At 71.5% G+C, this 40,398-nt stretch carries 43 protein-coding genes; 20 read left to right on the top strand and 23 right to left on the bottom strand.

Annotation, left to right across the window (positions count from 1 at the left end; genetic code table 11):
* The first annotated feature begins 218 nt into the window (after positions 1-218).
* Positions 219-1,826: an FAD-binding oxidoreductase gene (locus tag VKV26_25130; protein HLZ73202.1), complete on the top strand. Its 1,608-nt coding sequence runs from the start codon at positions 219-221 to the stop codon at positions 1,824-1,826.
* Between the two features lie 162 nt (positions 1,827-1,988).
* On the opposite strand, the gene VKV26_25125 is transcribed toward VKV26_25130, so the two are convergent.
* A complete protein-coding gene (locus VKV26_25125) occupies positions 1,989-3,302 on the bottom strand; it encodes a cytochrome P450 (GenBank protein HLZ73201.1) in 1,314 nt (437 codons plus the stop codon).
* 208 nt (positions 3,303-3,510) lie between these two features.
* Here VKV26_25125 and VKV26_25120 point away from each other — a divergent pair, with 208 nt between their 5' ends.
* Positions 3,511-4,368 (top strand): alpha/beta hydrolase, encoded by an 858-nt coding sequence (locus tag VKV26_25120; protein ID HLZ73200.1) that lies wholly within the window; start codon positions 3,511-3,513, stop codon positions 4,366-4,368.
* 90 nt (positions 4,369-4,458) lie between these two features.
* On the opposite strand, the gene cdd is transcribed toward VKV26_25120, so the two are convergent.
* The 5 genes from cdd to VKV26_25095 form a co-directional block, all read right to left on the bottom strand.
* Positions 4,459-4,860: a cytidine deaminase gene (cdd, locus tag VKV26_25115; GenBank protein HLZ73199.1), complete on the bottom strand. Its 402-nt coding sequence runs from the start codon at positions 4,858-4,860 to the stop codon at positions 4,459-4,461.
* Between the two features lie 4 nt (positions 4,861-4,864).
* Positions 4,865-5,158, bottom strand: coding sequence for a hypothetical protein (locus VKV26_25110; GenBank protein ID HLZ73198.1), 294 nt, complete (start codon positions 5,156-5,158; stop codon positions 4,865-4,867).
* A gap of 1,008 nt (positions 5,159-6,166) precedes the next feature.
* Positions 6,167-6,436 (bottom strand): 2TM domain-containing protein, encoded by a 270-nt coding sequence (locus VKV26_25105; protein ID HLZ73197.1) that lies wholly within the window; start codon positions 6,434-6,436, stop codon positions 6,167-6,169.
* Positions 6,437-6,675: 239 nt separating this feature from the next.
* A complete protein-coding gene (gene aat, locus VKV26_25100) occupies positions 6,676-7,260 on the bottom strand; it encodes a leucyl/phenylalanyl-tRNA--protein transferase (GenBank protein HLZ73196.1) in 585 nt (194 codons plus the stop codon).
* 32 nt (positions 7,261-7,292) lie between these two features.
* Positions 7,293-8,156 (bottom strand): DMT family transporter, encoded by an 864-nt coding sequence (locus VKV26_25095; protein HLZ73195.1) that lies wholly within the window; start codon positions 8,154-8,156, stop codon positions 7,293-7,295.
* Between the two features lie 406 nt (positions 8,157-8,562).
* Between VKV26_25095 and VKV26_25090 the strand changes: the two genes are divergently transcribed.
* The 7 genes from VKV26_25090 (at position 8,563) to VKV26_25060 (ending at position 15,223) form a co-directional block, all read left to right on the top strand.
* The gene (locus VKV26_25090; GenBank protein ID HLZ73194.1) at positions 8,563-9,660 is read left to right on the top strand and encodes a hypothetical protein; all 1,098 of its coding nucleotides are present in this window, start codon (positions 8,563-8,565) and stop codon (positions 9,658-9,660) included.
* A gap of 105 nt (positions 9,661-9,765) precedes the next feature.
* Complete coding sequence (locus tag VKV26_25085) at positions 9,766-10,164, top strand: DUF559 domain-containing protein (GenBank protein ID HLZ73193.1); 399 nt, start codon at positions 9,766-9,768, stop codon at positions 10,162-10,164.
* A 43-nt stretch (positions 10,165-10,207) separates the two neighbouring features.
* The gene (locus tag VKV26_25080; protein HLZ73192.1) at positions 10,208-10,558 is read left to right on the top strand and encodes a DUF6285 domain-containing protein; all 351 of its coding nucleotides are present in this window, start codon (positions 10,208-10,210) and stop codon (positions 10,556-10,558) included.
* 164 nt (positions 10,559-10,722) lie between these two features.
* Positions 10,723-11,928, top strand: a complete 1,206-nt coding sequence (locus VKV26_25075) for an acyl-CoA dehydrogenase family protein (protein ID HLZ73191.1) — start codon at positions 10,723-10,725, stop codon at positions 11,926-11,928.
* Between the two features lie 298 nt (positions 11,929-12,226).
* Positions 12,227-13,405, top strand: a complete 1,179-nt coding sequence (locus tag VKV26_25070) for an acyl-CoA dehydrogenase family protein (GenBank protein HLZ73190.1) — start codon at positions 12,227-12,229, stop codon at positions 13,403-13,405.
* 80 nt (positions 13,406-13,485) lie between these two features.
* Positions 13,486-14,100 (top strand): Uma2 family endonuclease, encoded by a 615-nt coding sequence (locus tag VKV26_25065; GenBank protein ID HLZ73189.1) that lies wholly within the window; start codon positions 13,486-13,488, stop codon positions 14,098-14,100.
* A gap of 64 nt (positions 14,101-14,164) precedes the next feature.
* The gene (locus tag VKV26_25060) at positions 14,165-15,223 is read left to right on the top strand and encodes a phosphotransferase family protein (protein HLZ73188.1); all 1,059 of its coding nucleotides are present in this window, start codon (positions 14,165-14,167) and stop codon (positions 15,221-15,223) included.
* A 12-nt stretch (positions 15,224-15,235) separates the two neighbouring features.
* On the opposite strand, the gene VKV26_25055 is transcribed toward VKV26_25060, so the two are convergent.
* Genes VKV26_25055 through VKV26_25045 form a run of 3 tightly spaced genes read right to left on the bottom strand, consistent with a single transcriptional unit; the run spans position 15,236 to position 16,923 of the window.
* Positions 15,236-15,676, bottom strand: coding sequence for a hypothetical protein (locus VKV26_25055; protein HLZ73187.1), 441 nt, complete (start codon positions 15,674-15,676; stop codon positions 15,236-15,238).
* Positions 15,677-15,697: 21 nt separating this feature from the next.
* Complete coding sequence (locus VKV26_25050) at positions 15,698-15,979, bottom strand: hypothetical protein (GenBank protein ID HLZ73186.1); 282 nt, start codon at positions 15,977-15,979, stop codon at positions 15,698-15,700.
* Positions 15,980-16,002: 23 nt separating this feature from the next.
* Complete coding sequence (locus VKV26_25045) at positions 16,003-16,923, bottom strand: methylenetetrahydrofolate reductase (protein HLZ73185.1); 921 nt, start codon at positions 16,921-16,923, stop codon at positions 16,003-16,005.
* Between the two features lie 62 nt (positions 16,924-16,985).
* Here VKV26_25045 and VKV26_25040 point away from each other — a divergent pair, with 62 nt between their 5' ends.
* On the top strand, positions 16,986-17,819 hold the full coding sequence (locus VKV26_25040; protein ID HLZ73184.1) for an MBL fold metallo-hydrolase: 834 nt from the start codon (positions 16,986-16,988) through the stop codon (positions 17,817-17,819).
* 95 nt (positions 17,820-17,914) lie between these two features.
* Here VKV26_25040 and VKV26_25035 read toward each other — a convergent pair whose 3' ends face one another.
* Together VKV26_25035 and VKV26_25030 are read right to left on the bottom strand one after the other, a co-directional pair.
* Entirely contained in the window at positions 17,915-20,140 is a 2,226-nt protein-coding gene (locus VKV26_25035; protein HLZ73183.1) for a glycogen debranching N-terminal domain-containing protein, read from the bottom strand.
* Between the two features lie 125 nt (positions 20,141-20,265).
* Positions 20,266-20,994 carry a DUF2071 domain-containing protein gene (locus VKV26_25030; GenBank protein HLZ73182.1) on the bottom strand — a complete coding sequence of 243 codons (729 nt, stop codon included), beginning with the start codon at positions 20,992-20,994 and terminating at the stop codon, positions 20,266-20,268.
* Positions 20,995-21,162: 168 nt separating this feature from the next.
* Between VKV26_25030 and VKV26_25025 the strand changes: the two genes are divergently transcribed.
* From VKV26_25025 to VKV26_25010, 4 genes are read left to right on the top strand one after another with little or no spacing between them, the layout of a single operon-like run.
* Positions 21,163-21,915, top strand: a complete 753-nt coding sequence (locus VKV26_25025; GenBank protein HLZ73181.1) for an HAD family hydrolase — start codon at positions 21,163-21,165, stop codon at positions 21,913-21,915.
* A gap of 31 nt (positions 21,916-21,946) precedes the next feature.
* Positions 21,947-22,255, top strand: coding sequence for a hypothetical protein (locus VKV26_25020; GenBank protein HLZ73180.1), 309 nt, complete (start codon positions 21,947-21,949; stop codon positions 22,253-22,255).
* 34 nt (positions 22,256-22,289) lie between these two features.
* Positions 22,290-22,730 carry a hypothetical protein gene (locus VKV26_25015; GenBank protein HLZ73179.1) on the top strand — a complete coding sequence of 147 codons (441 nt, stop codon included), beginning with the start codon at positions 22,290-22,292 and terminating at the stop codon, positions 22,728-22,730.
* Positions 22,727-23,170 (top strand): hypothetical protein, encoded by a 444-nt coding sequence (locus tag VKV26_25010; GenBank protein ID HLZ73178.1) that lies wholly within the window; start codon positions 22,727-22,729, stop codon positions 23,168-23,170. The genes VKV26_25015 and VKV26_25010 overlap by 4 nt, the downstream gene beginning before the upstream one ends.
* Before the next feature lie 99 nt (positions 23,171-23,269).
* Here the strand turns inward: VKV26_25010 and VKV26_25005 are convergent, their stop codons facing one another.
* On the bottom strand, positions 23,270-23,548 hold the full coding sequence (locus VKV26_25005; GenBank protein ID HLZ73177.1) for a hypothetical protein: 279 nt from the start codon (positions 23,546-23,548) through the stop codon (positions 23,270-23,272).
* A 154-nt stretch (positions 23,549-23,702) separates the two neighbouring features.
* Here VKV26_25005 and VKV26_25000 point away from each other — a divergent pair, with 154 nt between their 5' ends.
* Positions 23,703-24,779, top strand: a complete 1,077-nt coding sequence (locus tag VKV26_25000) for an LLM class flavin-dependent oxidoreductase (GenBank protein HLZ73176.1) — start codon at positions 23,703-23,705, stop codon at positions 24,777-24,779.
* A 20-nt stretch (positions 24,780-24,799) separates the two neighbouring features.
* Positions 24,800-25,717, top strand: a complete 918-nt coding sequence (locus VKV26_24995) for an SAM-dependent methyltransferase (GenBank protein HLZ73175.1) — start codon at positions 24,800-24,802, stop codon at positions 25,715-25,717.
* Positions 25,718-25,807: 90 nt separating this feature from the next.
* On the opposite strand, the gene VKV26_24990 is transcribed toward VKV26_24995, so the two are convergent.
* The 3 genes from VKV26_24990 to VKV26_24980 all read right to left on the bottom strand — a co-directional run bounded on the left by VKV26_24990 (position 25,808) and on the right by VKV26_24980 (position 28,588).
* Positions 25,808-26,887: a glycoside hydrolase family 172 protein gene (locus tag VKV26_24990; GenBank protein ID HLZ73174.1), complete on the bottom strand. Its 1,080-nt coding sequence runs from the start codon at positions 26,885-26,887 to the stop codon at positions 25,808-25,810.
* Positions 26,884-27,795, bottom strand: coding sequence for a formyltransferase family protein (locus VKV26_24985; protein HLZ73173.1), 912 nt, complete (start codon positions 27,793-27,795; stop codon positions 26,884-26,886). Before VKV26_24985 ends, VKV26_24990 begins: the two co-directional genes overlap by 4 nt.
* A gap of 76 nt (positions 27,796-27,871) precedes the next feature.
* Entirely contained in the window at positions 27,872-28,588 is a 717-nt protein-coding gene (locus VKV26_24980) for a hypothetical protein (protein ID HLZ73172.1), read from the bottom strand.
* Between the two features lie 144 nt (positions 28,589-28,732).
* Here VKV26_24980 and VKV26_24975 point away from each other — a divergent pair, with 144 nt between their 5' ends.
* Entirely contained in the window at positions 28,733-29,260 is a 528-nt protein-coding gene (locus VKV26_24975) for a DinB family protein (GenBank protein ID HLZ73171.1), read from the top strand.
* Between the two features lie 77 nt (positions 29,261-29,337).
* Here the strand turns inward: VKV26_24975 and VKV26_24970 are convergent, their stop codons facing one another.
* The 5 genes from VKV26_24970 to VKV26_24950 form a co-directional block, all read right to left on the bottom strand.
* Complete coding sequence (locus VKV26_24970) at positions 29,338-30,624, bottom strand: MFS transporter (GenBank protein HLZ73170.1); 1,287 nt, start codon at positions 30,622-30,624, stop codon at positions 29,338-29,340.
* A 145-nt stretch (positions 30,625-30,769) separates the two neighbouring features.
* Positions 30,770-31,186 (bottom strand): arsenate reductase ArsC, encoded by a 417-nt coding sequence (locus VKV26_24965; protein ID HLZ73169.1) that lies wholly within the window; start codon positions 31,184-31,186, stop codon positions 30,770-30,772.
* The gene (locus VKV26_24960; GenBank protein ID HLZ73168.1) at positions 31,183-31,941 is read right to left on the bottom strand and encodes an MIP family channel protein; all 759 of its coding nucleotides are present in this window, start codon (positions 31,939-31,941) and stop codon (positions 31,183-31,185) included. Before VKV26_24960 ends, VKV26_24965 begins: the two co-directional genes overlap by 4 nt.
* Positions 31,926-32,390, bottom strand: a complete 465-nt coding sequence (locus VKV26_24955) for a metalloregulator ArsR/SmtB family transcription factor (GenBank protein ID HLZ73167.1) — start codon at positions 32,388-32,390, stop codon at positions 31,926-31,928. The genes VKV26_24960 and VKV26_24955 overlap by 16 nt, the downstream gene beginning before the upstream one ends.
* Before the next feature lie 109 nt (positions 32,391-32,499).
* Complete coding sequence (locus tag VKV26_24950; protein ID HLZ73166.1) at positions 32,500-35,001, bottom strand: AAA family ATPase; 2,502 nt, start codon at positions 34,999-35,001, stop codon at positions 32,500-32,502.
* Positions 35,002-35,272: 271 nt separating this feature from the next.
* Between VKV26_24950 and VKV26_24945 the strand changes: the two genes are divergently transcribed.
* A complete protein-coding gene (locus tag VKV26_24945) occupies positions 35,273-35,587 on the top strand; it encodes a hypothetical protein (protein ID HLZ73165.1) in 315 nt (104 codons plus the stop codon).
* A 360-nt stretch (positions 35,588-35,947) separates the two neighbouring features.
* Positions 35,948-36,424 carry a hypothetical protein gene (locus VKV26_24940; GenBank protein ID HLZ73164.1) on the top strand — a complete coding sequence of 159 codons (477 nt, stop codon included), beginning with the start codon at positions 35,948-35,950 and terminating at the stop codon, positions 36,422-36,424.
* A 62-nt stretch (positions 36,425-36,486) separates the two neighbouring features.
* Here VKV26_24940 and VKV26_24935 read toward each other — a convergent pair whose 3' ends face one another.
* The 3 genes from VKV26_24935 to VKV26_24925 form a co-directional block, all read right to left on the bottom strand.
* A complete protein-coding gene (locus VKV26_24935) occupies positions 36,487-37,329 on the bottom strand; it encodes an SMP-30/gluconolactonase/LRE family protein (protein HLZ73163.1) in 843 nt (280 codons plus the stop codon).
* Positions 37,330-37,459: 130 nt separating this feature from the next.
* A complete protein-coding gene (locus VKV26_24930) occupies positions 37,460-38,200 on the bottom strand; it encodes a hypothetical protein (protein ID HLZ73162.1) in 741 nt (246 codons plus the stop codon).
* 269 nt (positions 38,201-38,469) lie between these two features.
* A complete protein-coding gene (locus VKV26_24925) occupies positions 38,470-39,006 on the bottom strand; it encodes a 3-phenylpropionate/cinnamic acid dioxygenase subunit beta (protein HLZ73161.1) in 537 nt (178 codons plus the stop codon).
* Between the two features lie 157 nt (positions 39,007-39,163).
* On the opposite strand from VKV26_24925, the gene VKV26_24920 reads away from it, so the two are divergent.
* Positions 39,164-40,108, top strand: coding sequence for a D-2-hydroxyacid dehydrogenase (locus VKV26_24920; GenBank protein HLZ73160.1), 945 nt, complete (start codon positions 39,164-39,166; stop codon positions 40,106-40,108).
* Positions 40,109-40,398: the final 290 nt, after the last annotated feature.

The following is a 40,398-nucleotide window of genomic DNA, read 5'->3' as shown; positions in this document are numbered from 1 at the left end:
CTGCGTCCGTCAGTTCTCCCCGCCCGACCATGCCCAGCTCCTGTGGTGTGCACACCCTCCTGCACAGGATACCGGGCAACGGGTCCATTCATCAGACAGACCCTAATCACTTGACCCATTACAACTTGTCACACCCCCGGCGGTCGGCGATGGGCGGGGCGACACCCCACACACCGCGGCGCTACCATAGCCGCACAGCCGGATCGAGGAGGCAGAGCATGACCGCCGCGCCGTACGTCGCGCGCCCCAGGCGCAGCATCTGGATGAACGGGCTGGAAACGGACGAGCCGACGCCCGCCCAGCGCGCCGAGCAGCAGCGCCGCCTCTCCGAGCGGCTCGGCGCTCCGGTCGAGCTGCCGCCCGTGCCGCCGCTCACCGCCCTGCAACTGCGTCGGCCGCGCATCACGCCGCCCGATTCGCTCGCCGCCTTCTGCTTCAGCGATACGTACGAACGGGCGCTGCACAGCAAAGGCGACCGGCTGGAAGAGATTCGCGGCGTCTTCAAGAACCCGCCGGACATCGTCGCCCACCCGCGCGACGAGCAGGAGCTGGAGGCTGTGCTCGACTGGTGCTCGCGCAGCGGCCACGTGGCGATCCCTTACGGCGGCGGCTCCTCGGTGGTGGAAGGCGTCACGCCGCCCGAAGGCTACGACGCCGTGGTCACGATCGATATGGACCAGTTCGACCGCGTGCTGGAGATCGACGCGACCTCGCGTGCGGCCCGCATCCAGGCAGGCGTCTTCGGCCCGGCGCTGGAAGACCAGCTGCGCCCGCATGGCTTCACCCTGCGCCACTTCCCGCAGAGCTTCACCATGTCCACGCTGGGCGGCTGGATCGCCACGCGTTCCGGCGGTCACTACGCCACGAACCACACGCACATCGACGAGTTCGTCGAGTCGGCGCGCATGCTCACGCCAGCCGGCTGGTGGGAGGCGCGGCGGCTGCCCGGCGGCGGCGCCGGCCCGGACCCGAACCGCCTCGTCTGCGGCAGCGAGGGCATCTTGGGCATCATCAGCGAGGCGTGGATGCGCATCCAGGCGCGGCCGCGCTTCCGCGCCACGGCCGGCGTGACCTTCTCTACCTGGGAAGGCTGCTACGAGGCGGCGCGGCGCATCGTGCAGACCAAGCTCTGGCCGGCCAACCTGCGCGTGCTCGACCCGGCGCTGGCACAGGACGCGGCAGGTATGGATGGGCGGCAGGCGCTGCTGATCATCGGCTTTGAGTCGGCCGAGCTGCCGCAGGACGAGGCGGTGCGGCAGGCGGTAACGATCGCGCGGGACGCCGGCGGCCAGGTCGAGGACGACGAGATCCTGATCTCCGGCTCCGGCCAGCCTACGGGGCGCGGCGGCGCGGTGGGCGCCTGGCGCGACGCCTTCATCCCCGGCACGGGCGCGGAGATCATGCCGCCGGGCATCGGCCTGGTCAGCGGCACGTTCGAGACTGCGATCACCTGGGATCGCTGGCCGGCCTTCGACGCGGCGGTGCGCGAGGCGGCGCAGCGGGCGCTGAACGAGATCTGCGGCGGCGGCACGCTGAACTGCCGCTTCACGCACGTCTACACGGACGGCCCGGCGCCCTATTACAGCTTCGCCGGGCGCTACCGACCCGGCCTCACCCACACGGATTGGCTGGCGCTGAAGACGGCGGCCTCGGACGCGATCATCACGGCGGGCGGCACGATCACGCACCACCACGCCGTGGGTCGCCAGCACCGCCCCTGGTACGACCAGGAGCGGCCGGAGCCGTTTGCGATCGCGCTGAAGGCGGCGAAGCAGGCGCTGGACCCACACGGCGTGCTCAACCCCGGCGTGCTGATCGACCCGTGAGCTTCGGCCCTCACCCCCGGCCCCTCTCCCAATCCTGGGCGAGGGGGGACTTACGGCCGGGAGTTTGAGGCTGAAGGCGTGGCTTCCCGGCCACCTGCAGGGGCGCACACCGTGCGCCCCACGCCCTCTGTTCCCTGGTCCCTGTTTCCTGTGCCCTGTTCCCTATGAGAGGCGCACGGGCAGCCGCTTGATGCCGCCCACGTGCAGGCTGCCGGGCACCAGCTCGGCCGGGCCGGCCAGCTCCATGCGCGGCAGCAGCGGCAGCAGGGCGCGCAGCATCACGCGCAGCTCCCAGCGCGCCAGGTTGGCGCCCAGGCAGAAGTGCTCGCCGTAGCCCCCGAAGGCGTAGTGCGGGTTCGGGTTGCGCGTGATGTCGAAGCGGTACGGGTCTGTGAAGACCGCTTCGTCGCGATTGGCCGACGGATACCAGACGGCGACGGTCTCGCCCTTGCGGATGCGCTGGCCGCGGATCTCCGTGTCCGCCAGGCAGGTGCGCACGAACTGGATCACGATCGAGGTCCAGCGCAGGATCTCCTCCACGGCACTCTCGACGAGATTGGGGTTCTCGATCAGCAACTGCAGCTGGTCCGGGTGCTGCAAGAGCGCCTGCACGCCGCCCGTGAGCGAGTTGCGTGTCGTCTCGTTGCCGGCGGCCAGCAACAGGTTGATGTAGGCCAAAAGCTCCTTGTGCGTCAGCGGCTGCCCGTCCACATCGGCGCGCACGAGCATGCTGATCAGGTCGTCGCCCGTGGCGCCTTCGTCGCGCCGCTTCTCGATCAGCCAGGTGGTGTAGTCCTCCCACTCGCGTTCCACCGTGCGGATCGTCGCCTCGCGGTCCTGACCGGGCAGTTGAAACTCTGGGTCGGCCGCGGCGCCGCGCGTCTCCGTCCAGTAGAAGACGCGCTCCCAGTCCTGGCGCGGCACCGCCGCCAGCTCGCAGATCGCGGCCACGGGCAGCTTGCAGGCCAGCGCGTGCACGAAATCGATCGCCTCGCCCGCGGGCAAGCGCTCCGCGAGCACGTTGCCAAAGTCCGCGACGTAGCTGTCGGCGAGCTTGTCGAAGTGTTGCTCCAGCAGGGTCATCGCCCTGGGCGTGAACTTCTTGCTGGTCAGCCCGCGGTACTGCCGGTGCTGCGGCGGGTCCATGAACACGAGGTCCGGCGGGTCGCTGGCGGCGCCGCCGTAGCGCTGTGCCCGGATCTCGCGGCTGCGGTTGCCGATGTCGATGCTGTCGATGTCGGCCAGGCGCAGCCGCTGCGTGTTGGAGAAGAGGTCCGGGTTGCGCGAGACCCAGGCGATATCCTCGTACTTCGTCAGCGCCCAGAACGGCTCGAAGCCGGGGCGCTGGTACCAGTAGACCGGCGCCTCGCGCCGCAGCAGATCCCACTCGCGCCAGGGATAGCCGCGCGTGACGTAGCGGCTCGTGTCCGTGATGTCGAGGGTATCGAGGGTGATCGGCTCGGCTGCCTGGACCATCGCACGCTCCCTGTAAGCTCCGGCTGCAAAGCCGGCGAACCGCTGCCGCTGCACGCCCAGGCGCAGGAATCGTGCACCGGCTTTGAAACCATCGGCGTATCGCCGCCATGCTGGCGCTTAGTATAAGAGGGCGCCGTGGCGCGGACCACGATCGAGTCGCCGCCGCCGCCTTCGCCGGATTCCATATTCGTTGAGCATGGGGGAACCGGTGCCAGCACTTGCGCGTCCCGACGGGGCCACGATCCATTACGAAGTGCTCGGGCAGGGCTACCCGCTGCTGCTGATCGCGCCGGGCGGCGTCAGCAGCGAGATCGGCTCCTGGGAGCGCTCGACCATCAATCCCTTCAAGGCCTTCGCCGCCGACTTCAAGCTGATCGGCATGGACCAGCGCCACGCCGGCCAGAGTCACGCGCCGGCGGTGCCCTTCTCCTACGACCTGACCGTGGCCGACCAGCTTGCCGTGCTGGACGCGGCCGGCGCCCGGCGGGCGCACGTGCTGGGCGGCTGCATCGGCTGCGCCCACGCCTGGCGCCTGATCCACGACGCGCCCGAGCGGATCACGGCCGCGGTCTGCCAGGACCCGGTGGGCCTGGACGAGACGAACACGCCCGGCACCTTCTACCGCATGTTCGACGAGACGATCCGTCTGGCGCGGGCGGAAGGCATAGCGGCCGTGGTGCAGGCCGCGCACGAGAACCCGGTCTTCGCGCAGAACAACGCCGCCGGCCCCTTCGCCGCCCGCCTGCACGCCGATCCCGCCTTCCGCGATGAGTTGAGCGCGATGACGATCGAGCGCTACGCCGCGCTGATCGTGCGCTTCCGCGACGGCGTCTGGCCGGCGACCCCGCCGTTCTTCACCGTCCCGCGCGAGTGGATGGCGCGCTGCCCGGCGCCGCAGCTCGTGCTGCCCGGCAGCGACGCCTTCCACCCCACCGGCATCGCCCACCTGATCTGTCAGACGGCGCCGCGTGCCGCCTGCCTGGACGTGGATTGCCGCGCCCCGGCGAAGCTGGCCGCGACGATCGAGACGATTCGCCGCTTCCTGCTGGAGCACGTGCCGGCGTAGCGTGCCGCTCGGCCCTCACGTCATGCACGTACCCTCTCCCAGGATTGGGAGAGGGGCGATCCTGCGTTGAGCGTTCTAGCGGGTGTGGGGCTAACCGACGCGCGGCGGGCCGGGCAGCGGGGCGTCGAAGCCGTGCGGCAGCAGCTCGCGCAGCGTCCAGCGGCGCAGGCCGCCGTCGTGGCCGCGGCTGTCCACCGCCAGCTCGGGCGCGAACTCGGCCAGCGCCTGCCGGCAGAGGCCGCAGGGCGCCACCGGCTCGGCGGCGCTGGCCGTCAGCGCCAGGCGGCGAAAACGGCGGGCGCCGGCGGCAACCGCGCTCACCAGCGCCACGCGCTCGGCGCAGATCGTGGCGCCGAACGAGCGGTTCTCCACGTTGCAGCCGCCGAAGACGCGGCCGTCCTCCGCTTCGAGCGCCGCGCCCACGCGAAAGCCGGAGTAGGGGGCGTAGGCGCGGGCCAGCATCTCCCGCGCCAGATTCGCGAGTGCATCCACGGCGTCAGCGCCGGCCGCCGGGCTGCGGGCCGCGTGCCGCGGGCGCCTGGCGGTGGAAACGGATGCGGCTGTGCGCAAGATCGGGCTGCGCCACGAAGCCGGCCGCCAGCCAGGCCCGCGCCCGCGGCGGCGGCTTGCCGTGCACGCCCTGCCAGAAGGGAACGCTTTGCGAGCCCCGCGGCAACGATGCGCCGATGATGCGCTCGATCTCGGCGAAGGTGAGCGTCACATCGCTGTGCTCGCCGGCGAGGCGGCGCAGGTGAGCGCCCAGCGGCAGGTACTTGTCCTTAATCGGCATGCGCGGATCGTACGGGAGAAGCCGTATTCAGGGAACAGGGCGAAACGCACTCCGGCAGCGGGACACGGTCCGCGGCCAGCACAACCGAACGGAGTAGCCTCGCCCCGCTTTGATCGCCGATCGTCGCCTGCCTCTCAGCCCTCTCTCAGGGAGCGTGGCTAGCGTGGGTAGCGCCCCCGCCGCAGCGCGGAACGGATTGCGTGTCAGTTCGCAGGTCTCGCCGCCGCCGGCCGCGGCGCTCGCCACGGCATCTGCGCCTGCTCCGGCTGCTGTTGCTGGTGGCCGCATTGCCTGGTTGGTGCGCCGGCCCGCGCGTGGCCCGCCCGGCGCACGCCGCCGATGCGGCCACACCGGTTCCGGCCGCCGGTCTCACCGTCTCCACGCCGGCCGCGAGCACGCCCGCAGCATCCGGCGGTGCCCTGCCGGCGACCAAACCAGCGTCCCCGCCCGCCGCGGTCTCGCCGGCGGCCGGCAATGCACCCCCCGCCGCCGCACCCACGGCACAGCCGGCTTCCAGCACGGCACTCGGCGCCACGCCCGCCGGCCCAGGCACAACCGGACATCCTGCCGCTGCGGATACGCCTGCCCCGGCGTCCGCGAGCACGCCGGCCGCCGTTGCCTCGCCCTCGGGTGCCGGCCCTGGCGCCCCGGGCGCCGCTGGCGGCGCTCCGGCCGCGGCCCCCACGCCGACACCATTTCAGCCACTGCCGATTGTGCCGGTCACGCCGGTGATGGGATCAAATCAGACGCCTGGCCCGCCGCCGACCGCGGCCCCAGCCGCGGGAGCAGGGGGCGCCGGGCCGCCGGGCGGGGCAGGCGCGGCGAGCGCGCCGTTGCCGCCGTCGGCGCACAGCCATGCGCCGGGAGCGGGCCTCATCTTGCTCATTGCGTTGGGAGCCGCGCTGAGCTGCGTGCTGGTCGTATGGGCTGCGGGTCTGGTCTATCGCGGCGAGGAACCGATCGGCAGGAGGGCGGAAGAGAGGCGCTCCTCACGCCGCTGAAGGCGGCTCAGGCGTGCGGTGCGCGGTCGCCAAGGGGGCGGTCGTAGCCGACGCGATCGAGGCCGTAGACGTGCGCCGCATGGACGAGCACGCCCGCGCCCCAGCCCAGCAGCGGCCAGTAGAACCACCAGCTGCCGGGTGTGGCCACGTTGATCAGAAAGAGCGCGAGGTTGATCAGCAGATAGGCGGTGAGGTGCGCCTGAAAATCGTGCAGCTCGCGCGCCCGCCGTCGAGTGCGCCGCAGGGCTGCTTTCGTTCGCACCAGCTCCGCTTCCACGTATTCGTCTCCTCGCGCCGGCCCAAAACACTGCGCCGTCTTGGCGCTACAGGTTTCTACGTGTAGTGTGCCCTGCGCCGGCGGGATGCGCATGCGGCGCTGGACCGGGCCTGCCCACCGTCGTTAGGCGCGCCGCGGAGATCCGGATCACCCCGGCAAAAAGTCGCGGACCTGGCGCAGAGCATGGCCGCGGCTGGCTGCACGGTAAGCAGATGCCGCCGCGCCGCTGCTCGCAGACCTTACGGATCGAACCGGCAGCGCCGCCGCAGCGCGGCCTCAAGCTGCAGGAGATAAACGTCGCGCGAGACGGTGACCGCGCCCAGGCTGGCCAGGTGCGCGGTCATGAACTGCGCGTCGAGCAACGCGTAGCCGCGTTCGCGCAGCCGGCGGCAGAGCACCAGGAAGGCGATCTTGCTCGCGTCCGTTTGCCGGCTGAACATCGACTCGCCGAAGAAGGCGCCGCCCAGCGCCACGCCGTAGAGCCCGCCCGCAAGCATACCGTCGCGGTACGCCTCGACGCTGTGCGCGAGGCCGGCCTCGTGCAGCGCCGTGTAGACGATGGCGATCTCCGCCGAGATCCAGGTCTCTGGACGGGCGGCGCAGGCGCGCAGCGTGGCCGCGAAGTCGTGATTGATGCGCACCTCGTAGACGCCGCGCCGGTACGTGCGCGCCAGCGAGTGCGAGATGTGCTCCTCGCCGGGCACGAAGATCGCCCGCTCGGCCGGCTCGTACCAGCCGATCGGGCCGTCGCGGCCCTCGACCATGGGAAACCAGCCGCGGCAGTAGGCGGCCACCACCAGTTGTGGTGTCAGGTGCTGGCGCATGGCCAGAGTGTAGCGCCGCGGCGGCCGCGCCCTCAGCCCAGCGCCAGCGCCAGCACGCCGACGACGATCGCGCTCGCGCCCGAGAGCCGGCGCCCGGCGTCACCTTCGCGCAGCAGCCGTGCGCCGAAGGCCGCGCCCAGCACGATGCTGATCTCGCGCGCCGGCGCCACGTAGCTGACGGGGCTGAGGCGCAGCGCGATCAGCACCAGGCCGTAGGCGAGCGGGCTGAGCACGGCCACGCCCAGCAGCGCCGCGCGGTTGCAGCGCAGCTCACCCGCCGCCCGCTTGCGCCGCGCGGGATTGCCCAGCACCGGCGCGGCCAGCGCCAGCGCGATCACCGCGATCGTGCCGTAGTTGTAGACCAGCGGGTTGACGTGCTGCACACCGCGTTTGTCCCACAGCGTGTAGGCGGCGATGCAGACGCCCGTCGCCAGCGCCAGCATGATCGCCCGGCCGGCGCCCGCCGGCAGCCCGCCGCGCCCCGGCGCCGTCATCACCAGCACCCCCAGCACGATCAGCGCCACGCCGCCCAGCGCCAGCGCCGATGGCCGCTCGCCGTAGAGCAGCACCCCGCCCGCCACGGCCACAGCCGGACCGGTGCCGCGCGCCAGCGGGTAGACGAGCGAGAGGTCGCCGATGCGGTAGGCGCGGGTGAGCAGCGTGAAGTAGGCCACCTGCAGGCAGCCGCTGAAGGCCATCCAGGCGAGGCCGTGGCCGTCGGGGGCGCCGCCGGCGAAGAGCACGAGCACGGCGATCAGCGGCAGATAGATGCCGATCGCCAGCGTGGCGAACAGCCAGGTGAAGGCGACCGTGTCGCGGGCGCGCTTGGCGAGCAGGTTCCAGGTGGCGTGGGCCACCGCCGCGCAGAGCACCAGCGCCAGCGTGAGCGGAGACACCACCGAATCCTTGCCGCGCAGGCTCCAGCGGCGTGGTTTCGACACGGGCGGGAGGCTCGCCGCGGCCGCGCACCGGCCGATCACGTGGCCGGTTTGGAGACCATCTGTCAGTGTGCACCGTCACGCCGGCACACGGCCAGCACCCGTGCGCCACGCGGCCCTCACCCTTTCGGCGGTAACTTTGCCACCAGCCTGTCGTTTTGTTTTTACAGATGGGTTCGAATCTGGCGCACAGGCTCGCCGTCGCCCGAGCCGTACAATCGTCGCCGGTCTTGAACCCATGGTGCAGACGGATGGGAGATCTGCAGTCGCCATCAGCGCGGCTGGCTCCAACTCCACGCACATGCTGTAATGATTCCGACACGGAATGATCCCGCGCGTGCGGGAGGGAAAGGGAACGAATTCGGTGGCCATCGCACCCGGACGCACGATTGCCGAGCTGGACACGATCGTGGAGGCGCTGCCCCACGCGCGGCGCAGCCTGTTCGAGCGCATCTTCGACATCCACGTCAGCCATGGCCGGCTGCTGCCGCCGGCAGAGATGGAGCCCTGGATCATCAAGCAGTTCGGCAGCCTCGATGCCACGCTCGAACAGAAGATCGTGCGCGTCACCAACCAGATCACGCTTGAGGGCGTGCTGTTCAACTGGCTGCGCTCCAGCCGGCCGATGTGGAAGGCGCCCTCGCTCGACCTTGAGGCCGAGCTGGAGAAGAACGCGCCGGCGGATCCGCTGCGCGACCCCTACCACGGCACGCCGGAAGACGTCTTCGGCCGCATCGAAGGCAAGTACTGTGTGACGGCCAGCAACATCGCCAAGTTCGACGGCTTCCACGGCCTCGTCGTCTTCCGCGAGCCGCATCCACTGGCCTGGACGCGCGAGGCGCTGCACGACTACATCGACACCGGCATGCGCTGGGCCGAGGCGGCGAACGCGATCGACGCCGACGCGCAGTACTACCTCTACATCTGGAACTGCCTCTGGCGGGCGGGCGCCTCGCTGCTGCACGGCCATGCGCAGGTGATGTTGGGCAAGGGCATGCACTACGCCGCCGTCGAGCAGCTGCGCCGCGCTGCGCTGCTCTACCAGGCGCAGTACCGCGCCAACTACTTCAACGACCTGTACGAGGCGCACGCCGACATCGACTGCGCCTTCTCGCGCGGCGACGTGCGCGTGATCGCCAACCTGGTGCCGAAGAAAGAGAACGAGGTCTTGCTGTTCGCGCCCTCGCTCTCCGACGATCTGAAGGACCGCATCTACGACGTGCTGGCCTGCTTCCGCGACCGCATCGGCGTCACCAGCTTCAACCTGGTGATGTACATGCCGCCGTTGGGCGACACGGAGGAGAACTGGGAAGGCTTCCCCGTGGTCGTGCGCATCGTCGACCGCGGCGACCCGATGGCGCGCACGGCCGACATCGGCGCCATGGAGCTGTACGCGGCCAGCGTCGTCTCCAGCGACCCCTTCCGCCTCGCCGCCGCCCTGGACGACGCGGTGGGAGGGTAGGGCGTGGCCTCACCCCCTGGCCCCCTCTCCATGGAATGGAGAGGGGGAAGCTGTGGGAGGGGTTGATTGGAGGGCGGGATGCGCGGGCCGTACAGGAAACCGCTGGTGAGCGGACGGGAGGTTGCGCGGGAACTGCGGCGGGAGCAGACGCCGGCGGAGGAGTGTTTCTGGGAGTTGGTGCGCAACCGCCGGTTCGATGATCACAAGTTCCGCCGGCAGCACCGGCTCGGCCCCTGGTTTCTCGACTTTTACTGCCCCGAGCTCCGCCTCGCCGTCGAAATGGACGGCCCGGTGCACGACGAGCAGCCAGAGCGCGACGCCTGGCGAGACGCCAGCATCGCCGGCGAAGCCCTTGTCCACGTCGCCCACCTCCGCAACGAAGACGTCCTCAACCATCCTGCCGCCGTCCTCGATCACCTCCGCGCGATCATCTCCCGACTTCCAAACAATCCCAGTACCGCAGCCTCCCCCTCTCCATCCCATGGAGAGGGGGCCGGGGGGTGAGGCCACGCAAGACCGTCCAACCCAGCACGAGATCCTCGACGCCGTGCAGCGCTTCCTGGACGGCGAGGTGGTGCCCGCCACCGAGGGCCGCACACAGTTTTTGGTGCGCGTCGCCGCCAACCTGCTGCGCACGCTCGACCGTGAGCTGGCGCTGGAGGAGGATCAGCTTGCCCGCGAGTGGCAGGGGCTGAACGAGCTGCTCGGCGCCGAACCGCCGCCCGCCGGCCGCGAGGCGTTGCGCGATGCGGTGCGCCGGCGAAACAGCGCGCTCTGCGAACAGATCCGCGCCGGCGCAGCCGACGAAGGCGCGGCGCGAGAACAGATTCTCGCCCACGTGCGCCGCGCGGTGCAGGACAAGCTCGCCGTCACGAATCCGGGCCTGCTGACACGCTAACAATTCTCAAGCTTGAACCATGCCGCGCCGCTGCCGCATGCTGAGGGCGTTCCCGCGCCCGCCGTGCCGGGCCCGTTCCGTACGCTCACGCCGCGCCCGGCATCGTGGCCGGGCGTCAGCGTCAGCCGGCAGCAAGCGTCACACGCGTCAAAGGAGCCGTTCCCGTGGTCGATTTCACGCTCTCGCCCGAGATCCGCGACCTGCGCGCCCGCGTCACCAGCTTCATGAACGAGCACATCTATCCGAACGAAGACGCGCTCGGCACAGAGGACGACCAGGCCGAGTCCCTGATGAAGGACCTGCAGGGCCGGGTCAAGCAGCAGGGCATGTGGGCGATGTTCATCGGCCCGGAGGCCGGCGGCACGGGCACCGGCTTCCTGCCCTACGCCTACGTCAACGAGATCCTCGGCCGCAGCCCCTACGCGCCGCGCGCCTTCGGCTGCCAGGCGCCCGACACCGGCAACGCCGAGATCCTCTTGCAGTTCGGTACGCCCGAACTGCAAGAGAAATACATGAAACCGCTGATCGCCGGCGAGTGCCGCTCCTTCTTCTCCATGACCGAGCCGGAAGTCTCCGGCGCCGATCCGACGAACCTGCAAACCCGCGCCGTACAGGACGGCGACGAGTGGGTGATCAACGGCCACAAGTGGTTCAGCTCCGCGGCCGAAGGCTCGAAGTTCGGCATCGTCATGGCCTGCACCGACCCGGACGGTCTGCCCCACCGCCGCTTCAGCCAGATCGTCGTGCCGACCGATTCGCCCGGCGTCAACCTGATCCGCAACATCTCGGTGATGGGCCACGTGGGCAAGGGCCACGGCACGCACGCCGAGATCCGCTATGAAAACGTGCGCGTGCCCTTCACCAACGTGCTGGGCAAGCCGGGCGACGGCTTCCTGATCGCACAGAAGCGGCTGGGGCCGGGGCGCATTCACCACTCCATGCGCTGGCTTGGCCAGGCGCAGCGGGCCTTCGAGATCATGTGCCGCCACGTGCTCAAGCGCGAGGCGTTCGGCGGGCCGCTGGCCGAGAAGCAGACGATCCAGAACTGGATCGCCGACTCCGCCGCCGAGATCCAGGCCTGCCGCCTGCTCACCATGCACGCCGCGGCCAAGATCGACAGCGGCGCCGACGCGCGCGTGGAGATCTCGCTGATCAAGTTCTGGGGCGCGAAGATGCTGCACGACGTGATCGACCGCGCCATCCAGAGCCACGGCGCCCTCGGCGTCACCGACGATACGCCGCTGGCCAGCATGTACCGCAACGCCCGCGCCGCGCGCATCTACGACGGCCCGGACGAGGTGCACCGCATGGTCGTCTCGCGCCGCATCCTGCGCCGCTTCCAGGAGGGCGGCGTCTACGAGTTCGAGTAGGGCGCAGGCTGCGGGGCGCAGGTCAAATGGCAGTGGTGGGCAAGCGCTGCGGTCTGAACCACGCCGCGCAACCCCAGGGCGGAGGTTCAGGCAGCCTTCCGCCCCGCCGATGCTGCTATCGGTAATCTGCGGAGACACCGCAGCCCCGCTCGCCTCGCACGACGCTGGGAACGCTTCAGGAGTCCTTCCTCGTTTCGGGAAGGGACAGGTTTCGCAGGCGAAACCAGCGATAGGCGCCCCGCAACGCCGGCACTGCCGGTCCGGCTCCCAGGTCAAGTCCGCCGGTGAGGAAGCGCGCATGACCCACGCACGCAACGGCGCGTCCGCCGACGACCTGATCGCCCGGGCGCGGGCGCTGGCGCCGCTGGTGCGCGAGAGCCGCGCCGCGATCGAGCGCGAGCGGCGGCTGCCCGACGCGCTGGTGCGGGCCTTCATCGCCGCCGGCTTCATGCGCGTCAAGCTGCCCGTTCGCCTGGGCGGCCTCGGCGGCGGCCACCCGGTCACGGCGATCCGCATCGTCGAAGAGGTCTCGCGCGAGGACGGCGCCGCCGGCTGGAACCTCTGCCTGGGCCTCGGCCAGGCGATCTACGCCGGCTTCATGCAGGAAGACACCGCCCGCGCGATCTGGGCCGAAGACCCGGACACGATCATCGCCGGCGGCATCAACCCGCCGGGCCGCGCGGTCGTGCAGGAGGGCGGCTACCGCGTCTCCGGCCGCTTCGGCTTCTCCAGCGGCTGCCACCAGGCCACGCGCCTCTTCGGCAACTGCCGCATCTACGACGACGAAACCGCGCACTCGCGCCGCAACCCGGACGGCTCGCCCGCCATGCGCTTCATGCTCTTCCGGCCGGAGGAGTGCGAGATCCTCGACACCTGGCACACGGGCGGCCTGCGCGGCACGGGCAGCAACGACGTCGCCGTGCGCGAGCGCTTCGTGCCGGAGGAGCTGAGTTTCTCGGTGAACGACGCGGCCTGGCCGGCCGATCCGCTCTACCGCTTTCCCTTCTACACGCAGGGCTCGCTCGCCGGCGTGGCGCTCGGCCTCGCCCGCGGCGCGATCGACGCGCTGGTCGAATTGGCGCAGGCGAAGACGCCGGCCGGCCAAACGAGCCTGCTGCGCGAGCGCGCCGCCGTGCAGGCCGGCGTGGCCCGCGCCGAGGCACTCTGGCGTGCCGGCCGCGCCTACCTGTTCGAGGCGCTGGACGGGGCCTGGCAGACCGCCCTGCGCGGCGACCGGCCCACGCGCGAGCAGCGGGTGCAGATCCGCCTGGCCAACCTCCACGCCGGCGAGTGCGCAGTGCAGGCCGTGGACCTGATGTACAACGCCGCGGGCGCCACGGCGATCTACGAGAGCAGCCCGCTGGAGCGCCACTTCCGCGACGTGCACGTGGCCGTGCAGCACTTTCTGTTGCAGGGCGTGCAGATCGAAGACCCCGGCCGCGCCCTGCTTGGCCTGCCGGTGCGCGGGCCGCTGTAGACTCCAGCCGCCCGCGCCGTCGATGCGCGATACTGGAAGCGCAGCAAATCCCCTTCACACGGCCAGCGGAGCACGGCGATATGGTCACGAAGCGAACCGGCAAGCAGCCGAACCCTCCGGCGCCGGCGCCGGCTCTGGAGCGGCGCCGCTTCAGCATCGACGAGTACGACCGCATGATCGCGGCCGGCATCCTGTGCGAGGATGAGCGCGTCGAGTTGTTGGAAGGAGCTATCGTTTGCATGGCCCCGATCGGCGTTCGGCACGTCGCTGCGGTGCATCGCCTCACCACACGGTTCTCGCGGGAGTTGCCGGACGTCATCGTCTCCGTGCAGAATCCGATTCGCCTGCCGCAGGGTTCGGAGCCGCAGCCCGATGTCGCGATCCTGCGCCCGCGCGAGGACTTTTATGAGAGCGGCCTGCCAGGACCCGCGGACGTGCTGTTGCTGATCGAGATCGCGGATACCTCGCTCGAATACGACCGCGATGTCAAACTGCCGCTCTACGCCGCCGCCGGCAGCATCGAGGTCTGGATCGAAGATCTGAACGGCGAGCGGATGCTCGTCTACCGCGAGCCGAAGGATGGGCAGTACACGCGGATGCAGGTGATCGAGCGCGGCGGCACGCTCGCGCCGCTCGCCTTCCCCGAGCTGACGCTGGCGCTCGACGACCTGCTCGGTTCGCGCCGCAAGCCGTAGCGCGCCGCTTGCCCGCGCACCGGCCGCGCGGCATGCTCTGTGCAGGTCTGCGGGAGGCGGTGCGATGAGCCAGGCGGAAACTCTGACCGGGCTGGTGGACGTAGCGAGCCTGGAGGCGTATCTGCGGCGGGCGCTGCCCGCCCCGGACGCCGCGGCGCCGCTCGTCGTGCACAAGCACACGGCCGGCTTCTCCAACGAAACGTTCTACCTCGAGCGCGGCGTCCAGCGCTGGGTGATGCGCCGCCCGCCGCGCGGCCCGCTTCTGCCCAGTGCACACGACGTGGGCCGCGAATACCGCGTGCTCGCCGGCCTGCACGGCACGGCGGCGCGCGTGCCGCGGCCGCTCGTGCTCTGCGAGGACGTGGAGGTGATCGGCGCGCCGTTCTACGTGATGGAGCGTGTGGACGGCATCGTGATCCGCGAGCAACTGCCGGACCAGTTCGACGCCGTGGCCGAGCGCCGCCGCCTGGGCGAGGAGATGATCGACACGCTGGTCGAGATCCACAGCGTCGACTGGCGGGCCGCCGGGCTGGAAAGTCTCGGCCGGCCGCAGGGCTATTTGGAGCGGCAGTTGCGCCGCTGGAGCGGTCAGCTCGACCTCACCTTGCCGCGCACGCGACCGCTGCCGCGCCTGGTCGAAGTCTCGGACTGGCTGAAGACGCGGCTGCCCGCATCCGGCCCGGCCACGGTGGTGCACGGCGACTTCAAGATCGACAACGTGCTCTTCGCCCCGCGGGCGCCGGCGCGGCTGCTGGCGGCGCTCGATTGGGAGATGGCCACGCTCGGCGACCCCCTGGCCGACGTGGGCTATTTCATGACCTTCTGGGGGCCGACCGGCGACCCGGACGAGGGCACGCCCGAGGCGCCGCTGCCGGTCTACGGTCTGCCCGGCTTCCTCTCGCGTGAGGAGATGGTCGCCCGCTACGAGGAACGCTCCGGCCGCGCCATGCGGGAGATCCAGTTCTACATGGTGCTGGCGCTGTGGAAGCTGGCGATCATCCTGGAGGGCCTCTACGCCGGCTTTCTGGTAGGCACGGCGGCCAACGCCCGCGCCGCCGAGATGGAGTTCCGCGTACCGCGCCTGGTCGATCGCATGCACCGCTTCATGGCCGGCGAGCTGTAGGCCGCGCGGCCCTCAGGCGGCCGCGCGCGTGTCGCGAAAGGCCGCCGCTGCCTCGATGAAGGCGCAGATCAGCGGGTGCGGCCGATTGGGTGTCGAGTTGTGCTGCGGCAGGAAGAGCGAGGCGATGAAGAAGCGCCGCTCTGGCAGCTCCACCGCCCGCGCCTCGCCGTCTGCGCTCCAGCCGCTGATGCGCAGGCCGGCCCGCGCCAGCGCCGGCTGAAACCGCGGGTTCACCTGGTAGCTGCACTGGAACGGCTCGCGCAGCGCCGTGGCGCCGCAGGCCGCCGCGATGCGCGTGCCCGGCTCCAGCCGGATCGCCTGGCTGCCGAACAGCGCCGGCCCATCCGCGCCGGGCACGGCGCAGGCCACCTGCGTGATCAGCGCCGTGCCCGCGCCGCCGTACTCCGCGTGCCCCGCGTCCGCCATGCCCAGCACCGAGCGTGCATACTCCAACACGGTATGCTGGAAGCCGCCTCAGGTGCCGGTGAAGGGCCAGTCGCGCTCGCGGGCGAAACGAATCCCCGCCAGGGCGCCGTCGATGCTCAGGTAGGGGCTGCCGGGCGAGGCCCAGAGCGCGTCGCAGGCGGAGAGCGCCGCCTCGGCGCCTGGCTCCAGCAGCGCCGGCGTCGGTAGCCAGCGCACCTCCACCGCGTGGCCCAGTTGCGCCGCGGTGTGCGCCAGCGCCTCGTTCGTCGCCACGTGCGAGGGCCGGCCGTCGAAGTCGCCGATCACGCCGATCAGCAGCGGGGCACCCATCGCCTGCCTCCTGCAATCCAGCTTCAGGCACGGGCCGTGCGGCCGGCAAGCCCCGCCGCCGCGATGATCTCTGGAATGCGCTGCTCCCAGTACGGCGCCAGCAGGTGAATCCCGGCCACGCCCGGCAGCGCCGCCAGCGCCGCCGCCGTCTCGGCGCAGATCGCCAGGCTCTCCTCCGCGAACGCCGTATCCGAGAGGCCGGCGAGGCGCTGCTCGATCGCTGCCGGAAGGCGCACGCCCGGCAGCCGCCGGATGAAGCCGAGCACGCGCGGCGATCGCAGCGGCCCCGTAGAGGCAAGGATCGCCGGAGTTCGACCCAATCCCGCCGCCCGCAGCTCCTGCAGCCAGGCGGCGAAGCCCGGCACGTCGAAGATGTACTGCGTCTGCACGAAGCGCGCCCCGGCCGCCGCCTTCGCCCCCAGCCGCTCGATGCGCTGGAAGCGCGACTCGTCAAACGGATGCGCCGCCGCGCCGAGCAAGAGCCGCGGCGGCGCCCGCAGCGCGCCGCCGTCCAGGAAGCGCCCCGCCATCAGCCCCGTGGCCGCGCCCATCAGCGCGACGCTGTCCAGGTCGAAGACCGCCGGCACGGGCGAGCCTTCGGCTGGCGTGTCGCCGGTGAGACAGAGCACGTTCGCCACGCCCAGCGCCGCCGCGCCGATCAGGTCGGACTGCAGCGCCAGGCGGTTGCGATCGCGGCACTGCATAGTCAGCACCGGCTCCAGCCCCTCCTCCAGCACCAGGCGGGCGGCGGCCAGCGGCGCCATGTGCGCGGAGACGGCCTGCCCGTCCGGCACGTTGGCGGCCAGCACATGGCCGCGCAGCAGCCGCGCCCGACGGCGCAGCGAGGCGGCGTCGGCGCCGGGCGGCGAGGTCAGCTCCGCGGTGACGATGAAGCGCCCATCGCGCAGCGCCGCATCGAGCGCGGAAACGGGTTCGGCCGGCACGCGCACGCAACGCCTCCGAACGCCTATACTACGGCGTGCGCCAAGCAAGAAGGAGGCAGTGGATGCCAGCGCCCATCCTCAAGGTCGGGGAGATCACCGTCATTCCGCTCTCGGACGGAGGCTTTACGCCGCCGCCGTCCGGCTTCATGCCCGCCGTCCCGGCCGAGGCCTGGAACGAGCCGGAGGTGAAGCAGTACCTGACGCCCGAGGGCAACGTGCCGCTCAACTTCGGCATGTTCCTGCTCGTCCAGGGCAACAGCCGCACGCTGGTCGATGCCGGCGTCGGCGGACGCGGCGGCGGTATGCCGATGGGCAAGCTGCCCGGCGAGCTGGAGAAGGCCGGCGTCGCGCCCGACCAGATCGAGCGCGTGCTGATCACCCACCTGCACCTCGACCACATCGGCTGGTGCACGATCGACAAATCGGGCAAGCCGGAGACGCTGTTCAAGAACGCCCGCCACATCGTGCAGCGCAAAGAGTGGGAGTACTGGACGCAGGAGCACATCAAGAAGGACAACCCGGTGATCGGTCTCTGCGCCGAGCCGGTCCACGCCCACGGGCTCGTCGATCTGGTCGACGGCGACGTGACCGTCGCGCCGGGCGTCTCCGCGCTGTTCACACCGGGGCACACGCCCGGCCACCAGGCGTTCCTGCTCAACTCCGGCGGCGAGAAGGCGATCATCCTGGGCGACGTGACCCACTCCATGGCCCAGCTCGAACACACCGATTGGTGCCCCGGCTTCGACGTGGACCCGGCCGCCAGCCAGAAGACGCGCGCCGAGGTCTTCGACCGCATCGAGCGCGAGGGGCTGAAGGTCTGCGCCGGCCACTACCCTTATCCGGGCATCGGCGCGTTCGTGCGCGTGGAGGGCAAGCGCCGCTGGCAGGGGATCTAGGTGACAGGAACGAGGAAATAGGAACGAGGAAATAGAAATTAGCTGTCTCGGGCCAGGTTCCTCGTTCCTCGTTCCTCCCTTCTATTTCCTGAATTCTATTTCCCCGTCTCCGCGCCGTCCGCCTGCTGCCACGCCTCCTGCTTGACGGCGAGCGGGGCGCCGTCCTGGCGCGCCACCTCCCAGTAGGAAGAGCCGTCGCGGCGCCGCTCGAAGTGCAGGTGCAGGCGCGTCTTGCCCACGGAGAGGTTGTTGAGATCGAGATCCCAGAGCCAGTGCGGCAGCGTGGGGTCGAGGTAGAGTACGCCGTTGGGCGCGTCGGCGCGCAGGCCCAGGATCGATTGCAGGAAGTGAAAGATGCTGCCGGCCGCCCACGCCTGCGGAATGTTGGCGCCGATGTACTGCGCCGGAAACGAATCGGGCACGCGCGGCATGCCGGCGTAGACTTCGGGCAGCCGGTAGCTAAGAAAGCAGCGCGCGGCGTCGAAGACGGCGCGCGCCACGCGGTTCATCTCCTCGGCGTAGCCGTAGCGCTTGAAGCCGGCGGCGATGATGCCGTTGTCGTGCGGCCAGACAGAGCCACGCTGGTAGGAGTACGGATTGTAGGCCGGGTTCTCTGAAGAGAGTGTGCGAATGCCCCAGCCGCTGAACATGTCCTCTTTCAGCAGCCGCTCGACCACGCGCCCGGCGCGCGCGGGCCGGGCGATGCCGCTCCACAGGCACTGCCCGGCGTTCGAGGCTACCGCGGTTGATGGCCGCTTCTCCGGGTCAAGAGTGAAGGCGTAGGTTCCCTCCTCCTCCAGCCAGAAGGCGCGGTCGAAGGCGCTGCGCAGCCCATCGGCCTGGTCGCGCAGCCTCTGCGCCCGCTCCGGCTGGCCAAGCACGTCGTAGATCTCCGCCATGCGCTGCCAGGCGTCGTAGGCGTAGCCCTGCAGCTCGCAGAGCGCCTTCGGCTGCTGGACCTGGCTGCCGTCGCCGTAGATGACGGCGTCGCCGGCGTCCTTCCAGGCCATGTTCTCGTAGCCCTGATCGGAGAAGGTCTTGTACTCCTGGAAGCCGTCGCCGTCCAAATCGCCGTAGTTCTCGATCCACGCCAGGCAGCGTTCAGCCACGGGCAGCAGGCGTTTGACCAACTCCAGATCGCCGGTCCACTTCCACGCCTCGTGCAGCACGATCAGGTAGAGGATGGTCGCATCGGCCGTGCCGTAGTAGGGCGTGTGCGGAATCAGGTTGAAGTGCGCCAGCTCACCGTGGCGCAGCTCGTGCAGGATCTTGCCCGGCTGTGCGTCGCGCCAGTCGTCGCGCTCCTGCGCCTGCCACCGCGCCAGCTCCTCCAGCGTGGCCACGGCGAACGGCGCATGCACCATCATGTTCTGCAGGGAAACGATCAGGCTGTCACGGCCGAAGAGGGTCACGAACCAGGGCACGCCCGCCGCCGGCAGGAAGCTGTTCTGATGCTCGCTGCGCTCCGGCAGGCGCAGCGCCGCCATGTCGCGCACCGCCTGGTCGTAGGCGCGGTAGACGTGCTCGTTCGGCGTGTTCACCTGCGAGCAGGCCGTGCGCCAGTCCTCCATGACGTCGTCGCGCGGCAGGTCGGCGATGCTGTGCTCGTGGGCACGGCGGCGGTGCGTGCGGTTGGCGAGGTGCGGATGTTCGCGCGGGTGCTCGTCGTGCTCCAGCAGCATCAGGCCGCGCGCCTGCCAGCTCTCGCCCGCGCCGAGCTGGATCTCGAAGATCAGGCGGCCGTTGGCGTAGGCCGCCGGCTGGTCGTGCTCCATCACGCGGTAGCGGAAGCGCCGCGAGAAGTCGCCGTTGCGGTAGAGCGTGTGGATCTCCTGCCGCTCGTCGTTCCAGCGCGTCTCCATCGCGCCGCGCCGCACGATGTTGCCGGATTTCACCTCGAAGATATCGGCGAAGTCGGAGCGCAACACCAGCTCGAAGTTGAAGCGCACGCGGTCCTGCGAGAAGTTGCTGATCGAAAAGTGCTCGCGGATGCAGTCGTCCTCCACCATGCGGTCGATCGTGAGAGCGACGGTCTGCGCCGCCATCGTGCTCTTCCACTCGTGCGGCCGCTCGGAAGGCGTCAGCACATCCGGATTGACCAGGTCCAGCCGCGCGGCGAAATAGGTGACGGCGGCGGAGGTCACCAGCTCCCAGGGCCGATCGTTAATGTAGAAGGAGTAGGTGCTGAGGAAGCGCGTGTCGTCGACGAACACGCCCTGCGGCTCCGCTTGATCGATCTGTCCGCCCAGATCGGTGACCATGAACGTGCGTCCGCGGTTGATCGTCAGAACCGGCGGCCCCACGCGGATCTCAATCCCCATCGCCGTGCTTCCTCCATGCCTGCTGCCGCCGCGCGGCGCCCTGCCTTCAGCGTACCCGCCCGGCAGGGCGGCCGCCGAGCCGCCGATGAAGTATTGTGCACTCCCTCCCGCAGCAGCGGCCGCCCTCAGGCGAGCCGCCGCAACGGCCAGACGCGCACCGCCAGCCGTCGCGCGAAGTGCAGCAACGGCGGCTGCTCGGGCGGCGCGATCCCGTGCGCGGAGGACATCGTGTTCGCCGCGATCGTCGCCGTCGCCGGCTGCAACGGCCAGGGCGCGTGGTCGATCTCGGCGCGATACAGCCGCCCGGCGCGATCGGCCGCATAGAGGCAGTAGCGCGCCGTGAGGAAGTGGGCCAGCGAACCCCGCGGAGGCGGCGCCGCCGGCCCGACCGGCGCATACTCCCCGACGAAGCGGGCCGGCGGAGCGCCGCGGTGCCTGCGCTCGCTCACGTAGGCAATGGTTTGGCCGCGCGTGCTGAGCATGCGGGCGCGGAAGTACGGCAGCCTGAAGGCGCCGCGGCCCAGCGCCACGGCCGCGGGGTTGCCCGCGTCGAGGCTGAAGAAGAAGACGCCGGGCCGGCCGTCGCGTACGACATAGGTGCGCACGTTCAGCTCGGGAAAGGTCGAGAGCCAGGGCAGCGCCGGCAGCAGGCGCGGGCGCACGCCGCTCATGCGGAAGGGCACCACGCCCAGCCACGCCGCGCCGTCGAAGGTGTCGAGCGGCAGCCCTGCCGGCAGCAAGGGCCGCAGCGCCTCGGCCGGCACGGGCCAGTGCACAAAGAGCAGGTCGCTCCACGTCTGCGCCAGCAGCCAGGGTCCGCACGGCGGCGGATACGGCCGGTATACCTCGCTCATTGTTTGCCTGCCGCAGGACGAGGGAAGAGGGAACAGGATCGAGGAAAAGGGAACGAGGAGATAGGAAATAGGGGTACCGCGGCCTCCCCTCTCGTTCCTCGTTTCTACTTCCTCGCCCCTCTTCCCTCTTCCCTGTTCCCTGTTTCCTGTACCTTGTACCCTACCCCTATGGTCGAAGTCCGCGCGATCATCTTTGACCTCGGCGGCACGCTGCTGGAGTTTCCCGACTGGGACCAGCAGGTCGCCGCGCGCTGGGGCGGCACACACGATCAGCTCCTCGCCCTGCGCCCCGAGGATGCGCCCGAGCGGGCCGCATTCGTCGAGGCGATGCTGGCGGCCGAACTGGAGCACTGGCGGCGCGTCGACACCGAGCACTGGAGCGGTCCGCCTTCCGGCCTCGTGCGCGACGGCTACGCCCGCCTCGGCCGCCGCGCCGACGAGCGGACGATCCTGACCGTGCTGGACGCCTGCGCCCGCGCCCTCGACGGCTGGGCGCGGCCCTTCGCCGACGCCGCGCCCACGTTGGCTTACCTGCGCGGCCAGGGCTACCGCCTGGGCCTGCTCTCCAACACCTGGTGGGCGGCCGCCTGGCACAACGCCGACCTCGCCACGCACGGCCTCAACCACTATCTCGACGAGCTGGTCTACACCTCGGACCTGCCGCACTCCAAGCCGCACCCGGAGGTCTTTTACACCGTGGCCGCGCGGCTGGGCGTGGCGCACGAGCACTGCGTGATGATCGGCGACCGGCCGATCGACGACATCGGCGGCGCCCTGGGCGCCGGCATGCGCGCCGTGCTCAAAACCAACGGCCACCTGTCCGAGCTGCCGGTTCACATCGCGCCCAGCGCCGTGATCGAGCACCTGGCCGAGCTGCCGGCGCTGATCGCCCGCATCAACGGCTCGCCGTCGCGGGCGTAGCCGATCACGACACCGCGGAGAGAGCAGGACGATGGACGACCGCGAGGCCGAGCTGGAGCGCCTGATCGCCGCCGCCGGGCGCCTCGCCCCGCCGGAGCTGGTGGCGCGGCTGGTGACGGCGGCGCGGCGGGAGGGGGCGCGGGCGCTGTTCGCCGCGCTCGACGCGGAGGGCGACTTGCGCCCCTGCGGCCAGGGCTGCGGCTGGGAGGGGCCCTGGGCGCTGGAAACGACGCTCTGGCCGGCCGATCGCGAGCGCCTGCTCGGCGACGCCTATCAAGCGCCGGCACAGCTCGCGGAGGCCGAAGAGCTGGCGCGGCTGCGCCCCGCGCCGCGCCCCTGAACGCCCCGCCCGATCCCACCCATGATGGAGACCGATGCAGAATCTTCGCGCTGATCGCACCTTCTTCGACTGGCTGCGGCAGATCTCCGCCGCCTACGGTGATGCGATGGCCGCCTGGGGCCAGGCCGTGCACGACGCCGCGGCCGGCGGCGCCGCTGTTACTTTGCTGACCGCCACGGACAGCGCGATCGAGCGGCTGGTGCAGATGCTGATCAGCGTCGGCCAGCAGCACGAGGCCGCCTCCACGCCCGAGGACGGCCACGGCGTGCTCGACGCGCTCGATCAACTGCTGGGCGCCAGCGTCGATCTGCTGCGCGAGGCGCGCGCGGGCATGGAGCAGCAGGGCGTCGCCGCGCTGGCCGCGCTGGCGAGCCGCATCGCCGGCCTGCGGGCACTGGAGAGCGGCGTCGAGCAGGCGGCCGAGCAGATGCGCGACCGGCTGGGCGATGCGATCGGCGACGCGCCCGCGCCGTGAGCGAGCTGCTCGTCGAACTCGAAGAGGCCGCAGGCGCCGGCCCCCGCGCCAGCTTCGGCGGCGACACGGCCGACCTGCTCGCCTTTCTCTCCTTCGCCGCCGCCGAGCGCTACGGCTCCACGCACCCGCTCTCGACGCTGGCGCGGCTGCTGCGCCGCGAGCACGGCGTAGACACGCGCCCCTTCTGGGAGTTCGACGCGGCCGAGCCGGAGGACGAGGAGGACCGCGCAGCGCTGGCGCGGCTCTGGCAGGCCGGCGAACCGCTGGCCGCCGCCGCGACCGCCGCGGCCGCCGCCCTGCGCGGCGATTCCCGACTCGCCGCCCTGGCCCGCGACTTCCCCGGCCTGCCCGCGCGCCTCGAAGAGCTGGCCGCGATCGCCCGCGCCGCTGCCGCTTCTGGCAAGCGCCTGCGCCTCACGTACCGATTGCGGACCAATTGAGGTAGGAAGTAGGAACGAGGAAATAGGGGGAACGAGCGGGCCCGGCGCGAGCCCCGCTATTTCCTCGTTCCTGCATTCAATATCCTCGTTGCTCGTTCCTCAGCGCCAGCTCGCCGGCGGCCACGTCTGCTCGTGGCGTGGCGGCGCCACAACCTCGGCGGGCGGCTGGAACGGGGCGCCGGCCACGACGGTGACGCGGTCCGAGCCGTGCGGATCGTAGTCGGTAAGACAGTGCGGGCAGAGCACGACTTCGTGCTCGCCGCAGGTGTCGCAGGGGATGCGGTCCGGCTCCCAGGCCGGCGCCTCGGCGCTCTCTTCGTCGAAGCATTCGGGGCTTGCGTTGCCGCAGTTCGGGCAGCGATACCAGCCGATCGCCATCTCGGCACCTCCCGGCGGGCACAGAACAACCGTGCAAGGAGTGTACATCCGCAAGCAGACGTCGCTACCGCTCAACCGGGTGAGCGCCCCGCCGAATCGCTATACTGCCCGCAGCAGCGCACAAGCGTACCAGCGTGTAAATGGAGCGGGCGAGATGGCCGAGCCGGCGGTCGAGGTCTGGACCAGCGGCGCGGGCGTGCCGGGGCAGTCCGCCCGCCAGGCAGCGGCGGCGGAGCGCGCCGGGTTCGACGGCCTCGCCTTCGTCGATTCGCAGAACCTCGCCGGCGACTGCTACGTCGCGCTGGCGCTGGCGGCGCAGGCGACGACGCGGCTGAAGCTCGGCACCGGCGTCACCAATCCCTTCACGCGCCACCCCGCCGTCACCGCCGGCGCCATCGCCAGCGTCCACGCCGAATCCGGGGGCCGCGCCGTGCTCGGCATCGGCCGCGGCGACTCCGCCCTCGCCCACCTCGGCTTCGCGCCCGCCTCCGTGCCGGCCTTCGCCCGCTATCTCCGCGCCCTGCAGGGCTACCTGCGCGGAGAAGAGGTGCCGTTTGCGCCGGAGGGCGACCTGGCGAAGCTCGGCCTCGCCGGCCAGCCCGAGGCCAGCCGCCTCGCCTGGCTGCGCCACGTCGCCGCCGGCCTGCCGAAGGTGCCTGTGGACGTGGCTGCCACCGGGCCGAAAGTGATCGCCATGGCCGCGACCGTGGCCGACCGCATCAGCTTCGCCGTGGGCGCCGAGCCGGAGCGGCTGCGCTGGGCGATCGGCGTGGCGCGCGAGGCGCGGCGCAGCGCCGGCCTCGACCCGCTGGCGCTGCCGCTCGGCGCCTACGTCACCGTCGTCGCGCACCCCGATCCGGCCACGGCACAGCAGCTCGGCGAGGGCAGCCTGGCGCTGTTCACGCGCTTCTCCGCCATGCACGGCCGCGTCGTTGGGCCGGCGTCGGCGCGCGACCGCGCCGTGTTCGAGAACGTCCACGACGCCTACGACATGCGCCGCCACGCCCGCACGGGCAGCCCGCAGGCCGCGCTGATCGACGCCGACTTCGCCTCGCGCTTTGCCATCTTCGGCCCGAGCGACTACTGTGCGCGGCGGCTGCGTCAGCTGATCGCGCTGGGACTGGACCGGCTGATCGTCGGCGGCCCCTCGCTTGGCGCCGACCGCGTCGATGCCGAGGCCGCCCGGCGACGCTTCACGGAAGAGGTCTTGCCCGCGCTGCAGGCGGCCTGAACTGCTGCAAGGAGGCTGTCGTGGCGGAACAGCGTGGGAGGCCCACGGCGCACAGCGGCGGCGAAGGGGAGACGCGGCCCGTGGCGCTCACCGCCCGCTGGATCGCCGCGGCGCGGGCCAACGAGAGCGCCCGCGCCAACCGCCTCTTCGATGACCCCTTCGCCGAGGCGCTGGCGGGCATCGGCCAGGTGGGCGGCACGGCGGGCGCCCTGCGCGCCGGCGCCTCCGCGATCGACGACCTGATCGTGCAGACCAGCCGGGTCTTCGGTGCCCCGTTCCTCGCTATTCGTACGCGCTTCTTCGACGAGCTGCTGCTGCACGCCGCGCGGGCAGGTCGCGTGCGCCAGGTCGTGCTGCTCGCCGCCGGGCTGGACGCGCGCGCCTACCGCCTGCCCTGGCCGCTTGGCACGCGCCTCTGGGAGCTGGACCAGCCGGCCGTGCTGGCGGCGAAGGATGCGGCGCTCGCGGCCGAGGGCGCCGAGCCGAGCTGCGAAAGGCACGCGCTGCCCGTCGACCTCGCCGTGCCTGGCTGGCAGGAGGCGCTGACCGCGGCCGGCTTCGACCCCGCCGCGCCCTCCGCCTGGCTGGTCGAGGGGCTGCTGATGTATCTCGATGAGGCCGCGGTGCGGGCGCTGCTGGCGGCGACCGCTGCGCTGGCCGCGCCGGGAAGCTGGCTGGGCGCCGACCTGTTCAACAGCGTCGTGCTCAGCTCACCCCTGCTGCGGCCGCTGGTCGGGCTGGTGGCGGCGCAGGGTGCGCCCTGGCGCTTCGCCAGCGACGAGCCGGAGTCGCTGTTCGCCGCCGCCGGCTGGCAGGCGAGCGTCACCGAGGCCCGGCAGGCGGGCGCCAGCTACGGCCGCTGGCCCTTCCTCATCGAGCCACGCCGCCTGCGCCGCGTACCGCGCTACTTCCTGATCGCCGCGCAGCGGAGGGTGTAGGCATGAGGGACGAGGAAACAGGAACGAGGAAATAGGAAATAGGGGTTACGTGACTCGGTTTCTCGTTTCTCTTTCCTCGTCCCTGTTCTCTCATACGATCTCCAGCGCGTCGGCCGCGGGCAGCGGCGGGAACGGCGCCGTGGGCAGCGTTTGGTACCAGTAGGCGACGGAGGCGATGTCGTCCTGCAGGGGCAGGTAGCGGCGGCCGCTGCGCCAGCCCAGCGCCTGGATCGTCACGCGCAGCTCCTGCTGGAAGCGGATCGGGTCGGCGATGTGCCAGCGGTAGAGGCCGAAGCGCCACTGCGACTCGTGCAGGCCCGATGGCTTGATCACCTGCGGCAGACCGGAGTAGGGCGAGCTGAACGGCACGTAGCCGTCGGTGGTGCGGTCGCCGAAGCACCAGGCGCCGCCGAAGTAATCCTCCGTGCCCGTGCCGCAGATCGTGGGGAACTCGCGGTCGCCGTCGAGGTAGAACTTGATCTCGCCCTCGCCCCACCAGCCGTTGTTGTTCACGCCCCAGGCCATGTACGTACCGACGTAGTGGCCGCGTCCGCGCACGCCCTCCAGCAGCGTGTAGGCCTCTTTGTACGGCAGCGGGTTCACCCGGCGGAACTGCGCGTGGAAGTAGGCCACGTCCTCCGGCACCTCGGTCAGCGCGTAGTTGACCTGGTAGTAGAGGATCAGGTCGTCCGTGCCGATGTTCTCCAGCGTGATGCGGCAGCGGCGGCGGAACGGCATCTCCCAGTAGCAGTTGAAGCCCTGCAGCGGGTTCACGCAGACGGCCAGCGAGCTGACCGGCGCGTGCCGGCCCCAGCCACAGGCGAAGAAGTCGCCCAGCGGGCACTCGACCGCGGGCTGCGCCTGCTCGTCCCAGTAGATGCGCAGGATCGCGTGCCGCCAGACGCCGCGCGGCGTGCACCAGATCTGCTGGATCGCGCCCGAGCCCTGGATGTCCGCCAGCTCACGGCATTCGCCCGGCTTGATCGTGACGTAGGGCGAGACCTTCCAGCCGAGGCCAAGCTCGCGGGCGGCGGCCACGCCCTCGGCGGCCATGGCGCCGCGGCCCGGCTCGCCCGTCGGGTTCTCGGCGCTGATCGAGCGCGTCTGCGCCCGCGAGAGCCGGGCCAGGTTGCCCAGGTGCAGCCCGAGCCCGTTGAACGCGTCGCTCATGCCCGCGCCTCCGCCGGCGCGAGCGGCGCCGCCTGCACCTGCAAGACGCCGTCGCCGCAGCAAAGCGTGATCACATCGCCGCTGCCGGCCAGCACGGCGCCGGGCGCTGCCGGCGGCGCCACGCCGGGCAACGGTGTGACGCGCTGGACCGCGTGCGGCACGCCGCCGATCCGCGCCAGGCAGCCGGGCGCGTCGTGGTCCTCCATGCCCTCGGTGTTGAAGGCGAGCACGCTGGCGCGCCCTTGCAGCAGCGCCGCCGGCAGACTCCAGTCCAGCCAGCGCTCCTCGGCCGTGAAGACGCCGCCATAGCTCGCCTTGCGCTCGTCCTGCGGCGTGCCGGGGTCGCCGGCGAGGGCGCGGGCGATGCCCTGCTCGAAGGCGGGCTGCATCGTGCCCAGCCAGGCGCCGAAGAGGTTCTCGACGCTGCGGTCCTCGGGCAGCGGGCAGGTGGCCTGCGCCAGCACGTTGCCCGTGTCGTACTCCGGCGCGATCCAGTGCAGCGTGGCGCCCAGCAGCGGATGGCCGTCGTAGACGCCGCGCAGCGGGTTCGGGCCGCGGTAGAGCGGCAGCGGCGCCGGGTGCAGGTTCACCGCGCCGTATTTGGGAAGCGCCACGACCTCGGGCGGCACGCGGTAGGGGAAGGTGAAGGAGACCACCAGGTCGGGCGCCAGCTCGCGGATCAGCGGCACGGGGCGCTGCATGCGCGTGGTGATCAGGATCTCCTGCGTGCGCGGCGCCGCGGCCAGCACCTCGCGGTACGTCGGCGTGGGCCGGCTTTTGGGGCCGGGCGAGGTGACGACGAGCAGCAGCCGGTGCCCTTCGCGGGCGCACCAGCCGGCGATCAGCGCGTAGGCCTGCGGCCGCACGCAGTAGGCGACGATGCGCAGGCCGGCCGGGCGTTCGGGCATGGGAGCCTCCTCTTGAGGTGACAGGGTACAGGGTACAGGTGACAGAGGGGTCTGAGGACGATCCCCACGATCACCTTCAACCTGGCGCCGATCGCCAACTCGGCCGCGACGGGCGCACGCCGTGCTGGCTGTTGGCGCGGAACTCCGCTTCCTCTGGATCGTGCGCCAGCCGCCGCGACGTATCCGGCTGCCGCCGGAAGCCGTGGCTCAACGCGCCGTCGAGGAAGATAAACGAGCGCTCGCCCTCGCGGATCTCCGGCAGGAACTCCTGCACCAGCAGCCGGCGCTCCGGCACACCCGCTTGCAGCTCCGCGATCACGCCGGCCAGGCTCTTCGCCGTTGCCCGGTAGACATGGTGGCCGCTGGCGCCGACCGCCGGCTTGATCACCACCGGCGCCCCGGCGAAGCCGCGCACGGCGGCCGCGATCGCCTCGGGCTCGTTCGCCACCACGCGGGTGTGCGGCACCTGCACACCGCGCGCCGCCAGCTCCAGCAGGTAGGCCTTGTCCAGGTTCCAGCGCACGAGGGCCGGCGCGTTGAACACCCGCCGGCCCCGCGCCTCCAGCCAGCCGAGCCAGTCGGCGAACGCCGCCGGCGCGTGGTGGTAGTCCCAGTTCGAGCGCAGCACGACCGCGTCCGCGGCGGCGAACACCGGCTGGTCCTCCGGCGCGTTCCAGCGCGCCGCCGCGACCGCGACGCCGTGCCGCTCGCGCAGCGCCCGGGCCAGCGGCGCATCGCCCGCGCTCAGCTCGGGCCAGGCGTTGCAGGTGGTGAGCACAATCGTGGGCATCATCGTTCCGCCTGAGGGGACAGGGTACGGGAACGAGGAAGTAGAATAGAGAAAATAGAAAATAGGAACGAGGCCATCGCACCCCTGATTCCGATTTCCTCGTTCCGCGTTCCGCGTACCTGTCCTCTGCAGCCTGGGAAGCCGGCCATGAAGCAGCTTACCGCCCAGCGCCTCCGCACGGATCTCGTGGCCGCGCGGGGCGAGTTTCACGCCGCCCTCGACGCCCTCTCCGACGCGGACTGGCGCGGGCCGAGCCGCAACCCCGGCTGGACGAACGGCGAGGTGCTGTTCCACGCCTTCCTCGGCTTCCGGCTGACGTGGGTGCTGATTCCCTTCGTGCGCCTCTGGGGCAGGCTGCCGGCCGGCGGCTCGCGGCGCTTCGCCCGCGGCCTCAACGGCACGACCGGGCCGTTCAACGCGCTCAACGCCTTCGCCGCCCGGCTCGGCGCCCGCCTCTACTCGCGCAAACGGCTCGGTCGGGCCTACGACGGCGCCCATCGTGCCCTGCTGCGCCGGCTGGCGACCATCCCCGAGGTGGAGTGGCAGCGCGGCATGCACTACCCGACCCGCTGGGATCCGCTGTTCAGCGACTTCATGACGCTGGAGCAGACCGTCGCCATGCCGATCGCGCATCTGCGCTTCCACCTCGGTCAGGTCGCGGGGACGAGGAAATAGAAGACAGGAAAGAGCAAATTGGAACGAGAAGCCGGGTCACGCGCCCCCCTATTTCCTTGTTCATCGTCCCAGCGCCCCTACGCCCCCTGTAACCTGTCCCCTGTCACCTGTAACCTCCTGTCCCCCGTTCCCTGTTCCCTACTCCCTGCGATGAGCACGGCCACGGCGGCCGCGGTGGAGGCGGCGGTCAGCAGCCAGAGCAGCGCCGTGTAGCTGCCGGTCGTGTCATAGAGGATACCGGCGCCCACCGGCGCGATCGCGCGGGCGCCCGTGAGGAAGAAGGCGAGCACGCCGCTGATGCTGCCGTAGCTGTCGGGGCCGTAGAACTCGGCCACCAGCGCCGCCCGCGCCGGCGTCACCGCGCCGAAGCCCGCGCCGAAGAGCACCACGAAGCCGATCACGCCGGCGCCGCTCTGCACCAGCAGCAAGAGCAGCAGGGCGAACGCCTGCAGCAGGAAGATGGCGCAGGCCACCCAGGCGCGCGGCAGGCGGTCGCCCAGCGGCGTCAGCACCAGGCGGCCGGGCAAGGCCATCACGCCCACCAGCCCCGTGACGTTGGCCGCGAACTCCTTGCCGTAGCCGTGGTCGGTGAGATACGGCACCAGGTGCACGAACAGGGCGCTGACGCCGAGCGTGTTGAGAAAGAAGGCGCCCATCAGCCACCAGAAGGCGGCGCCGTGCAGCGCCGTGCGAACAGGCAGGCTGCGCTCCAGCGACCCGTCCGCGTCCCCTGCTCCCTCGGACGGCGCCGCGCCGTCGGGCAAGAGGCCAAGGTCCTGCGGCCGGCGGCGCAGCACCAGCGCGTGCAGGGGAATCGTGCCGGCGGCGAGGGCGATCGCCAGCGTCACCAGGGCGCCGCGCCAGCCCTGGCGGACGACGAGCAGGCCGGCGAGCGGGATGTAGATCACGCTGGCGAAGCCGGCCATGAAGGTGAGCAGCGTCAGCGCCCGGCCGCGCCGGCGCCGAAACCAGGTCGCGACGATCACGAAGGCCGGCTCGTAGAGCACCGCCGCCATCACCACGCCGATCGCCGCCCAGACGAGGTAGAAGGCGAGCAGGTTTCCCACCGCCGCCCAGGCCAGCACCAGCAGCGCCGCGGCACAGGAGCCGAGCGTCATCAGCAGGCGCGGCCCGTGCCGGTCCAGCCAGCGGCCGACGGGCACGCCGACCAGGCCGGAGAGCAGCAGCGCCAGCGAGAAGGCGCCGGTCATCGTCGCGCGGGACCAGTGGAAGCTCTCGCGCATCGGGTCCAAGAAAACGGTGAAGGCGTAGTAGAGCACGCCCCACGAGGTCGTCTCTGTGACGCCGAGCGTGGCGACCAGCACCCAGCCGTAGTAGGGGCGGCGCGCGAGTGGCCGTGACATGCCCGCCACTATAGCGGAGACGCCCACGTCTGACAACGGAAAATCGGAAAAACACGGAGCAAGGAACGAGGAAATAGCAACCAAGAAAGAGAAAGTAGGAAAGGGGGCGCCTGCTCGTTCCCCCTATTTCCTGATTTCTATTTCCTCACGCGGTCCCTGCGCACCCGAGCTCGGCCAGCAGCCCCTCGACGCGGGCGCGGATCTCGTCGCGGATGACGCGCACCCGCGCGAGCGGCTGCCCTGCCGGGTCCTCCACCAGCCAGTCGAGATAGCGCTTCCCCGGATACACCGGGCAGGCGTCGCCGCAGCCCATCGTGATCACCAGGTCGGCCGCCTCGACCACCGCGTCGCTGAGCGGCCTGGGGAACTCGTGCGCGAGGTCGATACCCACCTCCGCCATCGCCGCGACCACGGCTGGGTTGATATGCGCGGCCGGCTCCGAGCCGGCGGAGTAGACGCGCACCCGGCCCCCGGACATGGCGTGGGTGAGCGCCGCGGCCATCTGCGAGCGGCCGGCGTTGTGCACGCAGACGAAGAGCACCGCCGGCGCGTGGCCCGTCATGCTTCCCTCCCGCCGTCCGCCGCGGCGGACCGCTGGCCCCCGGCGCGGATCGCCTGGTAGGCGAGCGCCCCGGCCAGTGCCCCGGCGATCGGGCCGAGCCAGTAGACCCACCACGCCGTCCAGTCGTTGGAGACGAGCGCCGGGCCGAACGATCGCGCCGGGTTCATCGAGGCGCCGGCGATCGGGCCCGCGAAGGTCGCCGCCAGCGCCACGTAGCCGCCGATCGCGATCGCCGCCGCCTCGCCCACGGCGCGCGTGTCGGTGGCGACGGCCATGATCACAAACATCAGGAAGAAGCTCAGCACCCCTTCCAGCGCCAGCGCTTGCCCGGCGCCGTGCCCCGGCAGCGTGGCGCCCAGGTGCGCGACGTTGCCGTACAGCCCCTTGGTGACCAGGCTGGCCGCCGCCGCGCCGGCGAGCTGCGCGCCCAGGTAGCCCGGCACGTCGCGCAGAGGGAAGTGGCGCGTCAGCGTGAAGGCGAGCGTGACGGCGGGGTTGATATGGGCGCCGGAGATGTGGCCGATCGCGTAGATCATCGCGCCCACCGCCAGGCCGAAGCTGAGGCCGATGCCCACGGGTGTGACGCCGCCGTGCGTGTAGGCGTCGATCACCGCCGCGCCGGGGCCGCAGAAGACCAGCGCAAACGTGCCGATGAACTCGGCCGCGCAGCGCCCGGCCGCCGGTCCGGGGCGCAGCGATACGTGTCGATCTCTCGGCGCCGACACGGCCGTGTCGGGCGTCACCTCGCTGGCCATCGCAGGCCCAGGTCCGGTCGAAGCCGCCGGGCGATGGCGCGTCCGCGGGCAGCACGAAGCCCCCATGCCGCGCGGCGCACGTTCCCGGCCGGCGTGCGCAGGAAATCGCCGGAGGGGCCGTGATAGACCTTGTAGCGGGCCGGCTGCGCGGAGGTCATCGCTGCTCCGTCGTGGCGGCCGCCGCGGCGCTGCCGCAGCACGCCAAGATGGTGGCTGGCCATGCTCTGCGAGACGCCCAGCAGCGCCTCCAGGTCGCAGACGCACAGCTCGCGCTGCGCCAGCAGGCCGGCGATGCGCAGTCGCGTCGGGTCGGCCTGCACCCTGAGCAGCGCCGGCAGGCGCCCGAGCCGCGGCTGCCGCGCCGCCGCCAGCGCCAGCAGCAGCGATCCGCCCCGATCAAATCGACGCACGTCGAGATGATAGCCGGCTACCCGCGGCCGCAACAGCATCCGGATGTTAGCGGCGGTGAGCTGGGGACGGACAGGCGCAGGGGCGCGCCCACCCCGTTCCCACCCGCCCGCCCACGCGGGGACGAGGAGACCGGACCGAGGGCCGAGGTCACGGAATCTCTCTTCCCTCGTCCTCCGCCTCGGCCAGCGCCAGCGCGATCGCCTGCTCCAGCGCGAGCGCGCGGCCGGCAGCCCAGGCCTCGTCGAACGCGGCTTCGCCCAGCGCCGCCCGCGTCGCGGCCAGCGCCGGCAGGTAGGTCTCCTGCGGCAGCGCCGACACCCAGAGCGGCTCGTCGCGCCAGCCGGCCGGCGCCGCCGCCAACAGCCGCGCCGCCGTCTGCGCCCGGCCCGCCACCGTCAGCCGTCCGGCGATGCCGATCAGACAGGCCGCGCCGAGCGTGGCGCTCTCCACATCGCGGGCCAGCACCAGCGCCCGCCGCCATTCGCCCAGCGCCTCGGCCTCCTCGCCCGCGTTTTCGGCCAGCCGCGCCAGCACCATGTGCGTCTGCGCCAGGTCGGACGTGCCGCCCAGCGCCTCGGCCAGCGGCACGCTCTCCCGGTAGAGCCGCCGCGCTATGGCGGAGCGGCCCTCCCGCAGCTCCAGCCCGGCCAGCACCGAGAGCGCGCTCAGGCCGATCAGGTCCGCGCCGAGCTGCCGCGTCAGGCGCAGCGCCTCCTGCAGGTGGGCGCGCACCTGCCGCGAATCGCCGCCGTGACGTAGCAGCGAGGAGCCGGCGAAGGACTCGGCGAAGGCGATCTCGTGCGCCTCACCCGTGGCCCGTGCCAGCGCCAGCGCCTCTTCCGCGTGCGATCGCGCCCGCGTCGCCGCGCCGGCCGGCACGTTGGCGCTCAGCAGCGCGTGGACGCGGGCCAGCATCGGCCAGTCCTCCGCCGCGCGGAAGCGTGCGGCCGCCTGCTCGAAGTAGGCCACCGCCGCCTCGCCCTGCGCCTGGCCGAGGCAGCAGATGCCGGCGCTGTAGAGGGCGAGGGCGCGGGCCGGGTCGGACTCCGCCGCCCGCCGGTCTGCCAGCAGCGCCTCGGCCCAGCGGCGGCCCTCGCCCGGCGCACGCAGGTAGAACCAGGTGCTGAGGCAGCCGGCGATGCGCAGCCCCACGCCCGGCTCCGTCTCCAGCGCCCACCGCAGCGCGGCGATAATGTTCTCGCGCTCGGCGTCGATCGGCAGGAGCACGCTCTCCAGCACGCGGCCGTTCTGCCGCCAGCGCGCCCAGCAGCGCTCGCTCAGCGCGCAACAGTAGTGGGCGTGCCGCCGGCGCAGCGCCGCCGTCTCGCCGCTCGCCGCAAGCTGCTCCAGCGCGAACTCCCGCAGCGTGGCCAGCATGCTGAAGCGCGGCTCGCCGGCGGCCTCGTCCCTGCGCAGCAGGCTCTGATCGAGCAGCGCCGCCAGCCCCGCCAGCACGTCCAGCGCGCCGTCCGCGCCCGCGACCGCCTCGGCCGCCGCCAGCGTCCAGCCGCCGCTGAACACGCTCAGCCGGCGGAAGAGCGCCTGCTCCGGCGGCGCCAGCAGGTTCCACGACCAGGCGATCGCCGCCCGCAGCGTTTGCTGCCGCGCGGGCAACGAGGGCGCGCCGCCGCCGAGCAGCTCCAGGCCGTGGTCGAGGCGGGCGAGCAGGGCCGCCGGCGGCAGCAGCTTGACGCGCGAGGCAGCCAGCTCGATCGCCAGCGGCAGGCCGTCCAGCCGCCGGCAGATCGCCGCCACGGCGGCGGCATTCTCCGCCGTGAGCGCGAAGTCCGGCTGCAGCGCTCGCGCCCGCGCCGTGAACAGCCGCACCGCCGGATTCTGGGCCAGCCGCGCCGGCTCCGCCTCCGTCGCCTCGGGCACGGGCAGCGGCGCCAGCGGCAACTCCTGCTCCTCCGCCAGCCGCAGCCGCACCCGGCTGGTGACCAGCAGGCGCAGGCCGGGAGACCCCGCCAGCAGCGCGTGCAGAAGCGGCGCGGCGTCGATCAGGTGCTCGGCGTTGTCCAGCAGCAGCAGCAGGCGCCGGCCGCGCAGATAGGCGCCCAGCGCGGCGACGAGCGACCGGCCGCCGCCGCCGGCCACGCCCAGGGCGTGCGCGATCGCCGGCACGATCCCTTCGAGGTCGCGCACGTCGGAGAGATCGACGAACCAGGCGCCGTCGGGATAGGCGGGCGCGGCGGCTTCGGCCACGGCCAGCGCCAGCCGCGTTTTGCCCGTGCCGCCCACGCCGGTCAGCGTGAGCAGCCGTGCCGCGCCGAGCAGGGCGCCGGCCTCCTCCGTTTCCCGCTCGCGGCCGATGAAGCTGGAGAGGACCGCCGGCAGGTGCGCGCCGCCGGGCGGACGCCGGCGCAGGTGCGCGTGCAGGCGCGCGGCCGTGAGCAGCTCGTGCAGCCACGCGGGCGAGAGCGCAAGCCCGGCGAGCGGACCGGCGTCGTAGCCGCGGAAGACGCCCTGCTCGGCGCAGAGGGCGACGATCGCCGCCTCCGCCGCCGCGTCCGGCACGGCCTCATCCCGCTCCCAGCGCACCACCGTGCGGCGGCTGCAGCCCAAGCGCGCCGCCCAGACCTCCTGCGAGAGGCCGCGGGCCTCACGCAAGGCACGCAGGATCGCGTTCCACGGCGGCCGATCTGGCACCGTATCGCCTTCAGATGGAACAGGTTGCCACGCATCATACACATTCTTGGCGCACGTTTGGCGCAACGCCCGCGGCCCGCGTTGCTACACTTCTCCGCATGCGTCGCGGCGGTGCAAGGCTTTCGTCGCATCGGCGCGGCGGCCGGCAATCCGCGAATCCGGCCGGCCTCCCCGTTGATGTGGGTAGCCGGCCCGCACAACGCTCCGGCGGCAGGGAAGCCGGCGGCCCGGACCTGAAGTTGCTGGGAGTTGCTGGGAAGGAGACATCCGCATGGCCGCTGATGATCTCGTCGATCTGCCGGCACTGTGGGAGAGCTGGACGTGTCCCGGCGCCGGGGCGGAGGCGTTGAGCGGCTTCACCGCCCGCTTCGGCCAGGCGGCGCTGGACCTGTGCGCCGCGACCGTGCACCGCATGGCGCATGAGCCGGAACTGATCGCGCGCGTGCGCCGCCGGCACGAGCTGCTGGGCGTGCAGTACCTCGAGCTGGGCGCGGCGAGCACCGCGGCCACGGCCGGCGCCGCCGGCCAGCGCGGCATGCTTGTGGCCCTGCTGCTGGAGTCGGACGCCCGCTTCTTCGCCGCCTGAGGAACGAGGGGGAAGGGAAGAGGGAATGGGAACGAGGCCGCGAACCCCCTATTTCCTATTCTCTCGTCCCTATTTCCTCGTTTCTCGGCCCTCGTTCTCGGGGCGTTCAACCGTAACCGGGTAATTCCCAGCCTGACTGCGCCAATCCGTCCGGCGCGACCGTTCATATTCACAGATCGGTGGTGCGGCGGCTCGCCCTTCCGCGCGAGCCGCGCCATGCAGCTGCCGAGATCAGGGGCAGGGGCGGCGGGGACTGTTCCCTGAACCCTTACGTGCAGGCTGCGGCCGGAAGTGGAGGAGCCGGCGGCAGCCGCAAACGCTTCGCGCCGTTCGGGAGGCGCGCGGCAGAGGAGCGGCAGCATGAGCATGATCGACCACGAGCTCGAACCACCCGTGCACGGCGGCACCGTGCGCCAGCTCGCCCGCTTCCTGGCGATGACCGCGGGCGGCGCCTTGCTGGCGCTGGCGCTCGTCGCCCTGCAGCACGAAGGTTCGCGCCCGTCCGCGCTGCACACCGCGCACCCGGCGACGACTGCGTCGGCCGCGCCCACTCCGCACGAAGCGGCAACGCAGGCTCCTCCAATTCCGGCCGCGGCCGCGCTGGCGGCCACGCCGGTGCCGGCGACGAAGCTGGTGCTCGTCGGCTCGGACGCGCAGGCCGCCTCGCTGCGCCAGGAGTGGGAGGACGCGGAGCGCGTGCGCACACAGCTCAGCGGCGGCACGCCGCAGGATCTGGTGATTCTCGTGGTCAACGACGCGGAGCCGCTGGGCGGCCGTGTCTTCCTCGAAGGCTACCTCGGCCCGAACACGACGATCGTGGACCTGCGCCCGCGGTGACAGGTGACAGGCGGGTCCAAGGACAATCCTTCCTGTCACCTATCACCTATCACCTGTCACCTTCAAACGCGGGCGAGCGGCGCGGGCAGGCCGGCGACGTCCGCGCGCGTGCGGAAGATCGTGCCGCCGCGCTCGGGCGCCTCGCTGTTGTCGGCCGTGACGATGTAGAGGTCTTGCCGCCCCTCGCCGCCGAAGCAGAGGCTGGTGACGGCGCTCGCCGGCACGGAGAGCGTGCGTTCCAGCGAGCCGTCCGGCCGGTAGCGCGCCACGCAGCCGCCCTGGAACACGGCCACCCAGACGCCGCCCTCGGCATCCACCGCCAGGCCGTCGGGCACGCCCAGCTCGACCCGGGCGAAGACGCGCCGGCCGGAGACCTGGCCGCGGCCGTGCACGTCGCTGATATAGATGGCGCGGGCGGCGCTGTCGGAATGGTAGAGCAGCCGCTCGTCGGGCGAGAAGCCGATGCCGTTGCTGAGGCCGACGCCGTCGTAGACCTGCGTCGCCTCGCCCGCGCCGGAGATGCGCCACAGCTCGCCCGGCGTGCGCTGGCCGCCCTGCGCGAACGGGTCGCTGCGCACGGTGCCGGCGTAGACGGCGCCCCAACGGTCGGTGAACAGGTCGTTGAAGCCAGGGGTGTTCTCCGGCGCGAACAGCACGCGCGTCTCGCCCTCGCGCACGTGGCAGATATCGCGGCCGGAGACGACGAGGCCGCCCTCGGCATGCAGGGCGATGCCGCCCACGCCGCGCCGTTTGGGGATGACCGTCGCGATCGTGCCGTCGGGGGCGCGGCGAAAGACGCCGCCGTTGTGCACGTCGCTGAAGTAGAGGTTGTCGCCGGCGTCGAGGCGCGGCCCCTCGATCAGCCCGTAGCCGAACGCCAGCGTCTCGATCGCCTCGCTCGCCATCGCGGGCCTCCCTGCTCTGAGGTGACAGGTGACAGGTTACAGGGAACAGGCGGAAGGGGGCAGGGAACAGGAACGAGAGGCGAGGCCATGGTACCCCTCGTTCCTTGTTCCTATTTCCTCGTTCCGCGGCTCAGTTCGTGTTGGCGCAGATGGCGTAGAAGATGACCTGGCCGGCGGCCGCCGTGCTGCCCGTATCGTTCAGCAATACCGCCACCCAACTGCTGTCCGAGTTTGGGCCGTCATCGTCTACAAGAAACGTGCCGGCAGTACGATTGAGCACGCGCACGCCGCCGCCCAGCACCCTCTTACCGGGCGAGCAGGTGACCTGCTGCACCATCTCCGAATTCGGCGCCAGCGTCGGGTTGGTGAGGACGACCTGGTTGCGCTCCCAGTTCGAGAGCCCGGCCGGCCCCTGTGCGCCGATGGGCCCCTGCGGTCCGGCCGGCCCCTGGGCTCCCGTTGCGCCGGTTGCGCCGGTTGCGCCCGCCGGCCCCGTGTCGCCCTTCGGTCCCTGCGGTCCCGCCGGCCCGATTGGCCCTGTGGCGCCGGTGGCGCCGGGTGCGCCCGTATCGCCCTGCGGCCCCTGCGGCCCAACCGGCCCCGCGGGGCCTTGCGGGCCGGCCGGTCCGGCCGGCCCCTGCTGGTTCCAGGTGAGCGCCGATTCGTTCTGTTTGCAGTCGGCGGCAGTGCCGACGATGCGCGTGTTCCTCTCGCCGTTGTCCTTGACGCAGGCCGTGATCGTGCCGCCGCTGCCGCTGGCGCGCACCAGCGCCACCGCGCCCGTGGCCAGCACGCCGAGCGCCAGGCCGGCGGCCAGCCAGACCAGCCGGCCGTGCCCACCCCGAACCAAACCGGAAGAAGGATTCGCCATCGCCGCGTTCCTCCCCACGCCGCCGCGGGCGGCGTGCTGGTGCTGGCACCATGACCATGCAACTCAGTGCTGCAAATATGGTCTTGAGCCTTGGCAAGGCCGTCAAGGCACGGCGGGTGTCGCAACGATACGGAAGAGTATCGAGATGCAGCGCCGCAGGCGCGTGGCCGCCTCGCCATCATCGCCATCGCGCCGCGCGGCGACGTGCGCGGGCCGCTCTTTCGGTGCGACGGCGCTGCAGCCGGCCCGCGCCGTCTGTTCCCTGTTCCCTAGAGAAAGAACGTGAGGTTCTTCGCCAGCAGCACGTTCTGGTCGAGTGTGATCGCGCGGCGGGCGAGCAGCAGGCCGCCCGCGACGCGGCGCAGCGTGTCCTCGCGCTTGCCCACGAGGATGTCCGTCTCTTCTTGCAGGCGGTTGCGGTAGAGCAGGAAGCGGCTCTTCACGCGCAGCTCGGCGCCGTCATCGGCCAGGATCTGCACGTTGGTGACCAGGTGGCAGAGGCGCGAGAGCGGCTCCTCCGCCCAGTGAATGCCCGTCTCGATCTGCTGCACGCGCTTGCGCAGCGTCTCCTTGCCCTCGTCGAACCAGGCGATGTCCCGCTGCTCGCGCGTGGCCTCGCGCGCCGCCTGTTCGCCGGCGCGCACGTTGCGGCGCAGCGGCATCCAGTAACGCACGTCCTCGGCCAGCAGCTCGAGCCACGCGGCGAAGCGCCGCTCGTCCAGCAGCTCGGCCTCGTGGAAGAGCCACTCTTCGACCTCGCGCTGCAGCAGCAGCCGGGCGACGGCGGCGGATTGGGACTCGTCCATCGGGGACAGGTTACAGGGAACAGGGAACAGGGAACAGGGAACAGGTGGTGACAGGTGACAGGGGAAGGAGACTGTCACCTGTCACCTGTCACCTGTAACCTGTCACCTGGATCTACGCGCCCGTCCGGCCCGAACGCAAGCGGAGCAATGAGACGCCATGAGCTTCAAGCTGGTGATGCTGCCGCCCTACTTCGAGGAGAGCTGGCCGCAGAAGATCCGAGAGGCCGTGCCCGACGCCGTGGTCAGCGCCTGCGCCACCGACGAAGAGGCGGCCCGGGAGATCGTGGACGCGGACGCCGCCTACGGCACGGTGCCGCCCGACCTCTTCGCCCGCGCCCGGCGGCTGCGCTGGATCGCCGCGCCGCTCGCCGGCCTCGGCGGCGGCTGGTTCTACGACGCGCTGGTGCAGAGCGACGTCGTCGTCACCAACATGCGCGGCAGCTACAACGAGCATCTCTCGGCCCACGCGCTGGCCTTCCTGCTCGCCTTCGCCCGCCGCCTCGACCACTACGCGGCGCAGCGCCGCTGGCGGCGCGGCCCGAGGCCGATCGACCTGACGCGGGCGACGGTGCTGATCGTCGGCGTCGGCGGCTCCGGCAGCGAGGCGAGCAAGCAGTGCGCCGCCTTCGGCCTGCGCGTGCTCGGCTGCGACCCGCGCACGACCGAGCCGGCGCCCGGCATGGCGGAGCTGTTTCCGCCCGAGCGGCTGGCGCAACGGCTGGGCGAGGCCGACTTCGTGCTCGTCACCGTGCCGGAAACGCCGGACACGCTGGGCATGTTCAACGCCGCCTTCTTCGCGTGGATGAAGCGTGGCGCATACTTCATCAATATCGGCCGCGGCGGCACCTGCGTCACGGCCGACCTGATCGCGGCGCTGCGCTCGGGCCAGCTCGGCGGCGCCGGGTTGGACGTGGTCGCGCCGGAGCCGTTGCCCGACGACAGTCCACTCTGGTCGCTGCCCAACGTGCTGATCACGCCGCATGTGGCGATCGCCGGCGCGCCCTACCAGCAGAAGTGGGAGGAGATCCTGCTGGAGAACTGCCGCCGCTTTGCCGCCGGCCGGCCGCTGCTCAACGTCGTCGACAAGCGGAAGTGGTTCTGACGAGGGCAAAGGGCGCAGGAACGAGGAAAAAGGGCGAAGGAAATAGGAAATAGGGAGCGCCAGGCCACCCCCCTATTTCCTATTTCCTGAATTCTATTTCCTTGTTCCTGTTCCTGTTCCCTGTTCCCTGTTCCCTGTACCCTACCGTAGTGAACCGCCCCGGGTTTCATAGAGACTCGGGTTATTGGGAAGCAGCCAGTGGAAGCGGCTGCTGCTCATCGTAGTACAGGGCCTCGAACTCCGCTGGCGGCGCCATGCCTAACTCTCCATGGAGCCGGCGGCGGTTGAAC

It is taken from the genome of Dehalococcoidia bacterium (assembly GCA_035310145.1).
Taxonomy (GTDB): Bacteria; Chloroflexota; Dehalococcoidia; order CAUJGQ01; family CAUJGQ01; genus CALFMN01.
This window is presented reverse-complemented; position numbering and strand designations above follow the sequence as displayed.

Bases quoted from the DNA above. Each gene is read 5' to 3' on its own strand.
- VKV26_25110 (HLZ73198.1), bottom strand. From the start codon at position 5,158: ATGCCGATTAAGGACAAGTACCTGCCGCTGGGCGCTCACCTGCGCCGC.
- VKV26_24945 (HLZ73165.1), top strand. From the start codon at position 35,273: ATGGCCGCTGATGATCTCGTCGATCTGCCGGCACTGTGGGAGAGCTGG.
- VKV26_25000 (HLZ73176.1), top strand. From the start codon at position 23,703: ATGGCCGAGCCGGCGGTCGAGGTCTGGACCAGCGGCGCGGGCGTGCCG.
- VKV26_25025 (HLZ73181.1), top strand. From the start codon at position 21,163: ATGGTCGAAGTCCGCGCGATCATCTTTGACCTCGGCGGCACGCTGCTG.
- VKV26_25065 (HLZ73189.1), top strand. From the start codon at position 13,486: ATGGTCACGAAGCGAACCGGCAAGCAGCCGAACCCTCCGGCGCCGGCG.
- VKV26_24965 (HLZ73169.1), bottom strand. From the start codon at position 31,186: ATGACGGGCCACGCGCCGGCGGTGCTCTTCGTCTGCGTGCACAACGCC.
- VKV26_24925 (HLZ73161.1), bottom strand. From the start codon at position 39,006: ATGGACGAGTCCCAATCCGCCGCCGTCGCCCGGCTGCTGCTGCAGCGC.
- VKV26_24940 (HLZ73164.1), top strand. From the start codon at position 35,948: ATGAGCATGATCGACCACGAGCTCGAACCACCCGTGCACGGCGGCACC.
- VKV26_25130 (HLZ73202.1), top strand. From the start codon at position 219: ATGACCGCCGCGCCGTACGTCGCGCGCCCCAGGCGCAGCATCTGGATG.
- VKV26_25125 (HLZ73201.1), bottom strand. From the start codon at position 3,302: ATGGTCCAGGCAGCCGAGCCGATCACCCTCGATACCCTCGACATCACG.
- VKV26_25040 (HLZ73184.1), top strand. From the start codon at position 16,986: ATGCCAGCGCCCATCCTCAAGGTCGGGGAGATCACCGTCATTCCGCTC.
- VKV26_25015 (HLZ73179.1), top strand. From the start codon at position 22,290: ATGCAGAATCTTCGCGCTGATCGCACCTTCTTCGACTGGCTGCGGCAG.
- VKV26_24980 (HLZ73172.1), bottom strand. From the start codon at position 28,588: ATGATGCCCACGATTGTGCTCACCACCTGCAACGCCTGGCCCGAGCTG.
- VKV26_25070 (HLZ73190.1), top strand. From the start codon at position 12,227: ATGACCCACGCACGCAACGGCGCGTCCGCCGACGACCTGATCGCCCGG.
- aat (HLZ73196.1), bottom strand. From the start codon at position 7,260: ATGCGCCAGCACCTGACACCACAACTGGTGGTGGCCGCCTACTGCCGC.
- VKV26_25060 (HLZ73188.1), top strand. From the start codon at position 14,165: ATGAGCCAGGCGGAAACTCTGACCGGGCTGGTGGACGTAGCGAGCCTG.
- VKV26_25020 (HLZ73180.1), top strand. From the start codon at position 21,947: ATGGACGACCGCGAGGCCGAGCTGGAGCGCCTGATCGCCGCCGCCGGG.
- VKV26_24970 (HLZ73170.1), bottom strand. From the start codon at position 30,624: ATGTCACGGCCACTCGCGCGCCGCCCCTACTACGGCTGGGTGCTGGTC.
- VKV26_24985 (HLZ73173.1), bottom strand. From the start codon at position 27,795: ATGCCCGAACGCCCGGCCGGCCTGCGCATCGTCGCCTACTGCGTGCGG.
- VKV26_24990 (HLZ73174.1), bottom strand. From the start codon at position 26,887: ATGAGCGACGCGTTCAACGGGCTCGGGCTGCACCTGGGCAACCTGGCC.
- VKV26_24975 (HLZ73171.1), top strand. From the start codon at position 28,733: ATGAAGCAGCTTACCGCCCAGCGCCTCCGCACGGATCTCGTGGCCGCG.
- VKV26_25035 (HLZ73183.1), bottom strand. From the start codon at position 20,140: ATGGGGATTGAGATCCGCGTGGGGCCGCCGGTTCTGACGATCAACCGC.
- VKV26_25005 (HLZ73177.1), bottom strand. From the start codon at position 23,548: ATGGCGATCGGCTGGTATCGCTGCCCGAACTGCGGCAACGCAAGCCCC.
- VKV26_24935 (HLZ73163.1), bottom strand. From the start codon at position 37,329: ATGGCGAGCGAGGCGATCGAGACGCTGGCGTTCGGCTACGGGCTGATC.
- VKV26_24955 (HLZ73167.1), bottom strand. From the start codon at position 32,390: ATGCTGTTGCGGCCGCGGGTAGCCGGCTATCATCTCGACGTGCGTCGA.
- VKV26_24930 (HLZ73162.1), bottom strand. From the start codon at position 38,200: ATGGCGAATCCTTCTTCCGGTTTGGTTCGGGGTGGGCACGGCCGGCTG.
- VKV26_25030 (HLZ73182.1), bottom strand. From the start codon at position 20,994: ATGAGCGAGGTATACCGGCCGTATCCGCCGCCGTGCGGACCCTGGCTG.
- VKV26_24920 (HLZ73160.1), top strand. From the start codon at position 39,164: ATGAGCTTCAAGCTGGTGATGCTGCCGCCCTACTTCGAGGAGAGCTGG.
- VKV26_24960 (HLZ73168.1), bottom strand. From the start codon at position 31,941: ATGGCCAGCGAGGTGACGCCCGACACGGCCGTGTCGGCGCCGAGAGAT.
- VKV26_25050 (HLZ73186.1), bottom strand. From the start codon at position 15,979: ATGGGTGCCCCGCTGCTGATCGGCGTGATCGGCGACTTCGACGGCCGG.